The organism is Streptomyces sp. NPDC085900, assembly GCF_044540925.1.
Taxonomy (GTDB): Bacteria; Actinomycetota; Actinomycetes; order Streptomycetales; family Streptomycetaceae; genus Streptomyces; species Streptomyces gilvifuscus.
In genome coordinates, this window is record NZ_JBITSP010000004.1 from 874092 (window position 1) to 929523 (window position 55432).

Annotated in this window: 55 protein-coding genes (2 of these 55 only partly in view); 24 read left to right on the forward strand and 31 right to left on the reverse strand. The window is 71.9% G+C overall.

What is annotated here, in order from left to right; translation table 11 throughout:
• A protein-coding gene (locus tag ACIGDI_RS17985) for a sensor histidine kinase (protein ID WP_399897284.1) crosses the window boundary here: on the reverse strand, positions 1-778 show its 5' portion. 482 nt of this gene lie to the left of the window's left edge; 778 of the gene's 1260 nt are visible here — the first part of the coding sequence; the start codon lies at positions 776-778; its stop codon lies off the left edge, out of view.
• 169 nt (positions 779-947) lie between these two features.
• Between ACIGDI_RS17985 and ACIGDI_RS17990 the strand changes: the two genes are divergently transcribed.
• Complete coding sequence (locus ACIGDI_RS17990) at positions 948-1148, forward strand: hypothetical protein (protein ID WP_399897287.1); 201 nt, start codon at positions 948-950, stop codon at positions 1146-1148.
• Positions 1149-1248: 100 nt separating this feature from the next.
• Here ACIGDI_RS17990 and ACIGDI_RS17995 read toward each other — a convergent pair whose 3' ends face one another.
• From ACIGDI_RS17995 to ACIGDI_RS18005, 3 genes are all read right to left on the reverse strand, one after another.
• Entirely contained in the window at positions 1249-1635 is a 387-nt protein-coding gene (locus ACIGDI_RS17995) for a ribonuclease domain-containing protein (RefSeq protein ID WP_200702482.1), read from the reverse strand.
• Between the two features lie 132 nt (positions 1636-1767).
• Complete coding sequence (locus ACIGDI_RS18000; protein ID WP_399897687.1) at positions 1768-2394, reverse strand: dihydrofolate reductase family protein; 627 nt, start codon at positions 2392-2394, stop codon at positions 1768-1770.
• A gap of 139 nt (positions 2395-2533) precedes the next feature.
• Positions 2534-3343, reverse strand: coding sequence for an AIM24 family protein (locus ACIGDI_RS18005; RefSeq protein WP_399897290.1), 810 nt, complete (start codon positions 3341-3343; stop codon positions 2534-2536).
• A gap of 110 nt (positions 3344-3453) precedes the next feature.
• Here ACIGDI_RS18005 and ACIGDI_RS18010 point away from each other — a divergent pair, with 110 nt between their 5' ends.
• Positions 3454-4212 carry an SDR family NAD(P)-dependent oxidoreductase gene (locus tag ACIGDI_RS18010; protein ID WP_399897294.1) on the forward strand — a complete coding sequence of 253 codons (759 nt, stop codon included), beginning with the start codon at positions 3454-3456 and terminating at the stop codon, positions 4210-4212.
• 82 nt (positions 4213-4294) lie between these two features.
• On the opposite strand, the gene alc is transcribed toward ACIGDI_RS18010, so the two are convergent.
• Together alc and allB are read right to left on the reverse strand one after the other, a co-directional pair.
• The gene (gene alc / locus ACIGDI_RS18015) at positions 4295-5410 is read right to left on the reverse strand and encodes an allantoicase (RefSeq protein WP_399897298.1); all 1116 of its coding nucleotides are present in this window, start codon (positions 5408-5410) and stop codon (positions 4295-4297) included.
• Positions 5411-5459: 49 nt separating this feature from the next.
• Positions 5460-6800, reverse strand: coding sequence for an allantoinase AllB (allB, locus tag ACIGDI_RS18020; RefSeq protein ID WP_399897301.1), 1341 nt, complete (start codon positions 6798-6800; stop codon positions 5460-5462).
• 273 nt (positions 6801-7073) lie between these two features.
• On the opposite strand from allB, the gene ACIGDI_RS18025 reads away from it, so the two are divergent.
• A complete protein-coding gene (locus ACIGDI_RS18025; RefSeq protein WP_399897304.1) occupies positions 7074-7865 on the forward strand; it encodes an IclR family transcriptional regulator in 792 nt (263 codons plus the stop codon).
• A gap of 42 nt (positions 7866-7907) precedes the next feature.
• On the opposite strand, the gene ACIGDI_RS18030 is transcribed toward ACIGDI_RS18025, so the two are convergent.
• Positions 7908-8195, reverse strand: coding sequence for a DUF5955 family protein (locus ACIGDI_RS18030; protein WP_390627328.1), 288 nt, complete (start codon positions 8193-8195; stop codon positions 7908-7910).
• 219 nt (positions 8196-8414) lie between these two features.
• Here ACIGDI_RS18030 and ACIGDI_RS18035 point away from each other — a divergent pair, with 219 nt between their 5' ends.
• Both ACIGDI_RS18035 and aceB read left to right on the forward strand, forming a co-directional pair.
• On the forward strand, positions 8415-9014 hold the full coding sequence (locus tag ACIGDI_RS18035) for an NTP transferase domain-containing protein (RefSeq protein WP_399897307.1): 600 nt from the start codon (positions 8415-8417) through the stop codon (positions 9012-9014).
• Between the two features lie 184 nt (positions 9015-9198).
• Complete coding sequence (aceB, locus tag ACIGDI_RS18040) at positions 9199-10824, forward strand: malate synthase A (RefSeq protein WP_399897310.1); 1626 nt, start codon at positions 9199-9201, stop codon at positions 10822-10824.
• Here the strand turns inward: aceB and ACIGDI_RS18045 are convergent.
• The 3 genes from ACIGDI_RS18045 to ACIGDI_RS18055 are packed head-to-tail and all read right to left on the reverse strand — an operon-like array spanning position 10814 to position 13558.
• Positions 10814-11107 carry a SelT/SelW/SelH family protein gene (locus tag ACIGDI_RS18045; protein WP_399897313.1) on the reverse strand — a complete coding sequence of 98 codons (294 nt, stop codon included), beginning with the start codon at positions 11105-11107 and terminating at the stop codon, positions 10814-10816. The two genes, aceB and ACIGDI_RS18045, sit on opposite strands and share 11 nt — an antisense overlap.
• Positions 11104-12009 (reverse strand): HipA family kinase, encoded by a 906-nt coding sequence (locus ACIGDI_RS18050; RefSeq protein WP_399897316.1) that lies wholly within the window; start codon positions 12007-12009, stop codon positions 11104-11106. Before ACIGDI_RS18050 ends, ACIGDI_RS18045 begins: the two co-directional genes overlap by 4 nt.
• A 22-nt stretch (positions 12010-12031) precedes the next feature.
• The gene (locus ACIGDI_RS18055; RefSeq protein WP_399897319.1) at positions 12032-13558 is read right to left on the reverse strand and encodes an IucA/IucC family protein; all 1527 of its coding nucleotides are present in this window, start codon (positions 13556-13558) and stop codon (positions 12032-12034) included.
• Positions 13559-13652: 94 nt separating this feature from the next.
• On the opposite strand from ACIGDI_RS18055, the gene ACIGDI_RS18060 reads away from it, so the two are divergent.
• From ACIGDI_RS18060 to ACIGDI_RS18070, 3 genes are read left to right on the forward strand one after another with little or no spacing between them, the layout of a single operon-like run.
• The gene (locus tag ACIGDI_RS18060) at positions 13653-15152 is read left to right on the forward strand and encodes an IucA/IucC family protein (protein WP_399897322.1); all 1500 of its coding nucleotides are present in this window, start codon (positions 13653-13655) and stop codon (positions 15150-15152) included.
• 45 nt (positions 15153-15197) lie between these two features.
• Positions 15198-16463, forward strand: coding sequence for a VWA domain-containing protein (locus ACIGDI_RS18065; protein WP_399897325.1), 1266 nt, complete (start codon positions 15198-15200; stop codon positions 16461-16463).
• A complete protein-coding gene (locus ACIGDI_RS18070) occupies positions 16463-17272 on the forward strand; it encodes a hypothetical protein (protein ID WP_399897328.1) in 810 nt (269 codons plus the stop codon). Before ACIGDI_RS18065 ends, ACIGDI_RS18070 begins: the two co-directional genes overlap by 1 nt.
• A 60-nt stretch (positions 17273-17332) precedes the next feature.
• On the opposite strand, the gene ACIGDI_RS18075 is transcribed toward ACIGDI_RS18070, so the two are convergent.
• On the reverse strand, positions 17333-17959 hold the full coding sequence (locus ACIGDI_RS18075; protein ID WP_399897331.1) for a winged helix-turn-helix transcriptional regulator: 627 nt from the start codon (positions 17957-17959) through the stop codon (positions 17333-17335).
• Between the two features lie 81 nt (positions 17960-18040).
• Here ACIGDI_RS18075 and ACIGDI_RS18080 point away from each other — a divergent pair, with 81 nt between their 5' ends.
• The 3 genes from ACIGDI_RS18080 (at position 18041) to ACIGDI_RS18090 (ending at position 20472) form a co-directional block, all read left to right on the forward strand.
• On the forward strand, positions 18041-19249 hold the full coding sequence (locus ACIGDI_RS18080; protein WP_399897334.1) for a pyridoxal phosphate-dependent aminotransferase: 1209 nt from the start codon (positions 18041-18043) through the stop codon (positions 19247-19249).
• A gap of 103 nt (positions 19250-19352) precedes the next feature.
• Positions 19353-19985 (forward strand): hypothetical protein, encoded by a 633-nt coding sequence (locus tag ACIGDI_RS18085; RefSeq protein WP_399897337.1) that lies wholly within the window; start codon positions 19353-19355, stop codon positions 19983-19985.
• Positions 19986-20049: 64 nt separating this feature from the next.
• The gene (locus tag ACIGDI_RS18090; RefSeq protein ID WP_399897340.1) at positions 20050-20472 is read left to right on the forward strand and encodes an acyl-CoA thioesterase; all 423 of its coding nucleotides are present in this window, start codon (positions 20050-20052) and stop codon (positions 20470-20472) included.
• 46 nt (positions 20473-20518) lie between these two features.
• Here ACIGDI_RS18090 and ACIGDI_RS18095 read toward each other — a convergent pair whose 3' ends face one another.
• Positions 20519-21070: a GNAT family N-acetyltransferase gene (locus tag ACIGDI_RS18095; RefSeq protein ID WP_399897343.1), complete on the reverse strand. Its 552-nt coding sequence runs from the start codon at positions 21068-21070 to the stop codon at positions 20519-20521.
• Positions 21071-21164: 94 nt separating this feature from the next.
• Between ACIGDI_RS18095 and ACIGDI_RS18100 the strand changes: the two genes are divergently transcribed.
• Positions 21165-21779, forward strand: coding sequence for an exonuclease (locus ACIGDI_RS18100; RefSeq protein WP_399897346.1), 615 nt, complete (start codon positions 21165-21167; stop codon positions 21777-21779).
• Here the strand turns inward: ACIGDI_RS18100 and ACIGDI_RS18105 are convergent.
• From ACIGDI_RS18105 to polX, 9 genes are all read right to left on the reverse strand, one after another.
• Positions 21733-22353 carry a TMEM175 family protein gene (locus ACIGDI_RS18105; RefSeq protein WP_399897349.1) on the reverse strand — a complete coding sequence of 207 codons (621 nt, stop codon included), beginning with the start codon at positions 22351-22353 and terminating at the stop codon, positions 21733-21735. The genes ACIGDI_RS18100 and ACIGDI_RS18105 overlap by 47 nt on opposite strands.
• Positions 22346-23719 carry a nucleobase:cation symporter-2 family protein gene (locus tag ACIGDI_RS18110; protein ID WP_399897352.1) on the reverse strand — a complete coding sequence of 458 codons (1374 nt, stop codon included), beginning with the start codon at positions 23717-23719 and terminating at the stop codon, positions 22346-22348. Before ACIGDI_RS18110 ends, ACIGDI_RS18105 begins: the two co-directional genes overlap by 8 nt.
• A gap of 236 nt (positions 23720-23955) precedes the next feature.
• Positions 23956-25332, reverse strand: coding sequence for an 8-oxoguanine deaminase (locus ACIGDI_RS18115; RefSeq protein WP_399897355.1), 1377 nt, complete (start codon positions 25330-25332; stop codon positions 23956-23958).
• A gap of 110 nt (positions 25333-25442) precedes the next feature.
• Positions 25443-26390 (reverse strand): factor-independent urate hydroxylase, encoded by a 948-nt coding sequence (gene pucL / locus ACIGDI_RS18120; RefSeq protein WP_399897358.1) that lies wholly within the window; start codon positions 26388-26390, stop codon positions 25443-25445.
• A 4-nt stretch (positions 26391-26394) separates the two neighbouring features.
• Positions 26395-26790, reverse strand: coding sequence for a hydroxyisourate hydrolase (gene uraH, locus ACIGDI_RS18125; RefSeq protein WP_399897362.1), 396 nt, complete (start codon positions 26788-26790; stop codon positions 26395-26397).
• 3 nt (positions 26791-26793) lie between these two features.
• Positions 26794-27306 (reverse strand): 2-oxo-4-hydroxy-4-carboxy-5-ureidoimidazoline decarboxylase, encoded by a 513-nt coding sequence (gene uraD, locus ACIGDI_RS18130; protein WP_399897365.1) that lies wholly within the window; start codon positions 27304-27306, stop codon positions 26794-26796.
• Between the two features lie 201 nt (positions 27307-27507).
• Positions 27508-27876 carry a helix-turn-helix domain-containing protein gene (locus ACIGDI_RS18135; RefSeq protein WP_399897368.1) on the reverse strand — a complete coding sequence of 123 codons (369 nt, stop codon included), beginning with the start codon at positions 27874-27876 and terminating at the stop codon, positions 27508-27510.
• Positions 27873-28124, reverse strand: a complete 252-nt coding sequence (locus ACIGDI_RS18140; protein ID WP_399897371.1) for a hypothetical protein — start codon at positions 28122-28124, stop codon at positions 27873-27875. The genes ACIGDI_RS18135 and ACIGDI_RS18140 overlap by 4 nt, the downstream gene beginning before the upstream one ends.
• A 46-nt stretch (positions 28125-28170) precedes the next feature.
• Positions 28171-29895, reverse strand: a complete 1725-nt coding sequence (polX, locus tag ACIGDI_RS18145; protein ID WP_399897375.1) for a DNA polymerase/3'-5' exonuclease PolX — start codon at positions 29893-29895, stop codon at positions 28171-28173.
• Between the two features lie 109 nt (positions 29896-30004).
• Between polX and ACIGDI_RS18150 the strand changes: the two genes are divergently transcribed.
• The 4 genes from ACIGDI_RS18150 to ACIGDI_RS18165 all read left to right on the forward strand — a co-directional run bounded on the left by ACIGDI_RS18150 (position 30005) and on the right by ACIGDI_RS18165 (position 33992).
• Positions 30005-30826, forward strand: a complete 822-nt coding sequence (locus ACIGDI_RS18150; protein ID WP_399897378.1) for a TIM barrel protein — start codon at positions 30005-30007, stop codon at positions 30824-30826.
• A gap of 25 nt (positions 30827-30851) precedes the next feature.
• Positions 30852-31745, forward strand: coding sequence for a 2-hydroxy-3-oxopropionate reductase (locus tag ACIGDI_RS18155; RefSeq protein ID WP_399897381.1), 894 nt, complete (start codon positions 30852-30854; stop codon positions 31743-31745).
• A gap of 174 nt (positions 31746-31919) precedes the next feature.
• Positions 31920-33377 (forward strand): catalase, encoded by a 1458-nt coding sequence (locus ACIGDI_RS18160; protein WP_399897384.1) that lies wholly within the window; start codon positions 31920-31922, stop codon positions 33375-33377.
• A 384-nt stretch (positions 33378-33761) separates the two neighbouring features.
• Positions 33762-33992 (forward strand): hypothetical protein, encoded by a 231-nt coding sequence (locus tag ACIGDI_RS18165; protein ID WP_399897387.1) that lies wholly within the window; start codon positions 33762-33764, stop codon positions 33990-33992.
• 276 nt (positions 33993-34268) lie between these two features.
• On the opposite strand, the gene gcl is transcribed toward ACIGDI_RS18165, so the two are convergent.
• The gene (gene gcl / locus ACIGDI_RS18170; RefSeq protein ID WP_399897390.1) at positions 34269-36053 is read right to left on the reverse strand and encodes a glyoxylate carboligase; all 1785 of its coding nucleotides are present in this window, start codon (positions 36051-36053) and stop codon (positions 34269-34271) included.
• 167 nt (positions 36054-36220) lie between these two features.
• On the opposite strand from gcl, the gene ACIGDI_RS18175 reads away from it, so the two are divergent.
• Positions 36221-36922, forward strand: a complete 702-nt coding sequence (locus ACIGDI_RS18175; RefSeq protein WP_399897393.1) for a hypothetical protein — start codon at positions 36221-36223, stop codon at positions 36920-36922.
• A 234-nt stretch (positions 36923-37156) separates the two neighbouring features.
• On the opposite strand, the gene ACIGDI_RS18180 is transcribed toward ACIGDI_RS18175, so the two are convergent.
• Both ACIGDI_RS18180 and ACIGDI_RS18185 read right to left on the reverse strand, forming a co-directional pair.
• Positions 37157-38746 (reverse strand): AMP-binding protein, encoded by a 1590-nt coding sequence (locus ACIGDI_RS18180; protein ID WP_399897396.1) that lies wholly within the window; start codon positions 38744-38746, stop codon positions 37157-37159.
• Positions 38743-40416, reverse strand: a complete 1674-nt coding sequence (locus ACIGDI_RS18185) for an AMP-binding protein (RefSeq protein WP_399897399.1) — start codon at positions 40414-40416, stop codon at positions 38743-38745. The genes ACIGDI_RS18180 and ACIGDI_RS18185 overlap by 4 nt, the downstream gene beginning before the upstream one ends.
• Positions 40417-40565: 149 nt before the next feature.
• On the opposite strand from ACIGDI_RS18185, the gene ACIGDI_RS18190 reads away from it, so the two are divergent.
• The 3 genes from ACIGDI_RS18190 to ACIGDI_RS18200 all read left to right on the forward strand — a co-directional run bounded on the left by ACIGDI_RS18190 (position 40566) and on the right by ACIGDI_RS18200 (position 45376).
• Positions 40566-41402, forward strand: a complete 837-nt coding sequence (locus ACIGDI_RS18190; protein WP_399897402.1) for a response regulator transcription factor — start codon at positions 40566-40568, stop codon at positions 41400-41402.
• A 168-nt stretch (positions 41403-41570) separates the two neighbouring features.
• Complete coding sequence (locus ACIGDI_RS18195; protein WP_399897405.1) at positions 41571-44375, forward strand: AAA family ATPase; 2805 nt, start codon at positions 41571-41573, stop codon at positions 44373-44375.
• Positions 44376-44584: 209 nt separating this feature from the next.
• The gene (locus tag ACIGDI_RS18200; RefSeq protein ID WP_200705638.1) at positions 44585-45376 is read left to right on the forward strand and encodes a trypsin-like serine protease; all 792 of its coding nucleotides are present in this window, start codon (positions 44585-44587) and stop codon (positions 45374-45376) included.
• 94 nt (positions 45377-45470) lie between these two features.
• Here ACIGDI_RS18200 and dmpI read toward each other — a convergent pair whose 3' ends face one another.
• Together dmpI and ACIGDI_RS18210 are read right to left on the reverse strand one after the other, a co-directional pair.
• The gene (gene dmpI, locus ACIGDI_RS18205; RefSeq protein WP_200705637.1) at positions 45471-45653 is read right to left on the reverse strand and encodes a 4-oxalocrotonate tautomerase DmpI; all 183 of its coding nucleotides are present in this window, start codon (positions 45651-45653) and stop codon (positions 45471-45473) included.
• Between the two features lie 93 nt (positions 45654-45746).
• The gene (locus tag ACIGDI_RS18210) at positions 45747-46613 is read right to left on the reverse strand and encodes a LysR substrate-binding domain-containing protein (RefSeq protein WP_399897408.1); all 867 of its coding nucleotides are present in this window, start codon (positions 46611-46613) and stop codon (positions 45747-45749) included.
• Positions 46614-46677: 64 nt separating this feature from the next.
• Here ACIGDI_RS18210 and ACIGDI_RS18215 point away from each other — a divergent pair, with 64 nt between their 5' ends.
• Positions 46678-47325 carry a LysE family translocator gene (locus ACIGDI_RS18215; RefSeq protein ID WP_399897411.1) on the forward strand — a complete coding sequence of 216 codons (648 nt, stop codon included), beginning with the start codon at positions 46678-46680 and terminating at the stop codon, positions 47323-47325.
• 13 nt (positions 47326-47338) lie between these two features.
• Here the strand turns inward: ACIGDI_RS18215 and ACIGDI_RS18220 are convergent, their stop codons facing one another.
• Entirely contained in the window at positions 47339-48478 is a 1140-nt protein-coding gene (locus ACIGDI_RS18220; protein WP_399897414.1) for a winged helix DNA-binding domain-containing protein, read from the reverse strand.
• 144 nt (positions 48479-48622) lie between these two features.
• On the opposite strand from ACIGDI_RS18220, the gene ACIGDI_RS18225 reads away from it, so the two are divergent.
• A complete protein-coding gene (locus ACIGDI_RS18225) occupies positions 48623-49783 on the forward strand; it encodes a CorA family divalent cation transporter (protein ID WP_399897417.1) in 1161 nt (386 codons plus the stop codon).
• A gap of 54 nt (positions 49784-49837) precedes the next feature.
• Here the strand turns inward: ACIGDI_RS18225 and ACIGDI_RS18230 are convergent, their stop codons facing one another.
• Both ACIGDI_RS18230 and ACIGDI_RS18235 read right to left on the reverse strand, forming a co-directional pair.
• The gene (locus tag ACIGDI_RS18230) at positions 49838-50776 is read right to left on the reverse strand and encodes an MIP/aquaporin family protein (RefSeq protein WP_399897420.1); all 939 of its coding nucleotides are present in this window, start codon (positions 50774-50776) and stop codon (positions 49838-49840) included.
• Positions 50777-50997: 221 nt separating this feature from the next.
• Positions 50998-51795 (reverse strand): YqjF family protein, encoded by a 798-nt coding sequence (locus tag ACIGDI_RS18235; protein WP_399897423.1) that lies wholly within the window; start codon positions 51793-51795, stop codon positions 50998-51000.
• Between the two features lie 333 nt (positions 51796-52128).
• Here ACIGDI_RS18235 and ACIGDI_RS18240 point away from each other — a divergent pair, with 333 nt between their 5' ends.
• A complete protein-coding gene (locus ACIGDI_RS18240; protein ID WP_399897426.1) occupies positions 52129-52878 on the forward strand; it encodes a YwiC-like family protein in 750 nt (249 codons plus the stop codon).
• Between the two features lie 96 nt (positions 52879-52974).
• Positions 52975-53415, forward strand: coding sequence for an SRPBCC family protein (locus ACIGDI_RS18245; protein ID WP_399897429.1), 441 nt, complete (start codon positions 52975-52977; stop codon positions 53413-53415).
• 31 nt (positions 53416-53446) lie between these two features.
• On the opposite strand, the gene ACIGDI_RS18250 is transcribed toward ACIGDI_RS18245, so the two are convergent.
• Positions 53447-54598 (reverse strand): XdhC family protein, encoded by a 1152-nt coding sequence (locus ACIGDI_RS18250; RefSeq protein WP_399897432.1) that lies wholly within the window; start codon positions 54596-54598, stop codon positions 53447-53449.
• Between the two features lie 62 nt (positions 54599-54660).
• Positions 54661-55432, reverse strand: the 3' portion of a protein-coding gene (locus tag ACIGDI_RS18255) for an NCS2 family permease (RefSeq protein ID WP_272178812.1). It continues 686 nt past the right edge of the window; only the last 772 of its 1458 coding nucleotides appear in the window; the start codon falls outside the window, past its right edge; the stop codon is at positions 54661-54663.

Sequence of the window (55432 nt, forward strand, 5' to 3'; positions counted from 1 at the left end):
CGCCGGCCGCCCGGGCGATCTCCTCCCGGGGCGCGTCGGGCCGGAACTCCAGGGCGCCCGCGTGCACGCTCAACAGCGTCAGCCGGTGGGCGAGCACGTCGTGCATCTCCCGGGCGATGGCCTCGCGCGCCAGTCGCTGCGCCTGCTCCGCCCGCAGCCGCGCCTCGGTCTCGGCGCGCCGGGCGCGGTCCCGCAGGCTCAGCATGAGCTGCCGCTTGGACCGTACGAACATGCCCCAGCCGATGACGGTGACGCTGAGCAGCTCGGCGAAGGCGACCGCTCCCGCGTACGGCAGGTCGGGGTCCGGGCGCATCCAGTAGAACAGCGGGACCAGCGCGAGCTGGACACCGCCGATCCAGGCGACGTACCGGAAGGGCCGGTGCACGGCGAGGGTGAAGAGGGCGATCATGGCCGCGCCGCCCGCCGTGTTCGACAGCAGGCCGACCGGGATCATCGCGACGGCCAGACCGAACGGCCACCGTCGGCGCAGCCACACCGCCGCGCAGGCCAGCGCGCCGACCACCTGGTCGAGGACGGCGATTGAGTGCGAGGTGTGCGGGTCGCCGTTCAGGGTGTCGGCGGCCGCGAGGCCGATGGCCGCGGCGAGCAGGAAGCAGGTGAAGTCGACGATCCAGTCGCGGGCGGTGCGCCGGGGCCGCCCCGACCGCCCCGCGTCGGGGTCGATCTCATGAAGCAGGGCGGACGGGAAGAGCCATCTGCGCCGCCCTGCGACGCCCGCCACGGTCGGCGTCGGTCTGTCGTCCCTCACGGTCGACAAATCTACGCAGCCGCGGCCCCCGGCACCTCCCTTCGCGGGCGATCGCCGACCAAAGTCGCGGCAACGCAGACTTTCGGCGCTGACGGCCGCGCGGGAGCCGGACCTGCGTCGGTCACGGCCCGCCCCGCGGCCGATGTGCGTGGGGGGTCCGCGGGGCGAGGGTCGTGCCATGAAGCAGTTGCTGGAGGTACTCGGTTTCCTGGCCCTGGTCCAGGGCGTTCTGGGCCTGGTGCACGAGTTCACCCACTGGCATGTGGGGCTCCTGCAGAGGGTCGGCTTCCTCGACCGCCACGGGGTCTACGCGAGCCTCGCCCTGGTGGTGCTGGCCTTCGCGCTGTTCGCCGCGGCGGAGAGCCGTAAGTCCCACTGAGCCCGAAGTCCCGCTGAGTTCGAAGGCCCGTTGAGCACGCAGTCCCACCGAGCCGAACGTCCCGCTGGGCCGGCGTCCCGGCCCAGCGCGCGGACGTCGCTCAGCAGCCGAAGTCGATCAGGTCGAACGTGGCGTAGTGGTCCGAGGTGTAGTAGTCCTCCTGGTACTCCTCACCGGTGACGATGCGGCGGGCGCCGCGCGTGGACGAGCCGGGCGTCTTGACCGTGTACTCGTGGTAGTAGCCGGACGGCTGGCCGGGCAGGACGCCCTCCGAGTTGCGGAAGACGGTGCCGTCCTGCGAGTACGGATAGGGGCCGCCCGAGGCGATCAGGTCGAGCGTGTCGTACGCCTGGGAGGGCAGGTCGCCGTAACAGATGGTGCCGACCGCGGCGGACGCCGGAGTCGCCGCGACCGTGCCGCCCACGAGCAGGGCGGACAGAAGGGCGGCTGCGGCGCCGACACGGGTGGCGCGTGGGGGGAATCTCATGCCCGACATGATGACGCGCGTAGACAGTGGCATGTCAATGACAACTCTGGAGAATTTCCCGTCGAGTCCGATGAGTTTTCCGGGAGTTAACGTGGGGCCGCGCGCCGCCACACGGCCCCCACAACGCGTCGGTCAGCCGTTCTCCGGCAGAGCGTAGGAGCCGTACTCGGGCCGTCCGGCCGGCTCGTACGTCTGCAGGGAGACCCCGGTGGAGGTGATACGGCCGCCCGCGTGCCGGAACTTCGTCGGCACCGCGCCCTGCTCGAACAGGCGCAGGCCGGAGCCGAGCACCACGGGGAAGGTCAGCAGGTGGAGGGTGTCGACGAGGTCGAGCGCGAGCAGGGACCGGACGAGGGCGCCGCTGCCGTGCACCTGGAGCTCGCCGTCGGTGCGCTCCTTGAGCGCGGTGACCTCCTTGGCCAGGTCTCCGCTCAGCACGGTGGTGCCGGCCCAGGAGGGGTCGGTGAGGGTGGACGAGGGGACGTACTTCGGCAGCGCGTTGAGCTTGGCCGCGATGGGGTCGGCCGGGTCGGTCACCTTCGGCCAGTGCCCCGCGAAGATGTCGTACGTGCGGCGCCCGAGGAGGAAGGCGGCGGAGCGGTCGATGACCTCGGTGACGAACCGGCCGAAGTCGTCGTCGCCGAAGACGAAACTCCAGCCGCCGTGCTCGAAGCCGCCCCGGGTGTCCTCCTGCGGACCGCCGGGCGCCTGGTAGACGCCGTCGAGCGTGACGAAGAGCGTGGAGACGAGCTTGCCCATGACGGGTGCCTGCTTCCTGGTGATGGGGTCTGTTGTCATCACCTCAGACCCCGTCCGCGCCCGCAACTCATCGCTCGACGGCGGGCGCAACTCATCGCTCGACGACGGCCGGGGCTCACCGCTCGACGGCGGCCGCGGCTCATCCGGCGTGCGTGGAGAACAGTCCTCCGGTCGGGCCCTGCTTGTCGCCGCCCTGGGCCTTCCTCAGGGCGTTGGCCAGGCTCTCGATGGTCAGCGACTGCAGGATGACGCGGCCGCTGCCCTCCAGGGTGGCCAGGGAGAGGCCCTCGCCGCCGAAGACGGCGTTCATCATGCCCTGGCGGTTGAGGCCGCCGATGCGCTGGACGCCGTACCGGATGCCCTCCTCGAAGGCGACGACGCAGCCCGTGTCGACCTCGATGCGGCCGCCGAAGTCGGCCGGGTCGAGGTCGATGAAGTTGCCGGCGCCCGCGATGATCACCGTGCCGCGGCCGGTGAACTTCTCCAGGACGAAGCCCTCGCCGCCGCTCATGCCGGTGCGGCCGCCCTGGAAGGCGATGCCGAACTCGACGGTGGACTCGGCGGCCACGAAGGCGTCCTTCTCGGCGAACCACGCGCGCGTGCCGTCCAGCTCCAGGGCGCGCATCTCGCCGGGGAGCACGCCCGCGAAGCCGACGGTGCCCTCGCCCCCCTGGGAGGTGAAGTACTGGAACGCCAGTGACTCGCCCGCGAGCATGCGCTGGCCGGCCTGCATGGCGGTGCCCATGGCCTGGCGCAGCATGCCGCCCATGCCGCCGCCCCCGCCCTGCTGCTGCCCGCCGCCGGACGGGCCGGAGAGGCGGGTCTCCATGGTCACGTTGGTCGTCTTGAACAGGAACTTGCCGGCTTCGCAGTACACGGTCTGGCCCGGCTGCAGGTTGACCACCGCCATCTGCATGGCGTTGCCGACGATCTCTTGCTGAAGTGTCACGAGAGAAGAACGAGGGAGGCGGCTCGAAGAGTTCCGCCGTGTCCCGGGCGCCCGAGGTAGGTGTCCGACGGCCGCCAGCGCGCGGATGCAGTGGCCGCTGGGATGGACCCATGACTACGACTCACGCGAAGACCGACGGCACTCTGCACGGGAAGGTCGCCCTGGTCACCGGCGGCGGCCGCGGCATCGGTGCGGCGACGGCCGTGCGGCTGGCCCGGGAGGGCGCGGACGTGGCGGTGACCTATGTGAACGGCAAGGAGGCCGCCGAGGACGTCGTCCGGCGAGTGGAGGCCCTGGGGAGGCGGGCGGTGGCCCTGCGGGCGGACTCCGGGGACGCGGTGGAGGCGGCCGGGGCGGTGGAGCGTGCCGAGGAGCTGCTCGGCGCGCTGGACGTGCTGGTGAACAACGCGGGCGTGGGGGTGCTCGGGCCGCTGGAGGACCTCTCGCTCGCGGACGTCGACCGGGTGCTGGCCGTGAACGTGCGCGGGGTGTTCCTGACCTCTCAGGCGGCGGCAGCGCGGATGCGTCCGGGCGGCCGGATCATCACGATCGGTACGTGCATGACGCAGCGCGTGCCGGGGCCCGGTGGAACCCTGTACGCGACGAGCAAGTCGGCCCTCGTCGGTCTGACGAAGGCACTCGCCCGCGAGCTGGGCGCGCGGGGGATCACGGCGAACATCGTGCACCCCGGCCCGACCGACACGGAGATGAACCCGGCGGACGGGCCGTACGCCGCCGCACAGGCGGCGATGACGGCGGTCGGGCGGTTCGGCACGCCCGACGAGGTGGCATCGACGGTCGCCCACCTGGCCACCGCCGAGTACGTCACCGGGGCGGAGATCGCCGTCGACGGCGGCCACGCGGCGTGACGCGCACGAGGCACGCCGACACCATGCAACGTGTCGGGTGCGTGGGGCGCACCGGACAGTCGGACCGGTGCGCCCCAACTGGTCAGCCGCCGAGTTCCTGGTGGCGGGCCTTCAGGCGGGCGGCGCCGTCCTCGGTGAGGGAGCCGTGCAGCCGCAGGCGGGAGATGCCGCCGTCCGGGAAGATGTCCACGCGCGCGTGCGTGCCGACGGCCGGGGACGGCAGGACGAAGCGGTGGTCGGTGTCGGGCTGGAGGCGGGTGCGCGGGAGGATCTCGGTCCAGTCGCCGTCCTCGCCGTCGCGCACCGACACCGACGCCCAGCCCGCGCTGTTGCCCTTCAGGTACGCCGTGTCGATCTCGATCGCGCGGATCTGCGACTGCGCCGCGAGCCGGTAGCGGATCCAGTCGTTGCCCCGGTCGCGGCGCCGGCGGGTCTCCCAGCCGTCGTCCATCTTGCGGGAGCGGCCCGGCTGGATGGTGTTGGTGGCCGGAGAGTAGAAGAGGTCGGAGGCGTCCTCGACCCGGCCGCCGTTCTCCAGGGCGACGACATCGAACGTGCCGAGCGTCGCCAGCCACGTCGGGTCCGGTACGACCTCGCCGTACACGCGCAGCCGCGCGATGCCGCCGTCGGGGTGCTGGTTGACGCGCAGGTGGGTGAAGCGCTGCTCGACGGAGACGGCGAAACCGTTCGCCGCGTGGCCGCCGACCGGTGTGCGCGGTACGAGGGTCGTCCACTTCACGTCGTCCCCGAGGAGTTCCTCCGGCGACGGGGAGCCCGGCACCGAAATTCCCTCGACGGACACGGCCTGCGGGTAGTTGCCGCGGAAGTGGGCCGTGTCGACGACGATGCCCCGGACGACGCCGGGTGCGCCGAGGCGGACGAGCGCCCAGTCGTGGTCCTCGGTCGTGGGCCACGGGTGCTCGGCGCCCGTGCCGCGGCGGCGCCGGGTCTCCCAGCCGTCCATGATCTTGCCCTTGTGCCCGAAGTGCTCGGGGTCGAACTCGGCGCGCCCGGGCACCAGCAGGTTCTCCCGCTGGGCGAAGAACTCGTCGTTGGCGGCGATGACACCGGCGCCGAGCCGGCGGTCGGCGAGGTCGGCGTACTGGGTGAAGGGGAAGTCGGCGGTGCGGTAGTCCGCGTACGGGTCACCGCCTCCGTAGGGGTTCGCGTCGCCGGTGAAGCTCGGAATCGCCGTCACGGTGATCAGGGGTTCCTTTCGGGAGTCGGCCGCCGCGGGTGCGGGCGGATCAGGGGACACGGGTCAGCAGGCGGCCCTTCGGGTCGGTGAACTGGCCGTCGGCGACGATGCGTTCGCCGCGCAGCCAGGTCGACTTCACGACGCCGTACAGGGTCCTGCCGGCGTACGCGGTGACGCGGTTGCGGTGCTGGAGGGCCGCCGGGTCCACGGTGAAGGTCTCGTCGGGGGCGAGGACCGCGAAGTCGGCGTCGCGGCCGGGGGCGATGGCGCCCTTGCGGGTGTCGAGGCCGACCAGTTCGGCCGTCCGCGAGGACATCCAGCGGACCACGTCCTCCAGGGTGTGGCCGCGCCCCCGGGCCGCCGTCCACACGGCCGACAGGCTCAGCTGGAGGCCGGAGATGCCGCCCCAGGCGGTGGCGAAGTCGTCGGTCTTCAGGTCGGCCGTGGACGGGGAGTGGTCGGTGACCACGCAGTCGACGGTGCCGTCGGCCAGCGCCTGCCACAGCAGGTCCTGGTTGGCGGACTCCCGGATGGGCGGGCAGCACTTGAACTCGCTGGCGCCGTCCGGGACTTCCTCGGCGGTGAGGGTGAGGTAGTGGGGGCAGGTCTCGACGGTGACGCGGACGCCCTCCGCCTTCGCCTCGGCGATCAGCGGGAGCGCGTCGCTCGACGACAGGTGCAGCACGTGCACGCGCGCGTCGAGGCGTCTTGCCTGGTCGATCAGCTGGGCGATGGCCGTGTCCTCGGCGTCGCGCGGCCGGGAGGCGAGGAAGTCGGCGTATCGGGGGCCGCCGTGCCGCGGGGCGGCGTCCAGGTGGTGCGGGTCCTCGGCGTGCACGATCAGCAGCCCGCCGAAGGAGGCGATCTCGGCCAGCGACCGGGCGAGCCCGTCCTGGTCGAGGTGGGGGAACTCGTCCACGCCGGACGGGGACAGGAAGGCCTTGAAGCCGAAGACGCCGGCCTCGTGCAGCGGGCGCAGGTCCTTGACGTTGTCGGGCAGGGCGCCGCCCCAGAAGCCGACGTCGATGTGCGCCTTGTCGGCGGCGACCGCCTGCTTCGTGCGGAGGTGGTCGACCGTCGTGGTGGGCGGGAGGGAGTTGAGCGGCATGTCGACGAGGGTGGTGATGCCGCCGGCCGCCGCCGCGCGGGTGGCGGTCCAGAAGCCCTCCCACTCGGTGCGGCCGGGGTCGTTGACGTGCACGTGGGTGTCGACCAGACCGGGCAGCAGGACGTGGTCGCCGAAGTCCTCCAGGCGCGCGCCGGACGGCACTTCGGCGTCGTACGGCAGTACGGCCGTGATCGTGCCGTCGGTGACCGCGACGGAGGCGGCGCGCGTCCCCTCGGGCGTGATGACGCGTGTCGAGCGCAGCACCAGTTCTACGTCGGACACCCGGAACCCCTCTCTGCCGCCGCCGTTACGTCCAGGACACGGGATTTACTTCCACGTAACGGAATTCAACTTTCTGTTGAAGGAGTCTTCACTCCCGTCCCGGCGCCGTCAAGGGCACACTTCGACGGAGAGCCCTCGACGTCTCCACTCTGGACGTTTCCACAAAGCGGAATTAGAATTCCAGCAAGCAGAACGTAGCTATGTACGAGCGGGGAGTCAACCGACTGCCGGGTAGGCTTTGGCCCCTCCCGCCAGTCCCGAAAGGAACGCGCCGTGCCGACGTCCAGCGCCAGCACCACCGACTCCGCCAAGTCCAACGGTGGCGGGGTCCAGTCCCTCGAGCGCGCCTTCGATCTGCTCGAGCGGATGGCCGACGCGGGCGGCGAGGTAGGCCTGAGCGAGCTGTCCGCGAGCAGCGGGCTGCCGCTGCCCACCATCCACCGCCTGATGCGCACCCTCGTGGCCTGCGGGTACGTGCGCCAGCAGCCGAATCGCCGGTACGCGCTCGGCCCCCGCCTGATCCGCCTCGGCGAGTCGGCCTCCCGCCTGCTGGGCACCTGGGCCCGCCCCTACCTGGCCCGCCTGGTCGAGGAGACCGGCGAGACGGCGAACATGGCCCTGCTCGACGGCGACGAGATCGTCTACGTCGCCCAGGTGCCCTCGAAGCACTCGATGCGCATGTTCACCGAGGTCGGGCGCCGGGTGCTGCCGCACTCCACGGGCGTCGGCAAGGCCCTCCTGGCGAACACCCCGGACGAGGAGGTCCGCGCCCTGCTCGCCCGCACCGGCATGCCGGCCGCGACCGACAAGACGATCACCACGCCGGAGGGCTTCCTGGCGGCCCTGGAGGACGTACGGCGTCAGGGGTACGCGATCGACGACAACGAGCAGGAGGTCGGGGTGCGCTGTCTCGCGGTGTCCGTGCCCGACTCCCCCACCTCCGCGGCGATCTCCATCTCGGGCCCGGCGGGCCGGGTGACGGAGGCGGCGACGGAGCGCATCGTGCCGGTGCTGCAGCAGGTGGCGGTGGAGCTGTCGGAGGCGCTGGCGAGCACCGGGGGCTGAGGCGGACGAAGGAGTCCCGGGCGGACGGGATGTGACGTCCCGTCACCGCCTGGGTGGTTCGCCGAACAGTTCCACCGCGTTGCGGACCTCCGACAGGCCGCGGGACAGGGCGCTGACCGATCCGATGGCGCCGGCGATCAGCAGCAACGAGCGGCGCAGCCGGGGGACCTCGGGGGCGCCGTCGATCGTCATGGCGGCGAGGGCGGCCAGTTCGTCCTCGGCGATACAGCGGTCGGGGAACTCCGCCGGATGCGCGGCGAGTTCACGGCGCAGCCTGGACACGGCGGTCCGCAGTCCCGCCACCCTGGGATCCTCGTCGCTGCCGGTCACCGGTCTCTGCCCCAAGCTCCGCAACACAGCTCTCCCCCCTCGCACGCCCCTGTGCGCCGTCGTGTGATGGTGCCCCCGCCGAGCGATCCCGTGGCGCTGGTCGGGCGCCGGGGGACGCGGGTCAGTAAACGCCACCCGGTGCGGGGCGCGCCACAGTGCGGACCGAAATTCAGCCCCCGGAAACCGGGCACTCGCCCGTGCGTCAGGTATGCAGGACGCATGACGGAGAAAGAGCGCGAACCGGCCGGGCTGCTCCTCGCCGCCGGGGGCGGCCGACGGCTTGGCGGGCGGCCCAAGGCGCTGCTGGAACACCGCGGGCGGCCGCTCGTCGAGTACGCGGTGGGCGTGCTGCGCGCGGCCGGCTGCGCCCGCGTCCACGTGGTCCTGGGGGCGCGGGCCGAGGAGGTGCGCCGGTGGGCGGAGCTGGGCGGGTGCGTGGTCGTGGAGAACCCGGCGTGGGAGGAGGGCATGGGGTCCTCGCTGCGGGCCGGGCTGGATTCGCTCGCCGGGACGGGCGCCGGGGCCGCCCTCGTCTCGCTCGTCGACCAGCCGGGGATCGGGGTGGAGGCGGTACGGCGGGTACTCGCCGCCTACGAGGACGACGGTTCGCTCGTGTCCGCCGCGTACGACGGGGTGCGCGGGCATCCGGTCCTGCTCGGCGCCTCGCACTGGGCCGGGATCGCCGAGAGCGCGAGCGGGGATCGCGGGGCCCGCGCCTACCTCCGGGCCCATCGGGAGGCGATCAGGCTCGTCGAGTGCGGGGACGTGGCACGGCCGTACGACATCGACACGGAGGCCGATCTGATCCACCTTGAGTGAGCGAGGTGGCACCCTGCGCCACCTTTGCTCGACCCGGAGAATCTCGACATCAACAAACCATTGAAGTTCCACGATGAGGAAACTAGTATCCACTGTTCAGAAGCACCCTGCTGCTCCCGGGGTGTTGCTCGCCGTACCCGGAACGACTGGCACCCGGTGCCACCGCTGAAGGAAGTGACAGCTCATGTCCACACCAGCGCCGTCCCCGCTGGCCATCGTCGACGCCGAGCCCCTGCCCCGGCAGGAGGAGGTCCTCACCGAGGCGGCGCTCGCCTTCGTGGCCGAGCTGCACCGGCGGTTCACGCCGCGCCGTGACGAACTCCTCGCCCGCCGCGCCGAGCGCCGCGCCGAGATCGCCCGCACCTCCACCCTCGATTTCCTCCCGGAGACCGCCGCGATCCGCGCCGACGACTCCTGGAAGGTCGCCCCCTGCCCCGCGGCCCTCGAGGACCGCCGCGTGGAGATCACCGGTCCCACCGACCGCAAGATGACCATCAACGCCCTCAACTCGGGCGCGAAGATCTGGCTCGCCGACTTCGAGGACGCCTCCGCGCCGACCTGGGAGAACGTGGTCCTGGGCCAGGTCAACCTCGCCGACGCCTACACCCGGAACATCGACTTCACCGACGAGACGTCCGGCAAGTCGTACGCCCTGCGCCCGAACGAGGAGCTGGCGACCGTCGTCATGCGCCCGCGCGGCTGGCACCTCGACGAGCGCCACCTGGTGGACGAGAACGGCGTCCGGGTCCCGGGCGCCTTCGTCGACTTCGGCCTGTACTTCTTCCACAACGCCCAGCGCCTGCTCGACCTCGGCAAGGGCCCGTACTTCTACCTCCCGAAGACCGAGTCGCACCTCGAAGCCCGGCTGTGGAACGAGGTGTTCGTCTTCGCGCAGGACTACGTCGGCATCCCGCAGGGCACCGTCCGCGCCACCGTCCTGATCGAGACGATCACGGCCGCGTACGAGATGGAGGAGATCCTCTACGAACTCCGCGACCACGCCTCCGGGTTGAACGCCGGCCGCTGGGACTACCTGTTCTCCATCGTCAAGAACTTCCGTGACGGCGGGGCCAAGTTCGTCCTGCCGGACCGCAACGCGGTCACGATGACCGCCCCGTTCATGCGGGCCTACACCGAACTCCTCGTCCGCACCTGCCACAAGCGCGGCGCGCACGCCATCGGCGGCATGGCGGCCTTCATCCCCTCGCGCCGGGACGCCGAGGTGAACAAGGTGGCCTTCGAGAAGGTCCGCGCCGACAAGGACCGCGAGGCGAACGACGGCTTCGACGGCTCCTGGGTCGCCCACCCCGACCTGGTCCCGATCGCCATGGAGTCCTTCGACAAGGTCCTCGGCGACAGGCCCAACCAGAAGGACCGGCTGCGCGAGGACGTGCACGTCGAGGCGGCCGACCTGATCGCCGTCGACTCGCTGGACGCGAAGCCGACGTACGCCGGTCTGGTCAACGCCGTCCAGGTGGGCATCCGTTACATCGAGGCCTGGCTGCGCGGTCTCGGCGCGGTCGCCATCTTCAACCTGATGGAGGACGCGGCCACCGCCGAGATCTCCCGCTCGCAGATCTGGCAGTGGATCAACGCGGGCGTCGAGTTCGAGAACGGCGAGAAGGCCACCCCCGAGCTGGCCCGCAAGGTCGCCGCCGAGGAACTGGACAGCATCCGCGGCGAGATCGGCGAGGAGGCCTTCGCGGCCGGCCACTGGCAGCAGGCCCACGACCTGCTGCTGACCGTCTCCCTCGACGAGGACTACGCCGACTTCCTCACCCTGCCCGCGTACCAGCAGCTCAGGGGCTGACCTCCTCCTGCGGGACCGCGTCCGAGTGGCCCAGGGACTTCCCCGGGGCCACTCGGTCGCGTACGGCCCTCTTCACCGCAGTCGGCTCGGGAAAGCCGTGTTCGCGGCGGTCCCAGACGACCTCGTCGTCCACCCGCACGACGAACACCCCGCCCTTGCCCGGCTTCAGCGCCAGCTCCGTCAGCTCCGCCTCGAAGGTCGTCAGCAGTTCCTGCGCCAGCCAGGCCGCACGCGGCAGCCAGCGGCACTGGGTGCAGTACTCGATCTCGACCCGGCCACTCATCCGAGGTGCACCGACCAATCCTGTTCGGCCGCGGGCTTGCCGTGCAGGTCGGGGACCTGCCGGAGCCACGCGGGGCGTCCTTGCTGGTTCCTCGCCGCCCGCTGGGCCTCCTCGGCGGCGAGTTCCTCCCTGCTGGGGAAGTCGGTGGGCAGCCACTGCCCCGAGGCCCGTACGCGCGCGTGCAGGTACGCCACATACGCCTCGCGCGCCTCGCCGGGCGAGGCGTGGTCGGTGAGCCAGGCGTCGGGGACCTCGGCGACGATCTCGCGCAGCAGTTCCTCGGTCACCTTCGGGGCGAGTTCGGCGTCGGCGGCGCGCAGGTCCGGGCCGTAGTGGCCGAGGGCGTGGTGGCGGAAGTCGTAGGCCTTGGCGGGGTCGGTGCCGTCCCAGCGGTGGTGGAAGACGAGGGCGGCGCCGTGGTCGATGAGCCACAGGCGCGGGGGCACGGTGCCGAGGGTGGGCCAGACCATCAGGTTGGAGCTGTGGACCGTGCGGTCGACGTTGACGGTCAGGGCGTCGAGCCAGACGATCCGTCCCGCCTCCAGGGGGTCCACCGGAAAGACCTTGGCGAGGTCCGGGGTGAAGTCCTTCGCGCCCGGCAGGTAGTCCATGCCGAGGTTGAGCCCGTTGCTCGCCGCATGGAGGTCGCGGACCTCCTGGTGCGGCTCGCCGTCGGCGATCGCCGGGTCGAAGTGCACGAGGACCAGCTCGGGGAAGCGCAGTCCCAGCGCGCGGGCCAGCTCGCCCACGATCACCTCGGCGACCAGCGCCTTGCGGCCCTGCGCGGAGCCGGTGAACTTCACGACGTACGTGCCCAGGTCGTCGGCCTCGACGACTCCGGGCACGGAGCCGCCGGACCGCAGTGGGGTCACGTATCGAACAGCAGTCACGTCGCGCAGCACACCCGCCAGGGTATGTCAGCGCTCATCCGGCCAGCGGGTTCGGCAGCGGCAGATAGCGGGCGTCCGCGCCGTCCGCGCCCGTCCAGCGCAGCAGCAGGTTGGTCTTGCCGGGCAGGGTCGGGGCGGCGAGGAGGGCGGTGACCTCGGGCAGGTCGTGGCGGGCGAGTTCGCGGCGGGCGGCGGGCCAGGGGTCGAGGCCGGGCCGGTGTTCGGCCAGGGCGCCCGCGACCTCGGTGAGGTGGTTGACGACCAGGCAGTACACCAGGCGCTCCCAGCCCGCCGCCCGGGACACCTCCGGCAGCAGTTTGACGCCCTCCGCGTCCCGGAACAGGGCCTGCACCGGAGTGCCGTCGGCGTCGACGGCGACCAGCGTGTTCTGCAGATGGGCCTCCAGTACGACGCCGTGCTCGGCGAACGCGGTCAGGGCCGGCGGCACGACGGCCCTCAGGTACGCCTCCCACCAGGCCGCCGGATCCCCTGCCGCCTGCAGCGGGCTGCCCGCGAAGCCCTCCACGAGACCGGCGGCGAGCAGCGGGGTCGCGCCGGGCAGCAGATGACCGCGCAGTCCGTCGCGGACCAGGACGGCGAGTTCCTCGAAGGCGAACGCGGCGGTGCGGTAGCCGCGGTCGCCCAGCCAGGCGGCCGGGCCGCCCATCGCGGCGAACGCGGCCGTGACGGCCGTGTCGGTCCGGCGCAGTCTCAGCAGGTCGTGGCGCCACAGCCGGCGGATGTCGTTGGTGATGCGGACGTCGAGGCTGAACTTCAGGAACAGGTCGTGCGCGGGGGCGTACAGCGTGCGGATCGCGGCCGTCGGCCAGACGTCGAAGCCGGTCGTGCCCAGCCGGACCAGGCGGCCGTCGGCGAAGGCGGGCGCGAGGTCGACGAGGTCGAGCTGCCAGGGGTGGGCCGGCAGCAGCCGGTAGCCGGGCGGTGCCTCGCCGAGCGCGTCCAGGGCCGAGGTGTCGCCCTCCTCGACGACCGTGTCCTCGCGCACGCCGAGCAGGACCAGCGGGAAGCGGGCGTGCGCCTCGGGGGCGTACGGCAGCCAGCCGGCGACCGGACCGCCACCGCGCGCCTTGGGCGCCGGGTGGTGGGGGTGGCCGGTGATGAGGGACTGCTCGGAGCGCAGGTACGGGTCCTGCGGCGCCGTCGCCCCGGCGCGGGCGGCGAGCAGCGCGGCCACGGCGTCCCGGCTGTCGATCATCTCGGCGGGCAGTTCGTGGTTGGACAGGCCGGTGTGCCGGCGCAGTTCCTCACCGACGAGCTTGACGAGTTCGGTGTGGCCGATGCGGTGCCAGTGCCCCGCCGCGAACACCTCGGGGCCGGCCGGACGCCGCTGGCCGCGCACCCGCAGCAGACGGCCGGTGCCGGGCAGCCGGTACGTGCGCATCGCACCGGCGTCCGGGCCCGGCCCCGTGGGCGCCCCGTCACGCGCGACGGGCTCCGCGACCTCACGCAGCAGACAGTTGAGGAGCGGCACGGCCGCGTACGCGTCGGCGCGGTCGGCGTCGTGGCCGGCATGAGGGGGGATGAGATCCACGCGATCCACTCGTTCCCTGAAGGTCCGTTCGGGAGAAGATGATCAGTATGTACGCCGTCGCGACCTGTCCGTGACGCCCTATTCGTACCCGAGGAGCACGCCCGTGGACCGTCCCCGTCCCGCGGAGACCGAGGTCGCCGACGAGCTGGCCGTCGTACGCCCCGGCCTGCTGCCACGGTACGCGGCCGAGCTGCCCGGTGCCCGGGCGGCCGTGCTGACCCGGCTGTGGCGGGCGCTCGCGCACGAGCCGCTGCCCTGGATCGCGGGGCGGGAGACCGGCCGGGAGGGCCTCACCCTGCGCCTCGGCGACGGCCGCCGACTGCACGGCCCGGCCGCCGACCCGTACGCGACCGACGCGTACGTCGGTGTCGTACGGCTCGACGGGACGGCGTACGACGATCCGGCGCGGCTGATGGCCGACCTCACCGTGCCGCACGGCACCGGCTTCGCGGCCGAGCTGGGGCACAGCGTGGCCTCGACGGCGCTGTCACGGGCCGATCGGGCGCCGCTCACGGACGCGTGGCCGACGACCGACTGGGAGTGGGAGCAGCGGGTGGTGGACGGGCATCCGTACCATCCCAACTGCCGTTCCCGGCCCGGCTTCTCGGTCGCCGAGCAGCTGGCGTACGGGCCCGAGCACCGGCCGGTGGTGCGGCTGGGGACGCTACCGGTGCGCCCGGAGGAGTGCCTGGTGACGGGGGTCTGGCCGGACGAACTGCGGGACGGGGGGCGGCTGTTGCTGCCGGTGCATCCGTGGCAGGCGGCGCATGTGCTCAAGCGGAGCTGCGAGGACGGGTCCGCCGCGCACCCGTTGATGTCGCTGCGCACGCTCGCCGTACCGGGCGGGCCGCACGTCAAGACCGCGCTCAGTGCCCGGCTGACGTCCTCGGTGCGGGACATCTCGGTCTACTCGGTGGGCCTGTCGGCGACCTTGTCGGCGTTCGGGCAGTCGCTGGCTGCGCGTTCGGGCGGCCTGTTGCACGTCACCCGGACGCTGTGCGCGGCGACTGCCGACTCGCCCGATCTCGCGGCCGTGCTGCGGGAGTCGCCGCAGACGTACGCGGCGACGGACAGGGGCGAGCGGGTGGTGCCGGTGGCCGCGCTGGCCACCACCGCACTGCCGTCGTCGCCGTCCTGGCTCGCCGAGTTCACCCGCCTCGCCCTCACCGTCGGCCTGCGCCTGCTGGAGCTCGGTGTGGCCCTGGAGGCGCACGGCCAGAACCTGCTGGTCGTGCTCTCCGACACGGGTGCCCCGCTGCGGCTGGTCTACCGCGATCTCGCCGACATCCGCGTCAGCCCGGCACGGCTCGCCCGGCACGGCGTCCCGGTCCCGGAGCTGAGCGGACGGGTCGTCACCGACGACGAGACCACCCTGCGGCGCAAGCTGTTCGGCTCCCTGGTCGCCGGCGCGCTCGCCGGTACGGCGGGGTCGACGGCCGCGCTGGGCGAGGCACTTGAGACGGCCGTACGGGATCTGCCGCGCACGCCGGACACCGTGAGCCTGCTCGAAGCGCCGATCCCGGCGAAGGCGTTGACGCTGATGAGGTTGTCACCGGGGACGCCCGGGGACCAGTGGACACTGCTGCCCAACCCCCTGCGCTGACCGGTGGTTTTGGATCACGGCCCATCTGATCAATAGGATCCGCCGATGATCAGAACACAACGGCTGGCGGCGGGAGTGTGCGCCCTGCTCGCCACCTTGGCGGCCGGGCTCGCCTTCCCGGCCGCGGCGGAGGCCGGCGAACCCACCGGCGGGGCGAACGCGAAGGTCGACCTCGTCCTCGACGTCAGCGGTTCCATGCGGACCCGGGACATCGACGGCGGCACGAGGATGGCCGCGGCGAAGCAGGCGTTCAACGAGGTCCTCGACGCCACGCCCGAGGACGTCCAGCTCGGCATCCGCACGCTCGGCGCCGACTACGCGGGCAACGACCGGCAGACGGGCTGCAAGGACACCGCGCAGCTGTACCCGGTCAGCACGCTGGACCGCACCGAGGCCAAGACGGCCGTTGCGACCCTCTCGCCGACCGGCTGGACGCCGATCGGCCCGGCGCTGCTGAAGGCCGCGGACGACCTCGCCGGCGGCGACGGCTCCAAGCGGATCGTGCTGATCACCGACGGCGAGGACACCTGCGCGCCGCTCGACCCGTGCGAGGTGGCCCGCGAGATCGCGGCCAAGGGCATCGGCATGACCATCGACACCCTCGGCCTGGTCCCGAGCACCAAGCTGAACAAGCAGCTCAGCTGTATCGCGGAGGCGACCGGGGGCACGTACACCTCGGTCGAGCACACCGACGAACTCACCGACAAGGTGAATCAGTTGGTGGACCGGGCCGCCGACCCGGTGGTGACGCCGGTGGCGACCGAGGGCGCCACGCAGTGCACCGACGCGCCGACGCTGAAGTCGGGTCTGTACACCGACCGCGAGGAGTTCGGGCAGCAGCGCTGGTACAAGGTGGACGTCGACCCGGGCAAGGAGCTGCGCGCCTCGGTGAGCGTGGCGGCGGACCGGGCCGTGAACCCGTCCTACGGTGTGCTGCTGCGCGCGGTCACGGTGCACGGCCGGGAGATCGTGCGGGGCGAGTCGGCGGGCAACGGCCGTACGGACGTGATCTCGACGGGGCTGCGCTACCCGAAGGCCGAGAGCGACGCGGACGACGCTCCCGCCGAGACGGTGTGCCTGCAGGTGACCAACTCCTTCTCGCCGGCCTCGGGCGTGAAGACCACGCCCGGTATGCCTCTCGAGCTGACGGTGGACGTCGTCGACGGCCCCTCGAAGGCGAGCGACGTGGCCTCGTTCGGTCTCGGGCGCGGCTGGTGGCTGCTGGGTGTGCTGGTGCTGGTCGGCTTCGTCGCCGGTCTGCTGTGGGGCTGGCTGTCACGCTGGCGGGTCGCGGTCTGGAGGACCAACTGATGCGGATCACACGGATGCTGGGAGCGGCGGCGCTGCTGTTCGGGCTGACGGTCACCCCGGCCGTCGCGGACTCCTCGCCCTCCCCGAGCGCCTCGGGCGACGACTCGGCGCCGACGTCGGCGGGCACGTCGTTCCGTACGGCGACCGAGGTCGACCAGGGGCAGCGGGCCACGGCGAGCGCCTCCACGAGCGACTACCTGTACTGGTCGTTCCCCGCGGACGCCGGACAACGGCCCACGGTCCAGGCGACGGTGAAGCTGCCGGCCACGCACGCGGCCCAGACCTGGCAGGTCGACGTCTACGACGGACTGCGCCGCCGCCAGTCCTGCCAGTACGGTGCGCAGACGCGCACGGCCGAACAGGGCTCGGCCACCGTCGAGTTGGCCTGCGTGCTGCGCACGGTCCGCGCCTGGTCGGAACCATGGGCCAACGACCCGCTGCCGGGCACCTACTACATCCGGCTGACGGCCCTCAACCTGACGACGGCCGACCTGGGCCAGCCGGTGAACGCCTCCGTGCGGGTCGGCTCCAAGGACATCGGCGGCTCGGCGGCGGTGGACGGCTCACTGGCGAAGCCGCTGGTGCCGGGCATCGCGGTGTCGTCCAAGTCCGACTCCGAGGACGGTGACACGTCGAAGGCAGCGGTGCTGTCCAGCATCGAGCCCGACGGCGGCTGGACGTCCGGCTGGTGGTCGGACCGCTGGGTGTGGACCGGGATCGGCGCGGTGCTCGCCGCGCTCGCCGGGATCGGCGGCTACGCGCTGACCCGCGGTTCGGGACGGCCCTCGCGGGTGCCGTCCGGGGCCTGACGGTCCGTCGAGGAGCCCGCCGTACTTCGCGTACGGCGGGCTCTTCTCATGCGTCCCGTCTCATGCGTCCCGCAGGGACTTGGCGAGCGTGCCGTCGCCGGTGACCGTGACGCGCCCGTCCCGCACCGCCTCGGACAGGCTCAACTCCCCGCGCGCGATGGCCGCACAGGTCCCGGCGTCCAGGACGAGCCGCGCGTCGGGCTCGCCGGGAGCGCGACCGTCGCCGTACACGGGACCTTCCTCGGCGCCGACGAAGAGGTGGAAGTCGCCCTCCTCCAGGCCGACTTCGACGAGCCCTTCGCCCTCCAGCGCCCGCAGCAGGGGAAGCGCGAACCAGTGGGCGCGCAGGGCGTCCGTGGGCCGCCGCTCCCCCAGTTCCCGCTGCCCCCACACCCCGAGCGCCTGCAGCACGGGCAGCAACTCGCTTCCACGCGGGGTGAGTTCGTAGACGTAGGCGGCGCCGGGCGGCGGCAGCCGGCGCCTGGTCGTCAGCCCGTCGCGCTCCATGTCCTTCAGCCGTGAGGCGAGTACATCCGTGCTCACGCCCGGCAGGTCCGCGTGCAGGTCGGTGTAGCGGCGGGGTCCGGCCAGCAGCTCCCGGACGATCAGCAGGGTCCAGCGGTCGCCGACGGCATCGAGCGCGCGGGCGGCGGAACAGTACTGGTCGTAGCTTCGGCGTCGTGACATGCGACGCAGTCTAGACATGTCATTGGACTTTCCAAGCACCCACTTGGTAAAACCAAGCAACACCAGATACCGGAGGGACGCATGGAGTTCCGGCAGTCGAACAAGCTCAGCGAGGTCTGTTACGAGATCCGCGGCCCGGTGATCGAGCACGCCAACGCGCTCGAGGAGGCGGGCCACAGCGTCCTGCGTCTGAACACCGGCAACCCCGCGGTGTTCGGCTTCGAGGCGCCGGAGGAGATCCTCCAGGACATGATCCGGATGCTCCCCCAGGCACACGGCTACACCGACTCACGCGGCGTCCTGTCCGCCCGCCGGGCGGTCGCCCAGCGCTACCAGACCCTCGGCCTGGAGGTGGACGTCGACGACGTGTTCCTCGGCAACGGCGTCTCCGAACTGGTGTCGATGGCCGTGCAGGCGCTGGTCGAGGACGGGGACGAGATCCTCATCCCCGCCCCGGACTTCCCGCTGTGGACGGCGGTCACCACGCTCGCCGGCGGCAAGGCGGTGCACTACCTCTGCGACGAGCAGTCCGACTGGAACCCGGACCTGGCCGACATGGAGTCGAAGATCACGGACCGCACCAAGGCCGTGGTCATCATCAACCCCAACAACCCCACCGGCGCGGTCTACCCGAAGGAGGTCGTCGAGGGCATCCTCGACCTCGCCCGTCGGCACGGCCTGATGGTGTTCGCGGACGAGATCTACGACCAGATCCTCTACGACGACGCCGTCCACCACTCCGCCGCGGCCCTCGCCCCCGACCTGGTCGTCCTCACCTTCTGCGGGCTGTCGAAGACCTACCGGGTGGCCGGCTTCCGCTCGGGCTGGCTGGTGGTGACCGGCCCGAAGCAGCACGCGAAGAACTACCTGGAGGGCCTGACCATGCTGGCCTCCATGCGCCTGTGCGCCAACGCGCCCGCCCAGTACGCCATCCAGGCCGCGCTCGGCGGCCGCCAGTCCATCCGCGAACTGACCACGCCGGGCGGCCGGCTGTACGAACAGCGCAACGTGGCCTGGGAGAAGCTCAACGAGATCCCCGGGGTGTCCTGCGTGAAGCCGAAGGGCGCGCTGTACGCGTTCCCGCGCATCGACCCCAAGGTGCACAGGATCCACGACGACGAGAAGTTCGTCCTGGACCTGCTGCTCCGGGAGAAGATCCAGGTGGTGCAGGGCACGGGCTTCAACTGGCCCGCCCCCGACCACTTCCGCATCCTCACCCTGCCCCACGCCGACGACCTGGAGGCGGCGATCGGCCGGATCGGGCGGTTCCTCAGCGGGTATCGGCAGTAGCGGCACCACCCTGCCGCCGCCCCTGCGCGCGCCGGTTGTCAGACCCTCGTCGTAGCCTTCGAAGCAGGTGGGAACAGGGGTCCGAGGCCGGGAGGGGTACGCCGTGACACGACTGCCGACCGCCGCGCAGCGGCGTGTCATCGACGCCGCCGATCCCGTCACCGGGCGGTTGAGAGGTACCGAGGCGCAGCTGGCGGCGCTGGTGAAGCGGGGGCTCGCGTTCCGGCACCCGCGGCCGCCGCACGACCACTTCCTGACTCCGGCCGGGCACCGGATACGCGACGCCGAGGAGGCCCCGGCCCCGGCGGAGTCCCGGGCGGCCGCGGGTGCCGGCGGCGGGTTCGCAGCGCGGGTCGGGGGCGAGGAGGACGCGCCGCCGACCGGTCCGGCCCGGGTCCGCGAGGTGCACAGCGCCTGGCAGGGGCTGCTGGAGCTGCGCCGGATGACCAACCGGGACGGCGCCACGGACCGGCCCTGCGACTGGGAGCGCACGCATCTGGTGCAGGCGGCCGCGCTGGCCCTGGAGGCGGCCGGGCACCGTCCGGCCGGGGCGGGCCCGGAGGGCTACCGGGTGCGCGCGACACCGCAGCCGGAGGCGGTCGCCGTGTACGAGCCGGCGGAGGAGGCCCGGCGGGCGTGCGCGGCGACGCTGGAGCGGGCGGGCTGGCAGGTGGGCGAGTACGCGGAGCCGCGCACAGGAAGACGGTATCTACTGGCCTCCCCGCGCCGGACGTGATGAACATGCCAAGATCAGGTGATCGTCACACCCGGCACGAGAGTCAGTACGCGAAGGGAACGCAGTGAGCGAGCCGTTTTCCGTCCCGGTGACCGTCCGCGGATACGAGACAGACGCACTGGGCCACCTCAACCAGAGCGTGTACCTGCAGTACGCGGAACACGCCCGTTGGTCCATACTCCAGGCCGCCGGAGTGGGCCCCGCCGAGCTGCTCGCCAAGGGCGTCGGGCCGGTGGTCCTGCGGACCACGATCGACTACCGGCGCGAGCTGCGTGCCGGCGACGAGGTCTCGGTGTCGTGCGGCTTCGAGTGGGGCGAGGGCAAGACGTTCCAGGTCGCGCAGACCATCACCAGGACGGACGGCACGGTCTCCGCCGAACTGCGGTCGGTCGGCGGCCTGCTGGACCTCAACGAGCGCAGGCTGGTCGCCGACCCGCGGGGATACTTCCGGGCGCTGACGAACCGGCCGGAGCTGTTCGGCCTCTGAGCCGGGGCCCGCGACGCCGAGCCTGTCCGAACGACAGGCCCTATGCCTACCGCTCCCGCACGTGCACGTGCCCGTCCCGGGGGAAGGCGGGCGGTGCGGCGGGCAGCAGCCCGGTGAGCTCGTAGCGGCACTTCCTCGCGACCGCGCAGGACGCCTCGTTGTCGGTCTGGTGGATGAGTTCGATGCGGGCGAGTCCGTCGTCGGCGAACACGGCGAAGGCCCACTCCGTCAGCGCCTCCAGGGCCCGCGGCGCGATCGCGCGGCCGCGGGCGCGGGCGCGGGCGGCGGTCCAGTAGCCGACCTCCGCCGAAGGGGCGCCGGGGGCAGGGCCTTTGAGGACCACGTGGCCGACCGGCTCGCCCTCTTCCGCGACGGCGAAGGCGAAACGCTCGCCGGTCTCCCAGCCGCGCCGCTGCTCCCGCACCCAGCTCGCCGCCCCGCTCTCGTCCTCGACGGTGAGGCTCGTCCAGCGCCGCAGGGCGTCGTCACCGCGCAGCGCGAGCAGCGCGGGGGCGTCGGCCGGTTCCCAGGGGCGCAGCACCAGCGGCGGAGCCGAGGGGGTGGCGGGCGCCGTCAGCCGTGCGGTGATCCTCTCCATGCGGGGAGCCTACGACGGCCCACTCGGGGCCAAGGCGGCCCCGGGGCCGAAATCGGATGCGGCCGGCCGCGCTCAGCTGCGATGATCCGCGGTCATGTCCGCACGTCGCGTCAAACCCAGTCGTTACATCTCCGTCGACATCGAGGCCGACGGCCCGATCCCGGGGCCGTACTCGATGCTGAGCCTCGGGGCCGCCGTCGCCGGGACGCAGGATGCCGACGGCTTCATCGCCGCCGACCCCGAGGAGCTGACCTTCTACCGCGAACTGCGGCCCATCAGCGAGGAGTTCGTGCCGGAGGCGCTCGCCGTCAGCGGGCTGGACCGGGAGCTGCTGAAGACCGAGGGAGCCGAACCGGCCGTGGCACTCGCCGAGTTCGGTCACTGGGTGCGGGAGGTCTGCGCCGGGGCGCAGCCCGTGATGTGCGGCTACCCGGCCCCGTACGACTGGACGTTCCTGTACTGGTACCTGATCCGGTTCACCGGTGCGAGTCCCTTCGGGCACTCGGGGTGCCTGGACATGAAGACGCTGTACGCGACGAAGGCCGGGCTGCCGCTGCGGGCGGTCGCCAAGGGAACGATGCCCCGGCATCTGCTCTCCCGCCGGCGGCACACGCACCACGCCCTGGACGACGCCGTCGAGCAGGCCGAGTTGCTGGCCAACCTCATGACCTGGCCGGGTCCGGCCGGGTCGGCACCGGAAGCTGGTTGAAGGCGTAGTACACGGCGAGCAGGCCGTGCGCGGCCAGGGTGAGCGGTGCCGAGACGAAGGCCAGGCCCACCGTGATCGGGTAGCCGAGGGAGCCGAGGGCGAAGCGGGCCCGGGTGGCGCGGGCCGCCGCGACGTCGACGCGGTCGTCGAAGAGATGGCCGGTGCGGGTCAGATGCCACCACAGGGCCTGGAAGGTGAGCGCCATCGCCACCATGACCAGGCTGTAGACGGCCGCGGCGACGTGCGAGGGCGCGTCCTCGCGCAGGTACCGCGCGAGCATCGCGGTCGGCCACGGCACTGCGGCCACCACCATCAGCAGGAGCAGGTTCAGGAACATCAGCGTGCGGTCGACGCGGGTGACGTATCCGAACAGCTGATGGTGGTTGATCCACATGATGCCGATCACCAGGAAGCTCACCACGTAGGCGGCGTAGGACGGCCACTGCGCGCCGAGGGCGTGCCACAGCCGGCCGTCCTCGCCGACCTCCGGAACCTTGATCTCCAGGATGAGCAGGGTGATGGCGATGGCGAAGACGCCGTCGCTGAAGGCCTCGACGCGGCCGGACTCATTCATGGGAGACAGCGTGCACCATCGCGGGTGCCTCCATCGGGTGTGTCACCTCCTGTGCGTCACGGCCGTTGCCGAGGTGGTTGAAGACCAGGTTCAGCACCACCGCGGCCACACAGCCCGTCGAGATGCCCGAGTCCAGCACGATCCGCGCCGTCTCGGGGAAGGCGTGGTAGAACTCCGGCGCGGTGATCGGGATGATGCCGACGGCGAGCGAGACGGCCACGATCAGGACGTTGTTGTCCTTGTCCAGGCCCGCCTTGACCAGGGTCTGGATGCCGCTGGCCGCGACCGACCCGAAGAGGACCACGCCCGCGCCGCCGAGCACCGGGCGCGGTACGACGGCGATCAGCGAGGCGGCCATCGGGCACAGCCCCATCAGGACCAGGAAGCCTCCGCCGGTGGCGACGACGTAGCGGCTGCGGATGCGGGTCATGGCGACCAGGCCGATGTTCTGGGCGAAGGCGCTGCACATGAAGCCGTTGAACAGGGGACTGAGGGCCGAGCCGAGGGTGTCGGCCCGCAGGCCGGCGGCGATCGTCCGCTCGTCGGCGGGGCGTTCGACGATCTCGCCGAGCGCCAGCATGTCGGCGGTCGACTCGGTCATCGAGACCACCATCACCACGCACAGCGACAGGATCGCGGCGAGGTGGAACTGCGGTACGCCGAAGTGGAACGGCGTCGGGAAGCCGATCACGTCCGCGTCCGCCACCGGGCCGAAGTCCGTGACGCCGAAGGGGATCGCGACCAGTGTGCCTGCGACCATGCCGAGCAGGACGGCGATCTGCTTGACGAAGCCCCGGGTGAAGCGGCGCAGGAGCAGCACGAGCAGGAGCGTCGCGGCGGCCAGGGTCAGGTACTTCGCCGAACCGTAGTCCCGCGCACCGGGGTTGGGTCCCTGCGCCCAGCCGAAGGCGACCGGCAGCAGGGACACCCCTATCAGCGTGATGACCGTGCCGGTGACGACGGGCGGGAAGAAGCGGACCGCCTTGCTGAAGAAGGGGGCGGCGACGAACCCGAGGAGGCCGGCGACGATCACCGCGCCGAAGATGACGGGCAGGGCGTCGGTCTTGTCCTTGGTGGAGGCGACGACCGCCGTCATCGGGGCCACCCCGGCGAAGGTGACGCCGTTCACGAAGGGCAGCCGGGCCCCGATCTTCCACACCCCCAGCGTCTGCAGGAAGGTGGCGAGGCCGGCGGTGAAGAGGCAGGCGCCGGTGAGGAAGGTGAGGTCGGTGGCGGAGAGGCCCATGGCCGCGCCGACGATCAGGGGCGGGGCGACGACTCCCGCGTACATGGCGGCCACGTGCTGCAGACCGGTGGTCGCCATTTTCAGGGCGGGGAGTTTCTCGTCGACGGGGTGGGCGGACACGGGCGGCTCCTCCGGGCGGGTAACACGTCGGCTCTGACGTGGGTTTCAGGGAGGTGGTGCTCGCGGTCGTGCGGGACCGGGACGGCCGTTCCGGGCAGGGGGAACGGTGACCGTTCCGGGGCGCACGCGTCCACGCGCGCCCCGGAGCCGGCCGCCAGGGACCACTGGGGTCCACGGCTACCGGCCGGGAGCCGTCCCTCCCGGCCGGAGATCAAGTGCCGTGCGGTGAAGCGGAGTTACTGCGCGGCGATCCGCGCCAGACGCTGGGCCTGCTCGCGGGTGGAGCGGGCGATCGCGTCCTCGTCGACGTGCAGCAGGCGGTTGTGCTCCACGATCTGACGGCCGTTGACGAAGGAGGCGGTCACCGGGGCCGCCGCGCCGAAGACCAGGGCGGTGACCGGGTCGGCGATGGAGGCGTGGGCGAGGGTGTCCATCCGCCACAGCACCAGGTCGGCCAGCTTGCCGGGTTCCAGTGAGCCGATCTCCGTTGCGCGGCCCAGCACTTGGGCGCCGCCGTAGGTGCCGAGGCGAAGGGCCTGCCGGGCGTTGAGCGCGGCCTCGCGGTGGGCGCCGAGGCGGTTGATGAGCAGGGCGTTGCGCAGTTCGGTGTGCAGTTCGCCGGACTCGTTGGAGGCCGTGCCGTCGACGCCGAGGCCGACCGGGACGCCGGCCGCCAGCATGTCAGGGACGCGGGCGATGCCGGCGGCCAGGCGGGCGTTCGACGAGGGGCAGTGGGCGACACCGGTCTTCGTACGGGCGAAGGCGGCGATGTCGGAGTCGTTCATGTGGACGCAGTGCGCCATCCACACGTCCTCGCCGAGCCAGCCGGTGGACTCGAAGTAGTCGGTCGGGCCCATGCCGAACAGTTCGTGGCAGAACTTCTCCTCCTCGACGGTCTCCGAGCCGTGGGTGTGCAGGCGCACGCCGAGGCGGCGGGCCAACCGGGCTCCCTCACGCAGGAGTTCGGTGGAGACGGAGAAGGGCGAGCAGGGGGCCACGGCCACCTGGGTCATCGCGTCGAAGGAGGCGTCGTGGTGTTCCTTGACGGTCGCCTCGGTGGCGGCGAGGGCGCCTTCGAGGGTCTCGACGGCGAAGTCCGGGGGCAGGCCGCCGTCCTTCTCGCTGCGGTCCATGGAGCCGCGGGCGAGGGTGAAGCGGACGCCCGTCTCGCGGGCGGCGCGGATGATGGCGCCGGACAGGTCGCCGGAGTCCTTGGGGAAGACGTAGTGGTGGTCCATGGCGGTGGTGACGCCGCCGCGGGCCATCATCGCGAGGGAGCCCTGGGCCGCCGCGTAACACATCTGCTCGTCGATGCGCGCCCACGTCGGGTACAGGGCGACGAGCCAGTCGAAGAGGTTGTGGTCGGTGGCCAGGCCCCGGGTGATCCACTGGTAGAAGTGGTGGTGGGTGTTGACCAGTCCGGGGGTGACGAGATGGCCGGAGGCGTCGATTCGGCGTTCGACGTTCTCCAGGCCCTCGGGGGCCCTGCCCGCGCCGAGCGTCTCGATGCGGTTGCCGGCGATGACGACGTGCCCGTGCGCGTACTCGGTGTCGTTCGCGTCGACGGTCGCGATCGCACAGTTCTCGATGACAATGCGCCGGTCTGCTGCCATGATTCGTCCTTTGCGCTTCGGTGGAGAGGGCACGGCAGGACCCCGGGTGATTTGAGTGCCGCGGCCGGTTCGAGTACCTCACCGGCCGCGGGTGCCGCGTTGTGCAGTTCTTACAGGTTGGTGAGGTCCACCGGGATCTTCGGCTCGCAGCCGTCCCGGAGGATCGTCGCCTCGATCAGGCCGTAGGGCCGGTCGGCGGCGAAGTAGACCTCGTTGTCGTTCTTCAGCCCGAAGGGCTCCAGGTCGACGAGGAAGTGGTGCTTGTTCGGCAGCGAGAAGCGGACCTCGTCTATCTCGCTGCGGTTGTTGATGATCCGCGAGCCCATCTGGTACAGCGTCTGCTGCAGTGACAGGGAATAGGTCTCGGCGAAGGCCTGGAGCATGTGCTTCCTGGTCTGCTCGTAGGACTTCTCCCAGTTGGGCGCCTTCTGCTCGTCGTCGGTCCAGTTGAACCGCCAGCGCGCCGAGACCGAGGTGGCCAGGATGCGGTCGTAGGCCTCCTGGAGCGTCGTGTACTTGTCCTTGACGTAGCCCCAGAACTCGGAGTTGGTCGAGTTCATCACCGTCAGGTCCTTCAGCCCCGATATGACCTCCCACGACGAGCCGTCGTAGGTGATCTGCGTCAGCCGCGTCTCCTGACCCTTCCTGACGAACGAGTGCTTGACCTCGTCCGCGCCGATGAACTGCGAGTTGGCGTCGGAGGCCGCGATCCGCTCCCAGGCGTACTCCTCGATGCGGATGCGGGCCCGGTGGATGGGCTGTTGCGAGGTCACGAAGTGCCGGGCGAGGTGGATGCCGAACTGCTCGGCCGACTCGATGCCGTGCTCCTTGGCGAACGCGAACACCGTGTTCTTGGTGGTGTCGGTCGGCAGGACGTTGGCGTTGGAGCCGGAGTAGTGGACCTCGTCCATGTCGCCGGAGAGGGCGACGGAGACGTTGAGGTCCTTGATGTGGTGGGTGGCGCCGTCCCGCGTGATCTTCACGACTCGGTTCTCGGCCTTGCCGTACTGGTTCTGTCCCAGCATCACCGGGTGGGCAGGGCGGGAATTGACGGTCATTTAGCTAGCTCCCTCGGTAAACGGAGTAGCCGAACGGGTTGAGCAGCAGCGGTACGTGGTAGTGCTCGCCCGGCACGACGGCGAACGTGATCGCCACCTCCGGGAAGAACACACCGGGTCCGCTGTCCCGATTCGCGGGGGCGTCCTGCTGCGCATCGGCTTGCTTCTTCTCGAAGTACGGCTCCACGGCGAAGTCGAGCCGTACGTGGGTGGTCCCCTCCGGCAGCGCCGGCAGGTCCTTGCACCGCCCGTCCGCGTCGGTCGCCGAGCCGCCGAGGGCCCGCCAGTCCGCCTCGCGCCCGCTGCGGGCGGAGAGCCGGACGGCGACCGCCTCGGCGGGGCGGCCGACGCTGGTGTCCAGGATGTGGGTGGACACGGAAGCGGTGGTGCTGGTGCTCATGGGTCAGGCGTCCTCTTCGACGAGTCGTGCCAGTCGGATGCGGTTGATCTTGCCGAGCTCGGTACGGACGATCTCCCGCTCCCGCTCGGGCGAGTTGCCGAGCCGCTCGGCGACCGCGTCACGCATCTGCTCGGCGGTGCGGCCGGTGGCGCAGATCAGGAAGACGTGGCCGAACCTGTCCTGGTAGGCCAGGTTCAGTTCGAGCATCTGCGCCCTGAGCTCCTCGGAGGCGCCGGCCATGCCGCGCTGTTCCCGGGCGGAGGCCGGGTCGCCCGGCTTGGGGCGGCCGATGGGCGGGTGGCCCGCCATGGCCTCTTCCAGGTCGGCGGTGGTCAGCTCGGCCATGGCGGCGTCGCTGGCGGCGTACAGGTCGTCGGTGGTGGCGTAGGGGCGGGCGGCCAGCACCCGCTTCGCCCAGGCGGTGGAGGCACACACCTCGTGGAGGGCGGCGTGGGCCGCGGGCTCCTGAAGTGCGTTGAACCGGGCCAGGCCCGGGGGCGTGGAAGTCGAAGTCACGGGAGCCTCCGTGGCCGCGAAGGGCCTTCGTGCTGAACGGGCTGCGGAACAGCTAACGCCTTGCGGCGACAAGCCGTCAACACTTTGTTGAAAATTCGGCGTGACAAACCCGTGAAACGGGCCCGGGCCCAACCGAGGGTGGGCCCGGGGCGGTGCCGGGCCGAGCCCGGAGTCGTGCCGCAGCCGAGCCCCGGGCGGTACTCAGCCCTGCTTGTCGCGGTTGAGGTAGTTGTAGACCGTGAACCGGCTGACGCCGAGCGCACTCGCCACGGTCTCCACGCCGTGCCGCACGGAGAAGGCGCCGCGCGCCTCCAGTATCCGTACGACCTCCTGCTTGGCCTTGCGGTCCAGGTCGGCCAGGGGCTTGCCCTGCTTGCGCTCCATGGCGGCCAGGATGTGGTCGAGGGAGTCCGCGAGCTGGGGCAGGCGTACGGCGACCGCGTCGGCGCCCTCCCAGGAGAGGACGACGTCGTCGGGGCCGGCCTCGTCGGGCGGCAGCATCTCCCCGCCCATGGCGTCGACCAGCGGTTTCACGGCCGTGATGAACGGTTCGTCGCCGGTGCCGGTCACGCCCCGCCCTCCCCGATCACGTTGAGCTGCAGGGTGACGCGGGTGGCGCCGGCCTCGAGGGTCCTGCGCAGCAGGGCGTCCACGGCCGTCAGTACCGCGTCGGCGCCGCCTTCCGCCGTGTTGCCGAAGGGGCCGACGTCCACCGCGTCCAGCTCGGCGGCCTCGACGACCTCGCGGGCGACGACAGCGTGCGCGGGGGCCTCGTCGAGGTCGAAGGGCTCGGTCGTGAACTCCACTTTCAATCGCACGCGCTCAACCTAACGCGCCGCACGGCCTTTCGGGCAGCCCTCCCGGTCACCGCCGCCCCCCGCGCAGAAAGCCCCGCAGCCGGCGCTCCGGCCAGGTGTTGATCACGTCGTCGGCGGTGAGCCAGCCGCGCTGGGCGGTGCCGATGCCGTAGCGCATGTTGGCCAGGTGCGGCACGGCGTGGGCGTCGCTGTTCACGGCGAACTTCACCCCGTACCGCCTGGCCCGCAGGATGTCCTCGTCGCGCAGGTCGAGGCGGTCCGGGTGGGCGTTGATCTCCAGGGCCGTAGCGGTGCGGGCGCAGGCGGCGAAGACCGCGTCGAGATCGGCGTCGATGCCGGGCCGTCTGCCGATGAGGCGGGTGGTGGGGTGGCCGATGATGTCGACGTACGGGTTCTCGCAGGCCCGCACGAGCCGCCGGGTCAGGGCGTCCGGGTCCTGGTTGAAGTGCGAGTGGACCGAGGCCACGCACAGGTCGAAGCCGGCGAGGAAGTCCGCGGGCCAGTCCACCTCGCCGTCCGCCCCGATGTTCAGCTCGGCGCCGTGCAGCAGCCGCATCCCGCCGTGGGCGCGGTCCAGCGCGCGCACCCGCTCGCGCTGGGCGAGCATCCGCTGGTCGGTCATGCGCTGCATGGCCATGTCGGGGCCGTGGTCGGTGATCGCGTAGTAGGCGTAGCCGCGCGCGGCGGCCGCCTCGACCATCTCCTCCAGCGGGGCGAGGCCGTCGGTGAGGTCGGTGTGGCTGTGCAGGTCGCCGCGGAGGTCGGCCTCGGTGACGAGGTCGGGCAGCTCGTCCCGGAGCCCTGCCTCGATCTCGCCGCGGTCCTCGCGCAGGGTCGGCGGGATCCACGGCAGGCCGAGCCGGGCGTACACCGCGTCCTCGGTCTCGGAGACGATCCTCTCGCCGGTCTCGGCGTCGAACAGCCCGTACTCGGAGAGCTTGAGCCCTTGGTGCACGGCCCGCTCGCGGGTGCGGATGTTGTGGGCCTTGGAGCCGGTGAAGTACTGCAGGGCGGCGCCCCAGGAGTCCGGCGGCACGACGCGCAGGTCGACGTCGAGCCCCATCGCGGTGCGCACGGAGGTCTTCTTCTCGCCCGTGCCGATGACCTCGGTGACGTACGGCAGCGCGGTGAACGCCCGCATGAGCGGCAGTGGCCGGAGCGCGGCCACGAGGACGTCGATGTCGCCGATGGTCTCCCGGCACCGGCGCAGCGATCCGGCGTACGCGCAGCGCAGGCAGCCGTCCACGGCGGACAGCGCGGCGACGATGTCGTCGGCGAGGCTTGTGGCGACGTCGAGCCGGACGCGCCCGCCGGCGGACCGCAGGAGCTCGATGCCGTGGAGGATGTTCTGCTCGGTCTTCGGCCCGAAGCCCTTGAGATCGCGCAGCCGCTCCCGGTGGATGGCGTCGGCCAGTTCGTCGACCGAGGAGATCCCCAGCTCCTCGTAGACGGCCATGGCCTTCTTCGGGCCGAGGGTGGGGATGGCGGTCAGCCGGCGGACCCCGGCGGGGATCTTCGCCCGCAGTTCCTCCACGGCCGTGACGCTGCCGTGGTCGAAGTACTCGCGGACCTTCTGGGCGATGGACTTCCCGACGTTCGGGATCTGCTGCAGGCCCTTGAGGTCGAGGGTGGCGACGTCCGCGTGGTGGCCGCCGACCGCCCGCGCGGCCTTCTCGTAGACGCGCGCCCTGAACGCGTCTCCGCCGGTGATCGAGATCAGGTCGGCGTACTCCTGGAGCAGCGCGGCGACCTCGTCGTTGGACCGGGCCACACCCCCAGAGTACTTGACAGCCCTCCCCCGCCACAGGCAGTCTTCCGTTAAGCAGAAACGAACTTCCGCAATACGGAACCACTCGACACGGAAGGGAGCGCCGACCCGCATGGGATTCGCAGAGCAGCGCTTCAACGTCAACCTGTCGATCCTCTTCACGGAACTCCCGCTCCTGGAGCGCCCCGCGGCCGCCGCCGCGGCCGGCTTCTCGGCGGTCGAGCTGTGGTGGCCCTGGGTCGACTCCCCCACCCCCGAGCAGTCCGAGCTCGACGCCCTGAAGGGGGCGATCGAGGACGCGGGCGTCCAGCTCACGGGCCTGAACTTCTACGCCGGACAGCTGCCGGGGCCCGACCGCGGCGCCCTGTCGGTCCCGGGCGAGGAGTCGGAGCGGTTCCGCGCCAACATCGACGTGGCCGCCGCCTTCGCCGCCTCGCTGGGCTGCCGGGCGCTCAACGCGCTGTACGGCAACCGCGTCGAGGGCGTCGACCCGGCCGAGCAGGACGCGCTCGCCCTCCGGAACCTGGTGCTGGCGGCCCGCGCGGCCGACCGGATCGGCGCGATCCTGCTGATCGAGACCCTCAACAAGCCGGAATCGCCGCTGTATCCGCTGGTGAGCGCCCCCGCCGCGATCGACGTCGTCGACAAGGTCAACGCGGCGACGGGGCTCGGCAACGCGAAGTTCCTCATGGACCTCTACCACCTGTCCATGAACGGCGAGGACCTGCCGGCGGTGATCGAGCGGTACGCCGCGAAGACCGGCCATGTGCAGATCGCCGACAACCCGGGCCGCGGCGCCCCGGGCACGGGCTCACTGCCCCTCGAAGACCTCCTCGACCGGCTGAAGAAGGCGGGTTACGACGGCTGGATCGGCCTCGAGTACAAGCCGGGCGACCGCCCGAGCGCCGAGGCCTTCGACTGGCTGCCCCGCTGACCCCCGCACCGAAAGGCAATTCCGAATGAGCAACACGCTTCCCAAGATCGCCTGGATAGGCCTCGGCATCATGGGCTCCCCCATGTCCGAGAACCTGATCAAGGCGGGTTACGACGTCACCGGCTTCACCCTGGAGCAGGACAAGCTGAACCGGCTGGCCGCGGCCGGCGGCACCGCCGCCGGCTCGATCGCCGAGGCCGTCCGCGACGCCGACGTGATCATCACGATGGTTCCCGCGTCGCCGCAGGTCGAGGCCATCTCCTACGGCCCCGACGGCATCCTGGAGAACGCCCGCTCCGGCGCGCTGCTGATCGACATGTCGTCCATCACCCCGCAGACCTCCGTGGACCTCGCGAAGGCCGCCGCGGACAAGGGCGTCCGCGTGCTGGACGCGCCCGTGTCGGGCGGCGAGGCCGGCGCCGTCGAGGCCGTGCTGTCCATCATGGTCGGCGGGGAGCAGGCCGACTTCGACCAGGCGAAGCCGATCTTCGAGGCGCTGGGCAGGACGATCGTGCTGTGCGGTCCGCACGGCTCGGGCCAGACCGTGAAGGCGGCCAACCAGCTGATCGTCGCCGTGAACATCCAGGCGTGCGCCGAGGCCGTCGTCTTCCTGGAGAAGTCCGGCGTGGACCTGACGGCCGCGCTGGACGTGCTCAACGGCGGCCTCGCGGGCTCGACCGTGCTGACGCGCAAGAAGGACAACTTCCTGCAGCGCGACTTCAGGCCCGGCTTCCGCATCGACCTGCACCACAAGGACATGGGCATCGTCACCGACGCCGCCCGCAACGTCGGCGCCGCCCTGCCCGTCGGCGCCGTGGTCGCCCAGCTCGTCGCCAGCCTGCGCGCGCAGGGCGACGGCGGCCTGGACCACTCGGCGCTGCTGCGGGCCGTCGAGCGGCTCTCCGGCGCCCAGGTCTGACCCGGGGCGTCACCGAAGCTTCCGGGCGGCGCCGCCGCCGACATCTGTCCTGTCGCGCCCAGGCGGGGGCGCCGCCCGGAAACCACTTCAACAAACTGTTGACGCTCCAGTCGTCCACTCCTAGGCTCCACGAAGCGGAAATCAACTTCCGCTGCCACCGCATGGAAGGTCCAGATGTCGAAGCGCGTGCTCACCACCGAGTCCGGCGCCCCGGTCGCCGACAACCAGAACTCCGCCTCCGCGGGCATCGGCGGCCCGCTCCTCCTGCAGGACCAGCACCTGCTGGAGAAGCTGGCGCGCTTCAACCGCGAGCGCATCCCGGAGCGGGTGGTGCACGCCCGGGGCTCCGGCGCCTACGGCTACTTCGAGGTGACCGACGACGTCACCGACTTCACCCGCGCCGACTTCCTGAGCACGGTGGGCCGGCGCACCGAGGTCTTCCTGCGCTTCTCCACCGTGGCCGACTCGCTGGGCGGCGCGGACGCGGTCCGCGACCCGCGCGGCTTCGCCGTCAAGTTCTACACCGAGGAGGGCAATTACGACCTCGTCGGCAACAACACCCCGGTGTTCTTCATCAAGGACCCGGTGAAGTTCCCCGACTTCATCCACTCGCAGAAGCGCGACCCCTTCACGGGCCGTCAGGAGCCGGACAACGTCTGGGACTTCTGGGCGCACTCCCCCGAGGCCACGCACCAGGTGACGTGGCTGATGGGCGACCGCGGCATCCCGGCGTCGTACCGCCACATGAACGGCTACGGCTCGCACACCTACCAGTGGACGAACGCCCAGGGCGAGGCCTTCTTCGTCAAGTACCACTTCAAGACCAACCAGGGCATCCGCTGCCTGAGCGCCGGGCAGGCTGCCGAGCTCGCGGGCAGGGACCCCAACTCTCACCAGACGGACCTGCTGCAGGCCATCGAGCGGGGCGTCCACCCGTCCTGGACGCTGTACGTGCAGCTCATGCCGGCGGCCGAGGCGGCCGACTACCGCTTCAACCCCTTCGACCTGACCAAGGTGTGGCCGCACGCCGACCACCCGCTGCGGCGCGTGGGCCGGCTGGTCCTCGACCGCAACCCGGACAACGTCTTCGCCGAGGTCGAGCAGGCCGCGTTCTCCCCGAACAACTTCGTCCCGGGCATCGGCCCCTCGCCCGACAAGATGCTCCAGGGCCGCCTGTTCGCCTACGCGGACGCCCATCGCTACCGCCTGGGCGTCAACCACACCCAGCTCGCCGTGAACGCCCCGCGGGCAACGGTGGCGAACAACTACGGCCGCGACGGCCTGATGGCGTCCAACTCCCAGGGCAGGTACGCCAAGAACTACGAGCCGAACTCCTACGGCGGTCCGGTCGAGACCGGCCGCCCGCTCTCGGCCCCGCTCGCGGTGACCGGCTGGACCGGCACCCACGAGGCCGCGCGGCACACCAAGGACGACGACTTCTTCCAGGCGGGCGAGCTGTACCGGCTGATGTCGGAGGACGAGAAGTCCCGTCTGGTCGCGAACATCGCCGGCAGCCTCTCGAAGGTCTCCCGCGACGACGTGATCGAGAAGAACCTGGCCCACTTCCACGCCGCCGACCCCGAGTACGGCAAGCGCGTGGAGGAGGCGGTCCACGCCCTGCGCGAGGACTGAGTCACAGACGGCCCGCGACGGCCGGACCGGCCCGGATGAGGGGTGGCCGGCCGGACGTACGCGGGCAGGCCGGAGACCGCGGCGGCGTGCGAGCCAGTGCGGTGGTGAAGGTCCGGGCCCTCCTCCTTCGACCTGAGGGGAGGAGCGCCCGGTGCCGTCGCCGCCGCCGCGGTCCCTGCCGTCTCACCAGCACGACCACGGACCCCGTCCGGCGCGAACGTCCTGTCGCGCCCAGCCTCGCGCCGTCGGACGGCACCAACACCCTCAAGAGCGCCGGATGCGGACCGTCCCGCATCCGGCGCTCTTCGGCGTCCGCGGGCGCCCGCAGCCGCCCGCGGGTGTCCACGGGGTGCGCGTCCGGCCGGCGCGCAGGAGGCTGAAGGCATGGCACACCAGAGGGAACATCCACATGTGGTGGTGCATCCGCCGGCCCTCGACGGGTCCCGGCGGGTCACCGAGGGCGACGAGACGCTGGGCATCGCCACGCACGCGGACGACGTGGGCGAGATCCTGCGGCTGGCCGACCTCTACGTCACCGACGTCGAGGACAGCGAACTCATCGAGTGGCAGGGCGGCGGGCCGGACGACTGGCCGGGGCTGTCGGAGCACGATTAGGGAGGCACGAGGGACGCGAGGGACGCCACGCGCGTACGCGCCGGGACGTAGGACGTCTACGCAAACCTCAAATTCAGCTCTGAACACGGTTCAAGGGGCTTCAACTGCCCCCGCCCTTGGGCACATTCTCGTCACACGGGGCCCGCCGGCACGGGGGCGGCGGGCACCGGTACGGGGGAAACGGGGGACGGTTCGGGGGAGCCGGGCACGCGAGAGGGCGGTCCAGCCAGTCGGCTGGACCGCCCTTCGGCCGTCGGTCGCACGAGCCCCCGGGGCTCAGACCTTCAGCGTCCTGATCGAGGTCGGGGCGTGGCCCGGCTCGGTCGCGATCTCCTCGAACTCCACGACGTTGCCGATGTCGTTGGTCGTCGACATGGAGATGTTGGTGACGCGCTCCAGGATGGCCTCGACGACGACCGGGACCCGGTACTCCTGCGCGAGCTTCTTCGCCTGCTCGAAGGCCGCGCCCAGTTCGGCCGGGTCGGTCACCCGGATCGCCTTGCAGCCCAGACCCTCGGCGACCTTGACGTGGTCGACGCCGTAGACGCCCAGCTCGGGCGAGTTGACGTTCTCGAACTCCAGATTCACCTGGAAGTCGATGTCGAACGCCCGCTGCGCCTGGCGGATCAGGCCCAGGTAGGAGTTGTTGACCAGGACATGGACGTACGGGATGCGGTGCTGCGCGCCGACGGCCAGCTCCTCGACCATGAACTGGAAGTCGTAGTCGCCGGAGAGCGCGACGACCTGCGCCTCGGGGTCGGCCTTGGCGACGCCCAGCGCGGCCGGGATCGTCCAGCCGAGGGGGCCCGCCTGGCCGCAGTTGATCCAGTGGCGGGGCCGGTAGACGTGCAGCATCTGGGCGCCGGCGATCTGCGAGAGGCCGATCGTGGAGACGTACCGGGTCTCCGGTCCGAAGGCCTTGTTCATCTCCTCGTAGACGCGCTGCGGCTTGATCGGGATGTCGTCGAAGTGCGTACGGCGCTGGAGCGTCGCCTTCTTCTCCTGCGCCGAGGCGGCCCACGCCGAGCGGTCGGGGAGGCGGCCTTCCGCCTTCAACTCCCGTGCCACCTCGACGAAGAGCTCCAGCGCGGCCTTCGCGTCGGAGGCGATGCCGTAGTCCGGGGCGAAGATCTTGCCGATCTGGGTGGGCTCGACGTCGACGTGGACGAACTTCCGGCCGGCCGTGTAGACGTCCAGTCTGCCGGTGTGGCGGTTGGCCCAGCGGTTGCCGATGCCGAGGACGAAGTCGGACTCCAGGAACGTCGCGTTGCCGTAGCGGTGGGAGGTCTGCAGGCCCACCATGCCGGCGTTCAGCTCGTGGTCGTCGGGCAGGACGCCCCAGCCCATCAGCGTCGGGACGACCGGAACGCCCGTCAACTCGGCGAACTCCACGAGCAGTTCGCAGGCGTCCGCGTTGATGACACCGCCGCCTGCGACGATCAGCGGGCGCTCGGAGGCGTTCAGCAGCCCGATGGCCTTCTCGATCTGGGCGCGGGACGCGACCGGGCGGTAGACCGGGAGCGGTTCGTACGTCTCCGGGTCGAACTCGATCTCCGTCAGCTGGACGTCGATCGGCAGGTCGATCAGGACCGGGCCGGGGCGGCCGGAGCGCATCAGGTGGAAGGCCTGCTGGAAGACGCCGGGGACCTGCGCGGCCTCCAGGACGGTCACCGCCATCTTGGTGACCGGCTTGGCGATGGAGGCGATGTCGACGGCCTGGAAGTCCTCCTTGTGGATCACGGCGGTGGGGGCCTGGCCCGTGATGCACAGGATCGGGACGGAGTCCCCGATGGCCGAGTACAGGCCGGTGATCATGTCGGTGCCGGCGGGGCCCGAAGTGCCGATGCAGACACCGATGTTGCCGGGGTGGGTCCTGGTGTACCCCTCGGCCATGTGCGAGGCGCCCTCGACATGGCGGGCGAGGGTGTGGTGGATGCCGCCGGAGGCCTTGAGCGCCGCGTAGAAGGGGTTGATCGCCGCGCCCGGCACCCCGAACGCGTCGGTGACGCCCTCGCGCCTGAGGATCTCAACTGCCGCGCGGGCAGCGGTCATACGTGCCATCGAGTACTCCTGCCTCGGCTGTCGGAATGAGCACTCCCGTCGCGCCCCGCGGTGAGTACTTCCGCATAGTGGAAACTAACTTCTACTATCTGGAAGCAATGTAAGTGGGTGCGGGAAGGCAGTCAAGGGACGGACAAGCGGGGGTGCGCGGGAGGACGATGTGAGGCATGACCGAGAGCATCTCGGTGTGCTGCCCGGCCTGCCGGCGCGAGCACCTCTACACGGCCCCGTCGTTCCCGTGCGCGTGCGGGGCGTCCGTCAGCCCGGCACTGGACCGGCACGGGACGGCGACGGCCGTCACCCATGACGTGCGCGCGGAGGACTGGATGAGCCTGCGGTGCACCGCCTGCGGCCGCCGGGACGAGTGGCCGTACCCGGAACTGGGCTGCCCGTGCGGGACCGTGCTGCGGGTTCCGGTGACGGGTGGGAGCGCGGCGGCAGCCGGCGTCACGGAGGCGCCCGGGGCGGCGGGCCCGCGGCAGCAGCGGCCCCGCTTCCCGCCCGTCGCGATCCGCACGGCGCGCGACGCGGTGACGGCGGCCGCGCTGTACCTTCGCCGGCTCGGCTACCGGGACATCCGCCGCGCCGACCAGCGGCCGCCGTCGGGCGTCGGCCTCGCCGCCCGCGGGCTGCTGGCCCAGGTCGACCCGACCGTGCGGCCTGCCTCGCTGCGGGACGTGGAGTGCCTGTGGCTGACGGCCATGACGGAGTCGGCGGGCTGCGTCTACTTCTCCCTCGCCGGGTACGCGGGCGACGCCCGCGCCCGCGCCGACGACCTGGGCGTCCCCCTGTTCGTCCTCGACCTCACCGGCACCGCGCAGCCGGTCAACAGCCTGGCGGACGAACTCGACGGGGGGACGCTCCGCTAGGGGCCGGTGAAACAGCTACGGCCGGTGGGGATCTGCGGGGCGGTGGGGGCTGGTCGCGCAGTTCCCCGCGCCCCTTTCAGGGCGCTGCAGTCCCGCGCCTCGACGCTCCGCCGGGGGGCGGAGAAACCGCCACGGCCGGTGGGGAACTGCGGGGCGGTGGGGGCTGGTCGCGCAGTTCCCCGCGCCCCTGTCGGGGCGCTGCAGTGCCCGGCGTATAGCCCCTTTCGGGGCGCTTCAGTTCCCGGCGTATGTCTGCCTGAGTTCGATCTTGCGGACCTTGCCCGAGACCGTCATGGGGAAGGACTCGAGGATCTGGAGCCTGCTGGGGATCTTGTAGTGCGCCAGGCGGCCCTCGCAGAAGGCGCGCAGTTCCTCCAGGGTGAGCGGGTCGGCCGCGTCCTTCGGGATGACGCAGGCCAGGACCTCCTCGCCGTACTTCTCGTGCGGGATGCCGACGACCTGGACGTCCTGGATCCTGGGGTGGCCGTAGAGGAACTCCTCGATCTCGCGCGGGTAGATGTTCTCGCCGCCCCGGATGATCATGTCCTTGATGCGGCCGACGATCTCGACGTAGCCGTCCTCGCGCATCACCGCCAGGTCACCGGTGTGCATCCAGCGGCCCGGGTCGACGGCCTCGGCGGTCTTCTCGGGCTCGTTCCAGTAGCCGAGCATCACGCTGTAGCCGCGGGTGCACAGCTCGCCCGCGCTGCCCCGCGGCCGCGTGATCCCGGTGGCCGGGTCGACGACCTTGACCTCCAGGTGCGGAAGGACGCGGCCGACGGTGCCCGTGCGGTGTTCCAGGTCGTCCTCGCGCCGGGTCTGGGTGGAGACGGGCGAGGTCTCCGTCATGCCGTAGCAGATCGACACCTCGGCCATGTTCATCTCCGTGACCACCCGCTTCATCACCTCCACCGGGCAGGGCGAGCCCGCCATGATCCCGGTGCGCAGCGAGGAGAGGTCGTAGGAGGCGAAGTCGGGAAGGTTCAACTCCGCGATGAACATGGTCGGTACGCCGTACAGCGAGGTGCAGCGCTCGCGCTGGACGGCCTCCAGCGTCGCCTTGGGGTCGAAGGAGGGGGCCGGGATCACCATGCAGGCGCCGTGCGAGGTGGCGGCGAGGTTGCCCATGACCATGCCGAAGCAGTGGTAGAAGGGCACGGGGATGCACACCCGGTCCTGCTCGCTGTAGGAGATCATCTCCCCCACGAAGTAACCGTTGTTGAGGATGTTGTGGTGGGAGAGGGTGGCCCCCTTGGGGAAGCCCGTGGTGCCCGAGGTGTACTGGATGTTGATCGGCTCGTCGCAGGACAGCTCCGGATACGGCGCCGGGGTCGCGCGGGCGAGCAGCGCGTCCCAGCCCGGGTCGCCGATGAACACGGCCTCCCGCAACTCCGGGCAGCGGCCGCGCACTTCGCCGACCATCGCCCGGTAGTCGCTGCTCTTGTGGCTGAGGGAGGCGAAGAGCAGGGAGATGCCGGCCTGCTTGAGGACGTACTCCACCTCGTGGGTGCGGTAGGCCGGGTTGATGTTCACCATGATCGCGCCGATGCGGGCGGTGGCGTACTGGACCAGCACCCACTCCGGGCAGTTGACCGCCCAGATCCCGACCCGGTCGCCCTTGGCGACGCCGCTCGCGAGCAGCGCCTGCGCCAGCCGGTCGACGTCCGCGGCGAACTGCGCGTAGGTCCAGCGCCGCCCGGAGGGCACGTCGACGAGTGCCTCGCGGTCCGGCCAGGCGGCGACGGCCTGGTCGAGGTTGGCGCCGATGGTGTCGCCGAGCAGCGTGGTGGTGCTGGTGCCGTGGCTGTACGACGGTTGCGTCATCGGAAGTCCTCCTCGCGGTACTCGGCCGTCGAGCCGGCGGCGGTGGCCTCGCGCAGCTCGATGCGGCGGATCTTGCCGGAGACGGTCTTGGGCAGCGGCGCGAACTCCAGGCGGCGGATGCGCTTGTACGGCGCCAGGACCTCGCGGGAGTGCTCGAATAGCACCTTCGCGGTGTCGGGTCCGGGCTGCCAGCCCTCGGCGAGCACGACGTACGCCTTGGGCACGGCAAGGCGCACCTCGTCCGGGGCGGGCACGACGGCCGCCTCGGCCACCGCCTCGTGCTCCAGCAGGGCGCTCTCCAGCTCGAAGGGGCTGATCTTGTAGTCGGAGGCCTTGAAGACGTCGTCGGCGCGGCCGACGTAGGTGATGTAGCCGTCCCCGTCCCGGGAGCCGATGTCGCCGGTGCGGTAGTAGCCGCCCGCCATCGCCTCCGCCGTACGGTCGGGGTCGCCGTGGTAGCCGGTCATCAGGCCGACGGGCCGGGCCGACAGGTCGAGGCAGATCTCGCCCTCGGTGGCGCCGGGGGCGCCGGTCACCGGGTCCAGCAGCTCGACCTTGTAGCCGGGGCTCGGCCGGCCCATGGAGCCGGTCTTGAGCTTCTGCCCCGGGCTGTTGGAGACCTGCACGGCCGTCTCGGTCTGCCCGAAGCCGTCCCGGATGGTGACGCCCCAGGCGCGCCGGACCTGCTCGATGACCTCGGGGTTGAGCGGCTCGCCCGCGGCCACGACCTCGCGCGGCCGGCCACGCAGCTGGGTGAGGTCGGCCTGGATGAGCATCCGCCAGACGGTCGGCGGGGCGCAGAAGGTGGTCACGCCCGCGCGGTCCATCTCGGCCATCAGCCGGGCCGCGTCGAAGCGCGTGTAGTTGTGGATGAAGACGGTCGCCTCGGCGTTCCAGGGAGCGAAGAGGTTGGACCAGGCGTGCTTGGCCCAGCCGGGCGAGGAGATGTTCAGGTGCACGTCGCCGGGCTTGAGGCCGATCCAGTACATGGTCGCCAGGTGGCCGATCGGGTACGAGGTGTGGGTGTGCTCGACCAGCTTGGGGCGGGCGGTGGTGCCGGAGGTGAAGTACAGCATCAGCGGGTCGTCGGCGAGGGTGGGCCCGTCCGGCAGGAACTCGGCGGGGGCCGCGTACGCGTCCTCGTACGGCTCCCAGCCCTCCTCGGGCAGGCCGCCGACGGAGATACGGGTGTAGGCGCCGCCCACGTCGTCGAACTTGGCGGTGTCCTCGGCCCGGACGATCACGTGCTTGACGCGGCCCCGGTCGACGCGGTCGCGCAGGTCGGCGGGGCCGAGCAGCGGGGTGGCCGGGATGACGACGGCCCGCAGCTTCATCGCCGCCAGCGCCGTCTCCCACAGTTCGGCCTGGTTGCCGAGCATGACCAGGATCCGGTCCTCGGGCTGGACGCCCCGGTCGCGCAGCCAGTTCGCGACGCGGTCCGAGCGGGCGGACATCTCCGCGAAGGAGACGCGCACCTCGGTGCCGTCCTCCTCGACGATGTGCAGCGCGGTCCGGTCGTTGCCCTCGGCGATGACGTCGAACCAGTCGAGCGCCCAGTTGAAGCGCTCGGGCCGGGGCCAGTCGAAGCCCTCGTACGCCTTCGCGTAGTCCTCGCGGTGTTCCAGCAGGAAGTCCCGCGCGCTGCGAAAGGCCTCCGTCGCGGTCGTCATCTCGCTCCTCCTCGATACCGGACCATTGCCGGGCGGCTCTCTGCCATCGTGTAATCCGTGATGCAGGTCTCACCACCCCCGAACGGGGGTGCGTCGTGGGACAGGGGCCCCCGGGACAGGGACCCCAGGCTGCAGGAAAGGGCGAGCAGGTGACAGCAGACGCGGCCGGGGCGGTCGAGATACGCAACGCGCTGGTACGACTGCGGCGCGCGACCGGGCTGCCGGTCGCCTTCGGCGGCCTGGTGGAACCGGGCCGGCGGCGGGTGCGTATCAGCGAACTGAACGGCAACAGCACACCCGCGCTCAGCGGGCTCCCGGTGACCTCGGGCAACGGCCTCGGCGGCCGGGCGGTCGCGCTCGCGCGGCCGTGCGCGGTGACCGACTACTCCTCGGCGAAGCAGATCAGCCACGAGTACGACGTCCCGGTCGCCACCGAGGGGCTGCGCTCGATCCTGGCGGTACCGGTGGTGGTGCGGCGTCGGGTGCGCGGTGTGCTGTACGGCGCCCTGCGCACGGCCGAGCCGCTCGGTGACCGCACGCTGGGCGCGGCGATGGAGGCGGCGCGGGACGTGGAGCAGGCGCTGGTGGTGCGGGACGAGGTCAGGGGGCTGCTCGCGGCGGCCGTCGGCGCCGAACCGGTGCGGGAGCGTGCGCCGGGCGCCGTGTGGGAGCAGGTGCGGGAGGCGCACGCGGCCTTGCGGGCGCTGGCGCCGCGGATCGCGGACCCGGCGTTGCGGGCCGAACTCCTCGATGCCTGCCGGCTGCTGACACCGGAGCCCGTCCGGACCGAGGTGCGTCTGGCACCGCGCGAGCTGGACGTGCTGACCTGTCTGGCGGCCGGCGCGACGAACGCCGGCGCTTCGGAGCGGCTGGGGCTCAGGCCGGAGACGGTCAAGAGCTATCTGCGCTCGGCGATGCGCAAGCTGGGGGCGCACACGCGGGGTGAGGCGGTCGCCTCGGCGCGCCGGGCGGGGCTGCTGCCGTAGGGTCCGTCCCACGGACCGGGGGCGCCCCGAGCAGCTGGCTATTCATTCGACGGCGCTTTGAATTTCGCTATGCTGCGCCGTTGTTATATCCCTCACCACCTCGTCCGTCCGAATTCCAAACAGTCGTTGCCTAGAATTTGGCTCGGACACGACACACGGAGGGGAGCGGTGACCGTGCGACGGGACTTCAAGGAGCCTGCCAGAGGCCGCCCCGACCTGGTCATCGGCCGGGACGAGCTGGTCGCCGCGGCGCGTGAGCAGCTCGCGCGCGGCGGCAGTGTGCTGCTCCACGGCCCCGCCGGAATAGGAAAGTCCACCGTCCTGCGGGCATTGGCATCCGAATATGGGACATCGGCCGGCACCGTGTTGCGCTGCTCGGCGACCGAGTCCGAATCCCATCTCCCCTTCCTGGCCCTCGCCGACCTCCTCGGCCTGGTCCTCGGCGACGTGTCCGACAAGCTGCCCGCGGCCCAGCGCACGGCCCTGGAGTCGGCCCTCGGCGGCGGCGAGTCCACGCTCCAGCGCGACGGCCTCGCCCTGCGCCTGGCGGTGCTCTCCGCGCTGCGCGCCCTCGCCGCCGACGGGCCCGTCCTGGTCGTCGCCGACGACCTGCAGTGGCTGGACTCCGCGAGCGCCGAACTCCTCGGCTTCGCCGCCCGCCGCCTCGGCGGCACCCGCGTCCAACTGCTGAGCGCGGTGCGCACGGAGGGCCAGGAGTACGACCGCCACCTGCGCTCCTCGCCGCCGGACACCCTCGCCGTCCGGCTCGGCGCGCTCTCCCGCGCCCAGGTCTCCGCCCTGCTCGACCACCGCGGCTACACCGGTCTGCCCCGCTCCACGGTCCGCGACATCCACCGCACCAGCGGCGGCAACCCGCTGTTCGCCCTCGAACTGGGCCGCGCCCTGGCCGAGAACCCGACCGCGCCCCGGCCCGGCGAGCCCCTGCCGGTGCCGACCTCGCTGCGCACCCTCGTCCTCAACCGGCTGGAGGCCCTGTCCGGCGAGGCCCGGCGCACCCTCCTCGTCGCCAGCGCCGGCGCCCGCCCGACCCTGGCCCTGCTGCACGCGGCCGGCCGCGAGAACGCCGAGGCCGACACGGCCCGGGCGGCCGAGCTGGGCCTGCTGGCGACGGATCCGGAGGGCCCCGCCGTACGCTTCGCGCACCCGCTGATCTCGGCCGCGCTGTACGCGGAGGCCCCGGCGCAGGAGCGGCGCGCGGTGCACGCGGCGCTGTCCACGGCGGCCTCCGACCCGATCGAGCGGGCCCGGCATCTGGCGCTCGCGACCACCGGCACCGATCCGGAGGCCGCGGCTCGGCTCGCCGAGGCCGCCGCACTGGCCCGGGACCGCGGCGCCCCGTCGGCGGCCGCCTCGCTGGGCCTGCTCGCCGCCCTGCACACCCCGGCCGACGACGAGCCGGGACCGGACCAGCGCCGGCTGCAGGCCGCCGAGGACGCGATCACCGCGGGCGAGGTGGACCTCGCCCGGGACATCGCCCGCGAGGTGCTGACCCGGGCCACCTCGCCCGAGGACCGGGTGCGGGCCTGGATGGTGGTGATCGAGGCGGCCGGGCAGGCGCTCGGCGAGGTCGACACCGTCTACCCGCAGGTCCTCGCCGACGCCGGCGACGACCCCCGGCTGCTCGCCCTGGTCCACTACCAGCTGGCCTGGCGGGGCCTGGTCGTCGAGGGCGACTTCGCCAAGGGCCGCGAGGAGGCCGCGCACGCGGCGGAGCTGGCGGCCCGGGCCGGCGACCGGCGCGCCGAGCTCCTCGCGCTGTCCTTCCAGGCGCAGACCGAGACCCTGATGGGCCACCCGGCCGCCCCCGAGACGATCAAGCGGGCCCTGAAGGAGCCGCAGGACCCGCAGGTGACGTGCCATCACAACGGCGCCGGCATGGCCCGCTACCGCTGGCTGATCATGAGCGACGAGCTGCCCGACGCCCGCGCCACCGTCAGCGCGCTGCTGCGCGAGGTGCGCCGGCGCGGCATGGTCGAGAGCGAGGTGCACTTCGTGCGCCTGCTCGCCGACACCGAACTGCGCTCCGGTCACTGCGGGCGGGCTCTGGACCTGGCCCGCGAGAGCATGCGGCTGGCCCGCGACTCCGGGATCGGCGAGATGCCCTCCGCCGTGCTCGCCTCCCTCGCGGAGGCCGCCGGCGGGGACGTGCAGCGGGCGTTGGAGCTGGGCCGGGAGGCGGTGGAACTCGCCGAGCAGGCCGGGGACCAGATGTACATCTCGCGGGGCCTGACGGCGCTCGGGCAGGCCCAGTTGGTCGCGGGAGACGCGGAGGGGGCGGTGGCCTCCCTGCGTCGGGTGCGGGAGCTGGAGAACGGTTTCGGCATCACCGATCCGGCCCGCGGCCGCTGGCACGGGGACCTCGCCGAGGCCCTCGTGCGCATCGGGGAGCTCGACGAGGCGCAGCGGGTCGTCGACGAGACCCGCGCGCACGCGCTGCGGCTGGGCCGGGAGAGCATGCTCGCCGTGCTGGACCGGGCCGAGGCGCTGGTGCGTGCCGCGCGCGGCGACCAGGAGGCCGCCGTCGCGCAGCTGACGTCGGCTCAGGACCGGCTGGCCAAGCTGGGCTACGGCCTGGAGGAGGCCCGCGCCGCGTTCGCGCTCGCCGGGCTTCACCCGGGCCGGCCCGGCCCGACGTCGTACGACGAGGCGGCCCGGCTCTTCCGCCGCTGCCGGGCGCTGCCGTGGCTGCGTCAGGCCGAGGCGGCCGCGGTCGCGGGCCGGGTGGAACCGAATCCCCCCGCTCCCGCGTCAGAGGGCCTGGAGGGCCTGGCCTCGATGGAGCGTCAGGTCGCCGCGCTGGTCATGGAGGGCGCGACCAACCGCGAGATCGCGGCGCGTCTGTTCATCAGCGTCAAGACGGTCGAGGCGACCCTCACCCGGGTCTACCGCAAGCTCGGCATCCGCTCCCGGGTGGATATCGTCCGACTGGCGGCGGGGCGCCGTACGAAGTGAGGTTCGTCCGGGTTTACTGAGCGGCGACCGAGGGTTTTCCCTGCCCAACTCCCCCTAGGGGGTTCCCTCATTGGGACGAGGGTGTGCCGGGTTCTAGTTTTTGGGGCGTGCCGCTCGCCCGGGCATACGGGGGTCGGTCCCGCGACCCCCGTGCAGCACCCCCACACCACCCGCGCGACCCCCACCGGCAACCCCCACTGAGGAGACTCATGTTCGGGATCGACCGCGCAAGAAAGACCGCCGCCGTGGTCGCGGCGGCCGCTGCAGCCGCAGCGACGGCACTGATCGGCGCCCCCACCGCCGTCGCAGCCCCCCAGCCCATCGTCGGCGGTACCACGACCACGACGACCGCGTACCCGTTCATGATGCAGATCACGGACGCCTCGCAGAACCAGTTCTGCGGCGGCACCCTGGTGTCCGCGACGAAGGTGGTCACGGCGGCGCACTGCATGGTCGGCGAGACCACCAGCAGCGTCAGGGTCGTCGGCGGCCGCACGTACCTGAACGGCACCAACGGCACCGTCAGCCGGGTGAGCAAGATCTGGATCAACCCGTCCTACACGGACGCCACCAACGGCGACGACGTCGCCGTCCTCACGCTCTCGACGTCGATGCCGTACACCAAGGCCTCGTACGTCTCCTCCTCCGACACCTCGGTGTACGCGGCCGGCACCACCGCCCGGATCCTCGGCTGGGGCACCACGTCGGAGAACGGCAGCTCGTCCAACCAGCTGCGGACCGCGACCGTCCCGATCGTGTCCGACTCCAGCTGCAAGAGCTCCTACGGTTCGGACTTCGTCCAGTCCGACATGGTTTGCGCCGGATACACCTCCGGCGGCACAGACACCTGCCAGGGCGACAGCGGCGGTCCCCTGCTCATCGGGGGCGTCCTGGCAGGGATCACTTCTTGGGGCAACGGCTGCGCCGAGGCGGGTTACCCGGGTGTCTACACCCGGCTGACCACCTTCTCCAGCCTGGTTACGGCGCAGGTCAACTCCTAGCCCCAGAAGAACTCCTGAGCACCCCTCAGGTGAGTGACCAGGGGGCGTTGCGAGCTACCACGAGCAGCTCGCAGCGCCCCCTATCCATGTGCGGCTACTTGTCCGCGGTGAGCGTGCCCGCGGCACCCCAGCTGTCCGCCGGGACCTCGTGGATCCACACCTGCACGGTCTCCGGCGGGATCTTGTACGCGTCGACGAAGGCGTCGGTGACGCGCCGGACGAGCTCCCGCTTGAGCTCGGCGTCGCGCGGGCCCTGCTGGACGGTGACGATCGGCATGGCTGAACTCCCTTGTTCTCGGTCTTCCTTCGGGTGAGTCCAGTCCATCGCGCCGGGCGTCCCCGACCAAGGGCCGGACCGCGACCGCAGCGATCAGCTCTCGTGATCGCCGCAGGCCAGGAGCAGGGTGTCCAGGTGCGGGGCGGGCGAGGAGACGGGCACGGCGAGGCCCGTGGACAGGGCCAGGCCCGGGGCGCGGAACGGGACGAAGGCCACCCGCGGGCTGTGCAGAACGCGCGCGTGGGAGGCGTAGACGACCGTCCATCCGGGGCGGCTGCCGATGGTGGCGAGGGTGTCCTGCAGAGAGCCGTTCGCCGGGCCGGGCAGCGGCTCGAAGCCGGCCTCGTGGCAGGCGCCGACGACCAGGTCGACCAGGGCGGGGTTGTTGCGCCGCTCGGTCAGGCTCAGCGGCAGCTCGGCGAGTTCCCCGAGGTCGATCTCCGCTCGGCCGGCGAGCGGATGGGAGGCGGGGAGGGCGGCGACCAGCGGGTCGGGCCACAAAGGCAGCACCCGGACGCCGGGGACCGGGTCGACGGACCGTACGAACGCGGCGTGCAACTGTCCCCCGGCGACCCGGTCCAGGCGTTCGGCGGCCGGGAGCGAGAACAGCTCCACCGGTACCTCCGGCGCGCGGCGGGCGAACGCGGCGAGCACCCGGTCCAGGTGCGCGCCCATGCCCGTACTGGTGCCGATCCTCAGACCGGGAGGCGGGGCGACGGCCGCGCGGGCCCGGTCCGCGGCGGCCAGCACCTCCCGCGCCCTGGGCAGCAGCCGCTCCCCCGCCGACGTCAGCCGCACCCGGCGCGGAGTGCGGTCGAACAGCTCGGCGCCCAACTCCCGCTCCAGGCGCTGTATCTGCATGCTCACCGCGGACTGCACGATGTGCAGCCGCTCGGCCGCCCGCCCGAAGTGCAGCTCCTCGGCGACGGTGACGAAGTAGCTGAGCTGCCGCAGTTCCATGTCCCGACTCTAGAGGGGACGCCCGGGGCCTTGTTTCAATGAGCGCCGGATGGGAGTGGTACGGATGGTGTCCACGGACCGGTTCCTCGCCTTCGCCGTGATGTCCCTGCTGGTCATCGTGGTTCCCGGACCGAGCGTGCTGTTCGTCATCGGGCGGGCTCTGGCCCATGGCCGCCGTAACGCCGTGGCCACCGCGATCGGCAATGTCTTCGGCTCGTATCTGCTGGTGGTGGCGGTCGCGGTCGGTGTCGGCTCGCTGGTGGAGCGATCGGTGACCGTGTACCTGGTGGTGAAGCTGGCGGGCGCCGCCTATCTCGTCCTCCTCGGCGTGCAGGCGTTCCGGCACCGCGGGGAGTTGAAGGCCTCGGCGATCGCGGTTCGGCCGGGCGAGCCGGCCCGCGGGGATCTGCGGACGGTGCTGGACGGCGTGCTCGTGGGCGCGACCAACCCGAAGGGCGTGGTGTTCTTCGCCGCCGTCCTCCCCCAGTTCGTGGACCACGCGGCCGGCCGGGTGCCGCTGCAGATGCTGCTGCTGGGCCTCGTCCCGATCTCGATCGGGCTGGTCACGGACACCCTGTGGGGCCTGACCGCGTCGGCGGCCCGCGCCTGGTTCGCCCGCTCGGACCGCCGGCTGTCCCTGATCGGCGGTGCGGGCGGGTTCACGATGATCGGGCTGGGGCTGACGGTGGCGGTGACCGGCCGGGCGGACTGACGCGGGTCGGAAGCTACTGGATCACGGTGCCGAAGCGGATGTCGTACGGCGTCCCCGGGTGCATGGTCGCCAGCATCCGTCCGCCCTCGTCGGCCAGGTCCGTCCGCTGTGCCCTGGTGAGCCGGCCGAAGGGTTCGATCACGAGTGCGTCCCGCTCCAGCTTCCACACGCCGGCGAGGAAGCCGTCGACGAGGAAGGTGCGGTGGACCATGTTGCCGACCCAGCTGCGGCCCCGGTACTCGGGCGGCACGACGCGGGTGCGGTCGGCGTGGGAGAGGAGCAGGTTGTCGAACTCGGGCAGGAACCGGGGCGGGGCCGGGGTGTCGGCGTCGGGACGCGGCGCGTCGGGCAGGTCGAACAGCTCGGTGCCGTCGGCGTCGCGGAAGGTGAGGAGCCCGGGGCGGAGCCGTTCGAAGGCCTCCCGCAGCCGGGTCAGGCCGGCCCAGGTCTGCATGTCCTTGACGGAGGCGGGGCCGAAGGCCGCGAGGTAGCGCAGGACCACGGCGTCGGGCGAGGGGGCCTCCTCGGCGGGGCGGCCCAGCCAGTGCTCGGCGGTGGTGAGGGCGACCTGGCCGCTTCTGCCCCACAGGCCCCGCGGGGTGACCTGCACCAGGGGCAGGGTGCAGCGGGCGGCGACGCCCAGGGCCTGCGGGTCGGCCTCCGGCCACTCGGCGGCCAGGGCCTCGCGCAGCTCCTTCATGGTGCGGGGCTCGGCCTCGACGAGGTCCCGGGCCAGGGCGGCCAGCCGGCCGAGGTCCACGCCATCGAGTCCCTTGCGGAAGTGGATGAGCTCACGGTCGCGGGCGGGCTGCACCAGGGGGCGCAGGGTGAGGCAGTCGTCGGCGGTGTGGGTGTGGATGGTCGAGCGCATCGTGACGATACGGACGATCTCGCGTGCGGCCATCGGCTCGGAGAGGTGCTCGGGGGCGAAACCGTCGAGGCGGGCGGCGAGCGCGTAGTACGGCGGCTTCACGTTCTGCGCCTGGAGCCCCAGGAGGTGCCCGACGGCGGCCGCCACGGACAGCGGGGCCCGGCGCAGCAGCAGCTGCCGGTCGAGGGTCGCGCGGTTCAGGGCACGGGGGCCGAGCACGGGGGCGTCGGCGGCGCCCGCCTTCGGGGCGCGCCGCGTGCGGGCGGAGGTCGTCCTGGTCATGTCGTGCACGCTAGTCCGGCTTGCGGACAGCTTCCGTCCGCGACTCTCACCGAATCCCTCGTGCTCCAGCCACCCCGGTGTCGTTTGCCCCGTATATCCTGCCCCCGATCACGCAGCCGCAGGTTCGACCCGGGAGGCAGCCGCATGTCCGAGCGACGCGCCCGTCCGGCCCCCAGGAACTCCGTGAAGTCCGTCTTGCGCCGCGCCCTGACGACTCCGCAGCCCCCGCCGGCCGAGACCGCTCCCCCATCGCCCGCTTCCATGGCCGCGGACTCGCCGGAGGTCGCCAGCGTCGTACAGGCGGCCCTGTACCGCGACGGCGTCCGTGTCTCCTCCCCGACCACGCTGGCGGAGACGTTCCGGGAACTGCGCGAGGCGCCGTCCGGGATGGCCTGGATCGGTCTGGCCCGTCCCACCGAGAGTGAACTCCTCTCCCTGGCGGCCGAGTTCGACCTCCATCCGCTGTCGGTCGAGGACGCGATGGAGGCCCACCAGCGGCCGAAACTGGAACGCTACGGCGACACGCTGTTCGTCGTGCTGCGGGCGGCCCGCTACCTGGACGCCCCCGAAGAGGTCGACTTCGGCGAGCTGCACGTCTTCGTCGGCCCCGACTTCGTGATCACGGTGCGGCACGGCGCGGCCCCCGATCTGTCCGCGGTGCGCCGCCGCATGGAGGAGTCGCCCGACCTGCTCAAACTCGGCCCGGAAGCGGTGCTGTACGCCATACTCGACGCGGTGGTCGACGGGTACGCCCCGGTCGTCGCCGGGGTGCAGAACGACATCGACGAGATCGAGACCGAGGTGTTCCGCGGCGACCCCGAGGTCTCCCGCCGTATCTACGAACTCTCCCGGGAGATGGTCGAGTTCCAGCGCGCCACCCGCCCCCTGGTCGGCATGCTGCACGGTCTGATGGCGGGCTTCGCCAAGTACGAGACCGACGAGGAGCTCCAGCGCTATCTGCGGGACGTCGCCGACCACGTCACCCACACGAGCGAGCGTGTCGACGGCTTCCGGCAGGCGCTCACCGAGATCCTCACGGTCAACGCGACCCTGGTGACCCAGCAGCAGAACGCGGAGATGCGGGCCTTGGCGGAGGCGGGGTTCGAGCAGAACGAGGAGATCAAGCGGATCTCCTCATGGGCGGCGATCCTGTTCGCGCCCACCCTCGTCGGCACCATCTACGGCATGAACTTCCGCCACATGCCGGAGCTGAGCTGGAGCTTCGGATACCCCTTCGCCATCGGGCTGATGGGGGTCATCTGCGGCGGCCTGTACGTGATCTTCAAGCGCCGGGACTGGCTCTAGGCGGTCCGACGCCGGGCTCGGTCGGCCCGGCGCCGGACCGCGTGTCTCACCGGTCTACTCCTCCACCACCGGACGCGTCCGGCCCGGCTCGGGCAGTTCGCCCATCTTGTCGCGCACGTTCAGGACGTCCCCGATGAACAGGTCGTAGACCAGCACACCGATGACGCCGCCGATCAGCGGCCCGACGATCGGGATCCACCAATAGGCGCTGAAGGCACCCGACAAGGAACCTGGCAAAGCCAGCTCCTTCCATCCCGCCAACCAGGTGAACAGGCGGGGGCCGAAGTCACGGGCCGGATTGATGGCGTACCCCGCGTTCGCGCCGAAGGACATGCCGATGGCGGCGACCGCGAAGCCGACCAGCAGTGGCCCGAGGTTCGCCTGCACCGCCGTATTGCGCAGGTCGATCAGGGCGACGACCAGCATCACCAGGAAGGCGGTACCGACGATCTGGTCGATCAACGGCCCCCAGATCCCGCCGTGGAAGTAGGGCGCCGGGAAGGTTCCGAAGATCGAGAACGTGGCCAGTGTGTGGCCGTTGGTCTTCGGACCCTTGCTGGCGCTGTCGAAGGCGCTGATCGCGTTGTGGTAGACGCCGTAGACCAGCGCCGCTCCGGTGAACGCCCCGACGAGCTGGGATCCCCAGTAGGGCAGGACCTTGGCCCAGGCGAACTTCCGGCGCACCGCGAAGGCAAGCGTCACGGCCGGGTTGAGGTGGGCACCGCTGACGCCGCCGGCGACGTAGACGCCGAAGACGACCGCAAAGGCCCAGCCGAAGGTGATGAGGAGCCAGTCCCCAGCCGCGACGAAGATCGTCGTCGGTCCCGCGGTCCGGCCGGATCCGGGCAGTCCCGCGACCGCCATGGCGACCACACCGCATCCGAAGGAGATGAGGACGAACGTCCCGAGGAACTCCGCCAGGCATTCGCCCAGCAGGCCCCCGCGACTTCTGAGCCTGGAGGGTTTCACCAGGGGAGGGATTTCCACAGCCATGTCGGCCCCCTTGGAGATTGGTTCCGGTCAGCACCACCATCGTCCGCCGGAGCCTCGTCCACCGCCAGGCAGAGTGCACCAATTCGTACACAAGGCCGTATCCCGGGGGTAATGGATACCAGCACTGTCCAAGGCCTGGGCAGCGGATGCGGGGCCGCCGGTCGCCCCGGTTTTGGGGGGCGGCAGGCCTGTGCCGTGGGGGTGCCGGCGGGGCGCGGCGCCTAGGGCGTGGGGATGCCGGCGGGGCGTGACAGGCGGCCGAAGCGGGCCGGGACGCCCGGCGAGTACAGGACGCTCACCGGCTCGCCCGCCGGCGCGGGAAGGCCGGCGGCGGCCACCAGGTCCTCCTCGCACTCGAGCAGCTCGGCCCGGTGCAGGGTCCAGCGGGGGTGGGCGTTGCGCAGGTACGTGGGGCGGCCGAAGAACGCCCCGTGCATGCCCCAGCGCGCGGTCAGGAAGTGCTCCAGCTCCGTCGGCCGGGCGATCCGTTCGCCCACCCGCACGGTGATCCGGCTGTGCGCGCCGCGCGGGCCGGGCAGGCGGCGGGAGCTGGTGTAGGTGACGGTGTCGCCGTCCGGGCCCGCGGCCCGCTCGACGGCCATGCGGGACCACAGGTACGGCATCCGGAAGCCGAGCCGCCCCACGGCCACGGGGATCAGCCGGGAGGCGTCGAGCGAGCGGAACACCACCCCGCGCCGCCCGTGCGCGTCCACCGAGTAGAGCCGCACATTGGTCTCGGGGAAGGTGCCCAGGTAGGGCACGCCGGGCAGGTGCAGCCAGCCCACGCGGTGCATCCGGAACGCGACCAGGCCGACGTAGGTGACCCCGTCCAGGGTGTCGGGGACCGTGCCCCGCGGCAGGAGAGCGGCGACGTCGGCCGGGTCGGCGGCCCAGTGGAGGAAGGTCAGGTCGAGCCAGGACTGGGTGAGCAGGGGGCGCGGGATCTCGCCCGGCGCGTCCGCGGTGACGGGTTCCGGGGGGACGGGGGCGGGTGGCCGGGACTGTCGGACGGGCGGCATCGCGCCAGTATGCCCCCGCGGCCCGCACCCACGTCCAGATCACCGCACGGCTGGTCGGTCACGACAACTCGCGCGGTGCGGGGAGCCGGGCGAGCACGTGAGGTCCCGGCCGTCGGCCCGGGCGCGGTGGATACGCCGGGCCGTACGCGTCTCCCACGAGGCCGCGCGGGCCCTCGTGCAAGACGTGCTCCGAGGTCGCGAGAGCGGTGCGCGGCGGCGTCCGGGGGAAGGACCTTGGTCCCGTCGGAAGGGGACCAATGCAGCCGGGTTCCGCCGCCGGCCGGTGACAGGCTGAGGGAGCCACGTCCGTACGGCCGGGAAGGGATGGACAGCATGGCTTCTCGTGCCGTACGGCGCTGGCTTCCGCAGCAGCACGGGGCCTGGGCGATGCTGGTGGTGCCGTTCGTCGCGGGAATGCTGATCGCCACGCCGACGCCCTGGGACGCCGTCCTGCTGCCCGCGTGGCTGCTCGGCTATCTCGCCGCGTACCACGTCCAGCAGTGGCTGCGGCTCCAGCGTCTCTCGCGCAACCCGAGGGCCGCCGGACGTCACCTCCGCCCCGCCCTGGTCTTCGCCGCCGCCCTGCTGCCGCTCGGCCTGGCACTCGTCGTGCACGCGCCCTGGCTGCTGCTCGCCGCGGCCTGCGCGCTGCCGTTCCTGGCCGTCAACTGCTGGTACGCCCGGCGCAACCGGGAGCGGGCCCTCGCCAACGGACTGGCCGCCGTGGTGCCGCCCTGCGGAATGCTGCCGGTGGCCGTGCTGCTCGGCGGCGGCACGGCCGGGCAGGCCTGGCAGCCGGCTCTGGTGTGCCTGCTCTACTTCGCCGGCACGGTGTTCCACGTCAAGACCATGATCCGCGAGCGCGACAGCCGGGCGTACTTGTGGGCGTCGCGGGTCTACCACGCGGGCGCACTGGTGGCGGCCTGCTTCCTGTCCCTCTGGGTCACCGCCTTCTTCACGGTCTGTCTCCTGCGGACCCTGGTCGTGCCGGCGCTGGGCCGGGTGCCGGCGGTGGCGGTCGGACTGGTCGAGGTCGCGCTGTCGCTGCTGCTCGTGGGGGTGCTCGTAGCGGTGTACGGCTGAGCGGGCCGCGACCCGTCGTGCCGTGCGCGCTGCGCCATGCGCGTGACGCGCCCCCGAAGGGCGCTGTGAGCAGCCCGGATTCCCTACGATCTGCACGTGGTCAACATCCTGCTCGAACGTACGGCGCCCCTCTCCCCGCCCGAGGCCTGGCGCCGCCTCACCGACTGGCCCCGGCACGGCGAGGTTGTCCCGCTGACCCGCGTCTCGGTGCTCACGCCGGCACCGACGGGCGAGGGAACGGTCTTCGTGGCCCGCTCGGGGCTCGGCCCGCTCGCCTTCGACGACCGGATGGAGGTCACCGTGTGGCGCCCGCCCACGGACGACGAGCCCGGCATGTGCCGCCTGGAGAAGCGCGGTCGGGTGGTGAAGGGCTGGGCGGAGATCGAGGTACGGCCGGGCCCGGGCGGGCGGGCCCACGTGGTGTGGCGGGAGGAACTGGCGGTCCGGCTGCTGCCCCGCCTCTTCGACCCGCTGCTGGAACACTCGGCCCGTGTGATGTTCGGACGCGCGGCGAACCGGCTCCTGCGAATGCGGTGACGGCCCCGACGGCCGTGCCGAGTACGGGAGTTCAGGCCACCGAGTCGATCCGCCGCGGGGGTGTCGAGGCCGGGTCGTGGTGGATCGGGGTGTGCGCGCCGGTCAGGGAGACGCCGCTGCCGCCGCGCCGGTCGGCCACGATCTCGGAGGCGATCGACAGGGCCGTCTCCTCCGGCGTACGGGCGCCGAGGTCGAGGCCGATCGGCGACCGCAGCCGGGCCAACTCCAGCTCCGTGACGCCCACTTCGCGCAGCCGCTCGTTGCGGTCGAGGTGGGTGCGGCGGGAGCCCATCGCGCCGACGTACGCCACCGGCAGGCGCAGCGCGAGCCGGAGCAGGGGTACGTCGAACTTGGCGTCGTGGGTCAGGACGCACAGGACGGTACGGCCGTCGACCGGCGTGCGCTCCAGGTACTTGTGGGGCCATTCGACGACGATCTCGTCGGCCTCCGGGAAGCGGGTGCGGGTGGCGAACACCGGGCGGGCGTCGCACACCGTCACGTGGTAGTTCAGGAACTTGCCGACGCGGACCAGCGCCGACGCGAAGTCGATCGCGCCGAAGACGATCATCCGGGGCGGGGGGACGGAGGACTCCACCAGGACCGTGAGCGGTGCTCCGCAACGAGAGCCCTGCTCTCCGATCTCCAGGGTGCCGGTCCGGCCGGCGTCCAGGAAGGCCGCCGTCTCGCCGCCGACCGTGCGGTCCAGCTCCGGATGGGCGCCGAAACCACCGTCGTAGGAGCCGTCGGGCCGCACCACCAGCGCGCGGCCCAGCAGTTCCCTCGGTCCCGACACGATCCGCGCCACCGCCGCCGCCTCCCCCCGGGCGGCGGCGGCCAGGGCGGACACGATCGCCGGGCGGGCGGGGTCGCCGGCCCGCACCGGGGTGACCAGGACGTCGATGATGCCGCCACAGGTCAGGCCCACGGCGAAGGCGTCCTCGTCGCTGTAGCCGAAGCGCTCCAGGACGGTTTCCCCGTCCTGGAGGGCCTGTCGGCACAGCTCGTAGACGGCGCCCTCCACACAGCCGCCGGAGACCGAGCCGATCGCCGTGCCGTCGGTGTCCACCGCGAGGGCGGCACCCGGCTGGCGCGGGGCGCTGCCGCCGACGGCCACCACGGTGGCCACGGCGAAGTCGCGGCCCTGCTCGACCCACCGGTTCAGCTCCTCGGCGATGTCCAGCATCTGTCGGTCTCCTTCAGGGGGTCGGGTGGAGGGCGTGGACGAGAGCGGGTTTCCGGTGGCGCCTAGTGCACGCCCATCCAGCTCTCGATCGGGTTGAGCGCGAAGTACACCAGGAAGATCGCCGTCAGGCCCCACATGAAGACGCCGATCTCGCGCGCCTTGCCCTGGGCGGCCTTGATGGCGGTGTAGGAGATGACGCCCGCGGCGACTCCGGCGGTGATGCTGTACGTGAACGGCATCACGACGACGGTCAGGAAGACCGGGATCGCGGTCGCGCGGTCGGCCCAGTCCACGTGCCGGGCGTTCATCAGCATCATCGAGCCGATGACCACCAGGGCGGCGGACGCGACCTCCTGCGGGACGATCGCCGTCAGCGGGGTGAAGAAGAGGCAGGCCGCGAAGAACAGGCCGGTGATCACCGAGGCCAGTCCGGTACGGGCGCCCTCGCCGACGCCGGTCGCCGACTCGATGAAGACCGTCTGGCCGGAGCCGCCGGCCACACCGCCGATCGCGCCGCCCGCGCCGTCGATGAACAGCGCCTTCGACAGCCCGGGCATCCGGCCCTTGTCGTCGGCCAGTTTGGCCTCGGTGCCCACGCCGATGATGGTGGCCATGGCGTCGAAGAACCCGGCGAGCACCAGGGTGAAGACGATCATGCCGACGGTCATCGCACCGACCTTGCCCCAGCCGCCGAACTCGACGTGCCCCATCAGCGAGAAGTCGGGCATCGACACGGCACTGCCGTGCAGTTCGGGGGCGCCGTTGGCCCACTGCCGGGGGTCGATGACGCCGGCGGCGTTCAGGATCGCGGCGACGATCGTGCCGCTGACGATG

Excerpts from the sequence above, each read along its gene's own strand:
- ACIGDI_RS18215 (WP_399897411.1), top strand. The coding sequence starts at position 46,678 with ATGGTGTCCACGGACCGGTTCCTCGCCTTCGCCGTGATGTCCCTGCTG.
- ACIGDI_RS17990 (WP_399897287.1), top strand. The coding sequence starts at position 948 with ATGAAGCAGTTGCTGGAGGTACTCGGTTTCCTGGCCCTGGTCCAGGGC.
- ACIGDI_RS18200 (WP_200705638.1), top strand. The coding sequence starts at position 44,585 with ATGTTCGGGATCGACCGCGCAAGAAAGACCGCCGCCGTGGTCGCGGCG.
- ACIGDI_RS18000 (WP_399897687.1), bottom strand. The coding sequence starts at position 2,394 with ATGGGCAAGCTCGTCTCCACGCTCTTCGTCACGCTCGACGGCGTCTAC.
- ACIGDI_RS18070 (WP_399897328.1), top strand. The coding sequence starts at position 16,463 with ATGCGGATCACACGGATGCTGGGAGCGGCGGCGCTGCTGTTCGGGCTG.
- ACIGDI_RS18155 (WP_399897381.1), top strand. The coding sequence starts at position 30,852 with ATGAGCAACACGCTTCCCAAGATCGCCTGGATAGGCCTCGGCATCATG.
- ACIGDI_RS18250 (WP_399897432.1), bottom strand. The coding sequence starts at position 54,598 with ATGCTGGACATCGCCGAGGAGCTGAACCGGTGGGTCGAGCAGGGCCGC.
- dmpI (WP_200705637.1), bottom strand. The coding sequence starts at position 45,653 with ATGCCGATCGTCACCGTCCAGCAGGGCCCGCGCGACGCCGAGCTCAAG.
- ACIGDI_RS18080 (WP_399897334.1), top strand. The coding sequence starts at position 18,041 with ATGGAGTTCCGGCAGTCGAACAAGCTCAGCGAGGTCTGTTACGAGATC.
- ACIGDI_RS18210 (WP_399897408.1), bottom strand. The coding sequence starts at position 46,613 with ATGGAACTGCGGCAGCTCAGCTACTTCGTCACCGTCGCCGAGGAGCTG.
- ACIGDI_RS18240 (WP_399897426.1), top strand. The coding sequence starts at position 52,129 with ATGGCTTCTCGTGCCGTACGGCGCTGGCTTCCGCAGCAGCACGGGGCC.
- ACIGDI_RS18035 (WP_399897307.1), top strand. The coding sequence starts at position 8,415 with ATGACGGAGAAAGAGCGCGAACCGGCCGGGCTGCTCCTCGCCGCCGGG.
- ACIGDI_RS18220 (WP_399897414.1), bottom strand. The coding sequence starts at position 48,478 with ATGACCAGGACGACCTCCGCCCGCACGCGGCGCGCCCCGAAGGCGGGC.
- ACIGDI_RS18185 (WP_399897399.1), bottom strand. The coding sequence starts at position 40,416 with ATGACGACCGCGACGGAGGCCTTTCGCAGCGCGCGGGACTTCCTGCTG.
- ACIGDI_RS18100 (WP_399897346.1), top strand. The coding sequence starts at position 21,165 with ATGTCCGCACGTCGCGTCAAACCCAGTCGTTACATCTCCGTCGACATC.
- ACIGDI_RS18235 (WP_399897423.1), bottom strand. The coding sequence starts at position 51,795 with ATGCCGCCCGTCCGACAGTCCCGGCCACCCGCCCCCGTCCCCCCGGAA.
- ACIGDI_RS18180 (WP_399897396.1), bottom strand. The coding sequence starts at position 38,746 with ATGACGCAACCGTCGTACAGCCACGGCACCAGCACCACCACGCTGCTC.
- ACIGDI_RS18095 (WP_399897343.1), bottom strand. The coding sequence starts at position 21,070 with ATGGAGAGGATCACCGCACGGCTGACGGCGCCCGCCACCCCCTCGGCT.
- pucL (WP_399897358.1), bottom strand. The coding sequence starts at position 26,390 with ATGACCGTCAATTCCCGCCCTGCCCACCCGGTGATGCTGGGACAGAAC.
- ACIGDI_RS18065 (WP_399897325.1), top strand. The coding sequence starts at position 15,198 with ATGATCAGAACACAACGGCTGGCGGCGGGAGTGTGCGCCCTGCTCGCC.
- aceB (WP_399897310.1), top strand. The coding sequence starts at position 9,199 with ATGTCCACACCAGCGCCGTCCCCGCTGGCCATCGTCGACGCCGAGCCC.
- ACIGDI_RS18150 (WP_399897378.1), top strand. The coding sequence starts at position 30,005 with ATGGGATTCGCAGAGCAGCGCTTCAACGTCAACCTGTCGATCCTCTTC.
- ACIGDI_RS18075 (WP_399897331.1), bottom strand. The coding sequence starts at position 17,959 with ATGTCACGACGCCGAAGCTACGACCAGTACTGTTCCGCCGCCCGCGCG.
- ACIGDI_RS18225 (WP_399897417.1), top strand. The coding sequence starts at position 48,623 with ATGTCCGAGCGACGCGCCCGTCCGGCCCCCAGGAACTCCGTGAAGTCC.
- uraH (WP_399897362.1), bottom strand. The coding sequence starts at position 26,790 with ATGAGCACCAGCACCACCGCTTCCGTGTCCACCCACATCCTGGACACC.
- ACIGDI_RS18010 (WP_399897294.1), top strand. The coding sequence starts at position 3,454 with ATGACTACGACTCACGCGAAGACCGACGGCACTCTGCACGGGAAGGTC.
- ACIGDI_RS18115 (WP_399897355.1), bottom strand. The coding sequence starts at position 25,332 with ATGGCAGCAGACCGGCGCATTGTCATCGAGAACTGTGCGATCGCGACC.
- ACIGDI_RS18045 (WP_399897313.1), bottom strand. The coding sequence starts at position 11,107 with ATGAGTGGCCGGGTCGAGATCGAGTACTGCACCCAGTGCCGCTGGCTG.
- ACIGDI_RS18165 (WP_399897387.1), top strand. The coding sequence starts at position 33,762 with ATGGCACACCAGAGGGAACATCCACATGTGGTGGTGCATCCGCCGGCC.
- ACIGDI_RS18160 (WP_399897384.1), top strand. The coding sequence starts at position 31,920 with ATGTCGAAGCGCGTGCTCACCACCGAGTCCGGCGCCCCGGTCGCCGAC.
- ACIGDI_RS18175 (WP_399897393.1), top strand. The coding sequence starts at position 36,221 with ATGACCGAGAGCATCTCGGTGTGCTGCCCGGCCTGCCGGCGCGAGCAC.
- gcl (WP_399897390.1), bottom strand. The coding sequence starts at position 36,053 with ATGGCACGTATGACCGCTGCCCGCGCGGCAGTTGAGATCCTCAGGCGC.
- ACIGDI_RS18230 (WP_399897420.1), bottom strand. The coding sequence starts at position 50,776 with ATGGCTGTGGAAATCCCTCCCCTGGTGAAACCCTCCAGGCTCAGAAGT.
- ACIGDI_RS18105 (WP_399897349.1), bottom strand. The coding sequence starts at position 22,353 with ATGAATGAGTCCGGCCGCGTCGAGGCCTTCAGCGACGGCGTCTTCGCC.
- ACIGDI_RS17995 (WP_200702482.1), bottom strand. The coding sequence starts at position 1,635 with ATGAGATTCCCCCCACGCGCCACCCGTGTCGGCGCCGCAGCCGCCCTT.